Source organism: Roseomonas fluvialis (genome assembly GCF_022846615.1).
Classification (GTDB): Bacteria; Pseudomonadota; Alphaproteobacteria; order Acetobacterales; family Acetobacteraceae; genus Neoroseomonas; species Neoroseomonas fluvialis.
Genome location: NZ_AP025637.1, coordinates 942188 through 998551, shown reverse-complemented (window position 1 = coordinate 998551; position 56364 = coordinate 942188). Strand labels below are relative to the sequence as shown.

The window sequence follows — 56364 nt, the reverse complement described above, 5'->3', positions numbered from 1 at the left end:
ATCGATCGTCACGATCGCAGCGTGCACACGCCGGAGCGGGTCGAAGCGCGTGTTCGACACATCGGCCGCGCCGAGCCGCCAGGGGCGTGGCGGCAGGTCGTCGTGCGCGACGATGCGCGCCGCCATCTCGGCCTGCGCCGCGCGGGCCTGCGCGACGGTTCCAGGGTGCAGCCAGTGGGGCGGAAACTGCGGCGTCATGCGCCGCAGGGTGGCACGGATCAGAGGCCGCCGGTGTATCGCAGCCGCGCCAGCACCGCATGGGACGTGCCGCGCTGGCCGGTTTCCTCGTCGATGATGCGCGCGTACTGGTAGCCGACATCCAGGCTGAAGCCGGAGCCGAGTTCGCGCCCGATCGATCCCTCGAACCAGTCCTGTCCGGGCACGGGGTCGATGCTGCGCTTCTGGCGCAGCTGCTGCCACGCGAGCGTGCCGCGCCAGCGCCCGATGCGATGCTGCACGCCAAGCGTGGTGAAGGTCAGGCGTTCGCTGAGCGTCGTCTCCGCGGTGGCGGACACCTCCTCGCCCGTCTCAGGGTCGGCCGACAGCGTCTCGACCTCGACGCGCGGGCGTCCGCCGGCGTTGCGGAACTGGACGCCCTCGGCAAAGACCAGCGTGGACTGCGTGGCATTCCAGCGGTGCTCGTAGCGCAGCCCCGCAGCATAGCGCCATTCGCGCGCCGTCCCGTCCGACCCCGGCGCCTGCGAGATGACGGCCAGGTGGTAGGAGAAGCCCGGCAGGAACGGGATCTGGTCGCCATCCAGCGCCACGGCGAAGTTGTTGAAGGTGCCGTTGTTGCCCGGCCCGCCCTGCGCGACCGTATTGCGGTTGTAGCGCTCGTAGCGTTCCGAACAGCAGCGCCGTGGCGTGAGATACGTCCCGGTCAGGAAAGTGCGGTCGAGCGTGAAGATGGCCGCCGACACGTCGTGCGTTCCGAAGCGCGGATCATCGACGTAGGTCCAGGTGCCTGCCGCGCCAAGCGACTGGTCCACCAGGTAGACCTCGTGCGCGCGCACACTGGCGAGGATGCCGGGGAAGTCGTGGTAGCCGCGGCCGAACGGTGCGACCAGGATGCCGCCTTGCAGCGTCAGTGCCTGGTCCGGCTTCCACTGCGCATAGAGCTGTTCGATGAACAGCGCCTGGCGGCGGAAGCCGATGACGCCGTCATTGGGGAAGCCGCCGGTGGAATCACCCTCCCCGATCGGCTCGGTGGCGAGCACGCCCTGGATCGAGAAATTCTCGGTCAGCGACAGGCCCATCGCGACCTCGCCGAACAGGAAGACGCTGGTGCCGCGTTGCGCCGGATTGGTTGCGCGGGTGGTGCCGACGCCGATCATGCTCATGTCGATCTCGGCGTTGACCTGCGGGAAGCGGACCTCCTGCGCGGAAGCCGGCAGCGCCGCCGCGATGATCGCTGCGGCGACCAGCGCGCGACTCACGCCGCACCGCCGCGCATGGCGGGCACCAGCAGGCCCACATTATGGCGGAACATCGCCTCGTAATCCGGCGCCGGGCCGCTAGGGCCCGACAGTGCGTCGGCATAGAGCCGCCCGCCGACGGCCACACCCGCCTCGGCCGCGACACGGCGCAGCGTCGCGGGGTTGGCCATGTTCTCCATGAACACCGCGGTGATGCGCTGGTCGCGGATCTGGCGGATCAGCCGCGCCACCTCGGCGGCCGAGGGTTCGGATTCAGTCGAAACACCCTGCGGCGCGAGGAAGCGGATACCGTAGGCCGCGCCGAAATAGCCGAAGGCGTCGTGGCTGGTGACGACGACGCGGCGCGGCTCCGGCACCGCGGCCACCTGCGCGCGCACCCAGGCGTCGAGGGTCGCGAGACGCGCGGCGAAGGCCTCGGCATTGGCGCGGTACAGCGCCTCGCCGCCGGGATCGGCGGCGGCCAGCCCGCCCGCGATGTTGCGCACATAGATCTGCCCGAGGCGCAGGTCCTGCCAGGCATGCGGGTCGGGCACGGTGCGCGGGCCGACGCTGTGGCCCTGCCGCCGCTCGGCGCCGCCATGCGCATGGTTGTGCGCATGCGCGGCCATGCTGCGCGGGGTAATGCCGTCGGTGGTGGTCGCGACCTGGCCGCGGAAGCCGGCCGAGCGCACCAGCCGATCCATCCAGCCATCGAAGCCGAGGCCGTTGCGCACCACCACGCGGGCATCGCGCAGCGCCGCGACATCGGACGGGCGTGGCTGGAAGCCGTGCGAATCCACATCGGGCCCGGCGATGACGCGCAACGCGATGCGATCGCCGCCGATGCGCGCGGTCATGTCGCCGAGGAGGGAGAAGGACGCGACGACGGGCATCGGCGCGGCCTGGGCAAGGGCGCGGCCGGCCGGCAGCAGCGCCGGCAGGGCGAGGAGGGTGCGACGGTTCACGGCGATTACTCGTGGGATGTTATACCATAACGCTACGAAGACCGACCGCGGCTGGCAAGGCCTGGAGCCGCCGCCGCTTGCATTCGCGCGCGGAAACGTCCTTGGCGCGCGTTCCGGTCAGGCGGCCCAGGGCTGGTCCCGCACCAGGCCGGCACCGCGGGACGATGCCGGATTACGACGCACCCCGGCCGCCGCACCGCCTGTCCCGACCCATGCGTGGCGCCCGGCAAGGCGTCGGCAGACAGCGGCGCTCGCACGGCCCGCCCCTTGAGAAGGCAGGCGGGACGCCCCGACACCTACCGTGCGTTCGGCGTCGTGCGGCGCCGATCCGTGGAGACGCCGCGCGCCGGCAGACCGGTCAGGCCACGCCGCCGCCTTAGGATTCCGCCCGCCGGATCAGCGCCCGAACAGCCGCCGCAGCCAGGCGATGAATCCGCCGCCGGCGATGTCGCGCCGCTGATGCGTCGCGTGCGGGCGGCGCGAGGGCGGCGGCAGTGCGCTCGCCACCGTGTGCCGCCCGGCATCTTGCGCGGCCACCAGCCGGCGTTCCAGCGCGATGACCTGGCCGACCGCCTCGGGCGGCGACAGGCGGGCAAGCTCGGCGGCGGTGGCCTCCGCATCCTCCCAGGCCTCGGCGCGGCGCAGCGCATCGACCACCCGCACCGTCTGCTCGGCGTCGAGCGGCGGGCCGGACCGCCACAGCGCAACCGCCTCCTGCCGGAAGGATCGCGACAGGTCGGGCTTGCCGGTGTCGTCGGCCACCCAGGCGGCCTGCAGCGTCGCCTCGGCGGCAGCATGCAGCGCGCCAGTTTCCTCGAGAACATGCGCCCAGGCGAGGAAGCGGCGCGCCAGAGGCGGGTGCGTGGCATCGGCGATCAGCGCGCGGAAGGGGGCGGCGGAGACAGCGGCGGCAGCGGCCGGATGCGCCTTCGCGATCGACGGCGCGGCATAGCCGCAATGCGGGCATTGCTGCAGCCAGCGCGCCATGGTCGAGCGGACAGGTTCGCCCGGCCGCAGATCCAGGTCGGGCGCCTGTTCGGGCGGCGGCGGGCGGAACGGCGGCTGACGGCTCTCGCGACCGCACACGCCGCAGGCGACATGCCCGGCGGCGCCGGAACGCGACGATGTGGAGGGCGTCTCGGCCATGAAGCTGTCATCCTAGACCAGAAATCGCCGGGCCGGAATCGCGACGGCGGTGCAGCCCATTGCGTCGCCGGGCACGGTTGGGCACATGATCCCGCATGCCCCGCGGCGACCTTTTTCCCGATATCGCACCCTATGAGACCGGCCTGCTGCCGCTGTCGGGCGGGCATGTCATGTATTGGGAGCAGGTCGGCAATCCGCGCGGCCAGCCGGTGCTGTTCCTCCATGGCGGGCCGGGTGCCGGGGCCGGCGCGGTGCACCGTCGCTTCTTCGACCCCGGGCATTGGCGGGTTGTGATTTTCGATCAGCGCGGCGCAGGGCGGTCGCGCCCGCTCGGCGAATTGCGCGAGAATACCACGCCCCACCTGGTCGCGGACATCGAGACGCTGCGCCGCTTCCTCGGCATCGAGCGCTGGCTGCTGTTCGGCGGGTCCTGGGGGTCCACGCTCGCGCTGGCCTATGCGCAGGAGCATCCAGAACGCGTGACCGGCTGCGTGCTGCGCGGCGTGTTCCTGGGCCGCCAGGATGAGGTGGAGTGGTTCCTCACGGGCCTGCGGCGCGTGTTCCCCGATGCCTGGGCGGCCTTTGCCGAGCACCTGCCGCCCGATGAGCGGCACGACCTGCTGGGCGGCTACCTGAAGCGGCTGTGCCATCCCGACCCGGCCGTGCACCTGCCCGCCGCACGGGCCTGGAGCCAGTACGAGGGGTCGTGCTCGACCCTGCTGCCCTCGCCCGAGACCGTCGCGTCCTTCGCGCAGGACCGCACGGCGCTGGGCCTCGCGCGGATCGAGGCACACTACTTCGCCAACGACCTGTTCCTGCCCGAGGAAGGGCTGCTCGGGCGGATTGGCCGTCTGGCGGCCATTCCGGCGGAGATCGTGCAGGGCCGCTACGACATGGTCTGCCCGCCCGAGACGGCCTTCGAACTGGCCGCTGCCTGGCCCGGCGCGCGGTTGACGGTGGTGCCGGATGCCGGCCACTCCGCGCTGGAACCGGGCGTGCGCACGGCGCTGGTGGGCGCGGTGGAACGGTTCCGGCGCCGCTGAGCGCGTGGTATACCGGCCCCGGTGGGTCCCCGTAGCTCAGCAGGATAGAGCACAGGATTCCTAATCCTGGGGCCGTGAGTTCGAATCTCGCCGGGGACACCACCGTTCCGCCGGCCTGCAGCGAACATCGGCCCCGGACCACACCAAATTGGGGACACCGCGGGGCACCGGCGATGCCGCAGTCCCGTCCAGATGCACGACCTCCGCGTCAATCTCGGCCAGCATGATCGCCCGGCCGCCGGGCGCCGCACCGAATGTCGCGGGAATCGGCGTTCGACCGCTCCGACCCGCGCCACACCGTCGGCTTCAGAGCCCCTTCCGCTCGCCTGGGCTCGAGGCACCGCGTCGGCCTTCGACCGTCGCGAGGATCTGGACCCGATCCGACGGTTCCATCGCGTCGCGATCTGCTCCAGGCCACCCCGGCGACCGTTCAGATCCCGACCGGCGACCGCAGCGCGCTGCCATCGAAGAAGCGCCCCAGCGCGAAAGCCGCCGGGTCCACCACCGGCGGCGCATCCCCCGCCAGGTCCGCCGCCAGCCGCCCCGCGCCCAGCCCGATCCCAAAGCCGTGCCCGCTGAAGCCGGCCGCCACCACAAGGCCCGGCAGCGCAGCGACCTTCGAGATCACCGGCACCGCATCCGGCGTGGAATCGATCCACCCCGCCCAGAGTCGCGCCGCCTGGATGCCCGCCAGTTCGGGATAGGCCGAGACGATCGCATCGATCGCCGGCTGCACGATCGACGCCTTGGGCGTCGCCTCCAGCACGCGCATCCGCTCGAACACGGTTGGCTTGTCGAACGACCAGCGCCCGTGCAGCGCGTCAGGCCCTTCGAAGAACGATCGCCCGACGCGCAGCTCCACCATCTTCCAGTTCTTGCGCAGGCTGGGCAGGAACTGGCGTGCGTAGCGGATGCCCGCCGGCGTCAGCTCCAGCCGGCCGCGCGCCTTCGCCGCCACCAGGTATCCGCCATCGAGCAGCGGCGTCAGGATGAAGTCCGGCGTCGACAAAGGACCGGGGCTGATCTGCTTCGCCGGTGTCGTCGCGAAGATGGTCGAGTGCACCGAGGATTGCGGCATATCCAGCCCATGCCGGCGCAGGAACATCGACGCCCAGGCCCCCGCCGCCAGCACCACCGCCTGGGCGCCGATGCGCCCTCGCTCGGTGAACACGCCGCTGATCCGACCGCCGGTGGTATCCAGCCCGCGTACCGCCGTGTCCTGGTGCAGGGTCACGCCGCGCGTGCGCGCCGCCTTGGCCAGCGCCGGGGCAGCCATGGCGGGCTCTCCGCGCCCGTCGCGCGGGGAGACCACGCCACCGATCCAGTCCTGCACGTTGCCGGGCGTGCGCGCCTTCGCTTCGGCCGCATCGATCATGCGCGCGCCCACCTGGTAGGGCTGCGCCATGTCCAGCCAGGCCTGCCAGGTCGCGAGCTGCTGCGGGTCCTTGGTCACGTAGACCAGGCCGCTGCGGCGGAAGCCCATGTCGGCGCCGATCTCGCCGGGCAACGTGTCCCACAGATGCTGGCTGTGCAGCATGAGCGGGATCTCGCGCTCGTCGCGGTTGAGCGTACGGCACCAGCCCCAGTTGCGGCTGGACTGCTCGCCCGCGACGACGCCCTTTTCCAACAGCGCGACCGAATGCCCCGCCTTGGCCAGGTGCCAGGCGGCCGAGGCGCCGATGATGCCGGCGCCGATCACGACCACGTCCGCCGACTCGGGCAGCGTGGCATCGCTCTCGATGAGGTCGAGCCTGCGTGTCGCGACCATCAGGCGTCGAGCTCCCGATAGCCTTCGCCCCGTTCCGCGAAGGCGGCCCGAACTGCCGCGGCGTCGTCGGCTGCCGATGCGCGCAGCATGGCGACCAGGTGGATCTTCAGGCCGAAGCGCCAGCGGTACGTGAGGTCGCTCATGATTCGTGTCATCGCCGCGCCGGCGTCCGCTGTCCAGATCGCTTCACGCGCCCGACCGCTCGGGCCCGAAGCGACATCGCCGCGATGCGCGGCGGGCGACGCAGTGCCCCGGCCTGGTCCTGATTCGGCCGGTAGCGCGCCGGCCAATCGCTGTGCTGGATGGAACGCCGCACGGCTGGGCCGGCTTGCGCCACCATCGCGCAGCACAGCACACCGAGCCGTACCATCCTGTCGCGGCGCTGGCCGAGCTCGCGCAGATTGCGGAGTCCGGACGCGTGCTGATGCACGGCAGGCGCGGCCGGATCGGCTGCGTGTCCCTTCGTCACCCTGCTTCACATTGCCGTGATGATGTGGGATTGATCCGACAACGCTCTGAATTCCCGGCCAGCGCCCCGCGGATGTGTGCAAGCGCGTCAATCAGCGGTTCATCGCCAGGCATGCAATCTTGCCCCGACCAAGGTTTCCCGGGGGGACGATGCCGCCTGACGCCACCACCGAGACCGACGCCGTTTTCGAGGCGGCGGTGGCGTCGTTGCGCAGCTTCTGCCTGCCGCCGACGCCGCAGAACTACGCCATCTGGTTCGAGTTCCACGCCGGGCACAACGACAAGCTGCACCGCGCGCTGACCATCGCGATGAGCAATCGCCGCAGCATCGACAGTTTCATGATGGCCGAACTCCACGACCTGTTCTTCGCCGACAGCGTGGAACGCCGCGCCGCGCGCGAAGCGCAGACAACGCTGCGCGAGGCCGCCGGACGGATCCTCGCCGCCGGCGCCGATGCCGAGCGCTACGGCGAGACGCTGAGCGAGGCCGCCGTCACCATCGACACCGACACCCATGGCCTGGCCGACATGATCGCCCGCCTGGCGGAGGAAACCACGGCGCTCTCGGCCCGTTCGGCCGAACTGGGCCAGGCGCTGCGCCAGTCCGGCGACCGCATCGCGGATCTCGAGAAGAAGCTCGCCGCGGCGCATGACGCGGCGCTGACAGATGCGCTGACCACCTTGCCCAATCGCCGTGCCTTCGACGCCATGGTGCGCGAACAGGCGGGGCTCGCGATGAACACCGGGGAGACGCTGTCGCTGCTCATGCTCGACATCGACCATTTCAAGAAGGTCAATGATTCCTGGGGACACGCGGTGGGCGATGCGGTGCTGCGCCTGGTCGCCGCCACGCTCGACCAGCACCGCCCACAGACCGCGCGCGTGGCGCGCTATGGCGGGGAGGAATTCGCCATGCTGCTGCCTGCCACCTCGCTGCACGACGCCGCGGCGCATGCCGAACGCCTGCGCGGGGCGCTTGCGGCCCGGCGCATCAGCCTGCGCGCCAATGCCGAGACGATCGGCAGTGTCACCATCTCGGTCGGCGCGGCGCGCTACGAACCCGCCGAACCCATCGGCAGTTGGATCGAGCGCGCCGACGCCGCGCTGTACCGCGCCAAGCGCGAGGGGCGGAACCGCGTGGTGGTGGAACACCGCTCTTCCGCCGCCTGACCCGTCATAAGCTGATGCCGCGCGCCGCCAGCGCCTTCAGGAAGTTCGGCTCCGGATTGGGCAGCGGCGGCAGGTCCCAGGACCCGGTGCCGATCGGGCGGATGTCCCGGTCCACCGGCACTTCGACCAGGTAGGGGCGGTTCGCGCGGATCGCGGTCTGGATTGCGTCCTCCACCTCGCCGGCATGGGTCACGCGGTGGGAGGGTACGCCAAAGGACTTCGCCATCATCGCGAAGTCCGGGCTGTAGAGCTCCCCGGAGCGCTGGTTCTCGAAGGCGGTGGCGAGTTCGCGGCCGCCGAACATGCCGTGCTGGATGTCGCGGATCGAACAGAAGCCGTTGTTGTTCCACACCACCCAGACCACCGGGATGTCGTATTCGACGGCCGTGGCCAGCGCATGCGGCGTCATCAGGAATGACCCGTCGCCGACCACCGCGACGCAGGGCCGGTCGGGGGCGGCGAGCTTGGCGCCCAGGATGCCCGAGGTCGCAAAGCCCATCGCCGCGAAGCCCCAGGAATGGATCAGATGGCGCGGGCGCAGCGTGTCCATCAACTGGATGATCCAGTTGTGGTGCACGCCGACGTCGCTCGCGACGACCGCGTTCTCGGGGATGGCACGCGACAGCGCGCGCATCAGCCGTTCGGGGCGCAGCGGCATCTGGTCAGATTGCGCGAGGCCGTCCTGGTACTCGCGCCAGACGGCGCGTCCCTTCTCCAGCCGCGCCAGCCATGGCGCGATGGAACGCCCGGCATTCAGCCGCCCGCGCGCGGCCTCGATCAGGAATTCGAGACTGGCCTTCGCGTCTCCCAGGATGCCGTATTCGGCCGGGTAGTTGCGGCCGATCTCGGTGGGGTCGATGTCGATCTGGATCAGGCGCGAGGGCGGTATCGACAGCGTGTAGCCATCGAGCCAGGCGCTGGTCGCGCGATCATCGAAGGAGAAGCCGATCGCCAGAATGACATCGGCGTTGCGCGTTGCGTCATTTGCCGCGTAGGCGCCGTTGCGTCCCGTCGCGCCGAAGGCGAGCGCATGGCGATCGGGGATGGCGCCCTTACCGTTCGGGCTGGTCACCACCGGGATACCGGTCAGTTCCGCGAAGGCCAGCAGCGCGTCGCAGGCGTGGCCGATGATCACCCCCTGCCCCGCGATGATGACCGGCTGCTGCGCCGACCGCAGCACGTCGAGCGCGGCGGAGAGCTCCGCCGGATTGCCCGGCGCGCCGTTGATCATGCGGCTCGGCGCGTCGGAAGGCGTGTAGGCGGTCTCCTCCACGAACACGTTCAGCGGCACATCCAGGTTCACCGGACCCGGTCGCCCGGCGGTGAGCTGGTCCCAGGCCTGCGTGATCGCCAACGGCACCATGTCGGCGCGCGTGGGCTGGTAGGACCGCTTCACGTAGGGGCGGATGACGGAGGGGAAATCACCCTGGAAATGCCGCCCCGTCTCCTGGAACGGCCCGCGGTTGAACTGCTGCGTCGGCACATTGCCGGTGATGGCGAGGAAGGCGCTGCTGTCCATCATCGCGGCCGCCAGCGCGACCACCATGTTCGCCGAACCCGGCCCGCAGGAGGTGAAGGTCGCCACCGGTTCCCCACGCACCTTGTAGTAGGCATCCGCCATGTGGCCGGCGGTCTGCTCGTGATGCGTCGAGACGGTGCGGATGCGGTTCTGCGCCTTGAATGCCGCATCCATGAAGCCGGTGATGCCGTGCCCGCACAGCCCGAACAGATAGGGCACGTTGCGACGCGTGAGGTGGTCCACGATGATGTCGGCGCCGTTCATCAGCGCCGCCTTGCTGCTGCCGTCCATGGTCTGTGTTTCCTCGCGTTTCTTGGGGTTCAGGCGGCCGCCACGGACGGGCTGCCGAGCATGCGGGAGATGCGCGCGGCACTCGCCTTCACGCGCGGGATCAGTTCGGCGATGCGCGCCGGGTCCATGCGCGAGGCAGGGGCGGAGATCGCCACCGCCGCGGTCGGCCGGCCGGATCGGTCGGTGATCGGCGCGGCGATGCAGCGCAGGCCGTCCTCGATCTCCTCCTCGTCCAGCGCGTAGCCATCGAGGCGGATGCGGTGTAGGCGTTCGCGCAGCGCCTGCGGCGTGGTGATGGTGTTCGCCGTGAAGCGCACCAGGCCGTGGCGGGCGACGATGCCATCCACCTCGGCATCCGGCAGGTAGGCCATCAGCGCCTTGCCCAGCGCGCTGGCATGCGCCGGGCTGCGCTTGCCGACCGCGGAGTGCATCCGCACTGCATGGGTGCCGTCCACTATCTGCACGGTGACGACAACGCCCTCGTGCAGGATCCCGACATGCACGGTCTCGCCGGTCGATTCCGCCAGGTCCTGCAGGGGCGGCAGCGCCTGCCAGCGGAGCTGTTCGTTGCGCATCGCCGCCGCCCCCAGCGCCTGCAGCCTCAGCCCCAGAGCGTAGCGGCCCGTCGCTGCGTCCTTCGCCAGGTAGCCAAAGCCCTCGAGCGTGTGCAGCACGCGGAAGACCGTCGCCTTGTTCTGGTTCAAATGCGTGGCGAGGTCCGACAGCGTCCAGCTGTCGCGTTCGGCGAAGCAGTCCAGCACCTCAAGCCCGCGATGCAGCGAGGCGAGGAGGTAGGGGTCCTTCGCGCCACGCGGGGCGGGGACGGCATCGCTGGGGGGCATATCGCGGGTCTCCTGCACCAGGCGGTCGAACCGCCTGGCGAAACATGTTCGCCCGCTTTCTAGCCTTGACGCGCATTTCCGAAAAGCGTTTCGCTATGCGCAACACCAACGGCCGCGCGACGGCCGATACGGGAGGACCAGGAATGAAACGCCTTTTCGCCGCCGCCACAGCCTTGCTGCTGGCCTGCGCCGCCCTGCCCGCCCGCGCGCAGGACTTCCCGACGCGGCAGATCACCATGCTGGTGGTCTTCGCCCCCGGCGGCGCGACCGACGTGCTGGCGCGCATCGTGGCCGAGCACATGACCCGCACGCTCGGTCGCCCAGTGGTGGTGGAGAATGTCTCCGGCGCCGGCGGTACCATCGGCGGCGCGCGCGGCGCGCAGGCCGCGCCGGATGGCTACACGCTGACGGTGGGCAGCCTGGGCAGTCATTCGGCGGCGCCGTCGATCTATCGTTCCATCGCCTATGACCCGCGCGAGCTGCAGCCGATCGGGCTGATCGCCGGCACGCCACTGTTCTTCGTGGTGCGCAACGGGCACCCCGCGCGTACGCTGCAGGAGTTCATCGCGATGGCGCGCGCCAATCCCGGCGGCGTCACCAATGGCCACGCCGGGATCGGATCCACCAACCACCTGGCCTGCGCGTTGTTCCAGCACCTGGCGCGCGTGGAGCTGAACAACATTCCCTATCGCGGCGAAGGCCCCGCGCTGAACGACGTGGTGGCGCAGACGGTGGACAGTGCCTGCCTGCTGGCGCCAGCCGCCGTGCCGCAAATCCAGGCCGGCACCATGCGCGGCCTGCTGACCGGCGCGGCGACGCGCAATGCGAACGCGCCGGGCGTGCCCTCGGCGCCGGAGGCCGGTCTGCCGGACTACATCTTCCAGGGCTGGAACGCGGTGTTCGCGCCACGCGGCACACCCGCGCCGGTCGTCGCGCGCCTCGACCAGGCGCTGCGCGCGGCGGTGAACGACCCCGCCATCCGCCAGCGGATCGAGGGCCTTGGATCGATCCCGGCAGATACCGAAGCGCAGGGGCCGGAGGCGCTGTCGCGCCTGGTGCGGTCCGAGGTGGATCGCTGGGCGACGGTGGTGCGTGCCGCCGGCATCCAACCGCAGTAGCCGCGCGCGGAGTAGGCGCTGCGGCCGCACGCAACGCCAGGAGGCGTCAGACGGCGAGGTCGCTCGCCAAATGGAATAGGCAATCCCCGCGCTTCGTCCGCGCGGGGATCCGCTTGCACATGACGATGCCAGTGGCCTTGAAGGCGATCTCGACCGGCGGCAGCCACGGCGTCTCGGGGATGTGGATGCGCGCGGCAGGCGTGCCGGGGGTCACCATGTCGCCGAGTTCGACCAGCGGTTCAAACACGCCGTTCTCCGGCGCATAGACGTACATCTCGGGCCCGCGCACATCGAGGAAGCGCGTCGGCGCGGGCGGTTCAACGAAGTGTTCGCGGCCCAGGATGCCGAGATGCGCGAGCAGGTTCCGCAACCCGCGCTCCGCGATGGCGAGGCCCGAGGCATTCACCGCCCCCGCGCCGCCCAGTTCTGTGCCGAGCGAAATCCGCCCTCGCCGATCGGCGCCACTGCCCAGCGTCTGGTCCCCGCCCTGTCCCTGCGCGCCGCCCTGAATGTAGGTATAGGGCGCGCCAAATGCGCGCAGCGCGGCCAACTGCTTCTGGTACAGCGCGGGATCGGCCGACTGCTTCGCCAGCGCGGTCGGGATGTAGTTCAGCGACGACCCGCCCGAATGCAGGTCGATCACCAGATCGGCCAGCGGGATGAGTTCGCTGTCGATGTAGTGCGCGATCTGCCGCGTGACCGTGCCGTCCGGGTCGCCGGGGAAGATGCGGTTCATGTTGAGGTCATCGATCGGCGAGACGCGACGCCCCACCAGCGCGGCGGGGTAGTTCGCCATCGGCAGCATGATGACGCGCCCGCGGATGGCCGCAGGGTCCAGCCACTTGATGAGGTTGGTCAGCGCGACCTGGCCTTCGTATTCGTCGCCGTGGTTGCCGGAGCTGAACAGCGCGGTCGGACCCTCGCCGTTCTTCACCACCACGATCGGGATCGGCAGGAAGCCGTAGGCGCTGTCATGCGTCGAATGGAACAGGCGTATGAAGCCGGTCTGCTTGCCGTCCTTGCCGAAATCGACTTCGGGAGTCAGGCGCGACTTGCGGGTTTCGGGCATGGCAATCCTCAGGAGGCGATCAGGTGGCAGGCGACCTGGTGGCCCGGCGCCGGTTCGGTCAGCGGCGGCGCACGTTCGCGGCAGACGGGCATGACGTGCGGGCAGCGCGTGTGGAAGCGGCAGCCCGAGGGCGGGTTCAGCGCGGAGGGAATGTCGCCAGCAATCCGCTGGCGCTTGCCGCGCGAGCGCTGCGACGGGTGCTGCGCCGGGACCGCGGCGATCAGCGCTTGCGTGTAGGGATGCAGCGGCGCGGCGTAGATGCTTTTCTTGTCCGCGACCTCGACCACCTTGCCGAGATACATCACCGCCACGCGGTCGGAGATGTGGCGCACCACGGACAGGTCATGCGCGATGAACAGGTAGGTGAGGCCCATCTCGCGCTGCAGATCCTGCAGCAGGTTGACGATCTGCGCCTGCACCGAAACGTCGAGCGCGGAGACCGCCTCGTCGCACACGATCAGCCGCGGATGCAGCACCAGCGCACGCGCGATGCCGATGCGCTGGCGCTGGCCGCCGGAGAACTCATGCGGGAAGCGGTCGAGCGCGCGGGCCGGCAGGCCGACCTTCTCCAGCATCTGAGACACCTTGCGGCGCGTGTCCGCGCCCTGCTTGGCGCCGTGGATGATGAGGGGTTCGGCGATGATGTCCTCGACCGACATGCGCGGGTTCAGCGCGCCGTAAGGGTCCTGGAAGATGATCTGCATGGAGCGGCGATGCGCGCGCATCTCCATCCGCTTGAGCGCCGTGATGTCGATGCCGTCGAAGGTGATGCGCCCGGCGGTGGGTTCGATCAGGCGGATCAGCAGCCGGCCCAGCGTGGACTTGCCACAGCCGGATTCGCCGACCAGGCCGAGCGTCTCGCCGGCCTGTATGCCCAGCGCCACGTCATCCACCGCGCGCAGCAGCAGCGGCTTGCGAAGGCCGAAGAAGCCGCCGCCGCCAACCTCGAAGGCCTTGGACAGGCCGGTTGCCGTGACCAGGGGCGCGGTCATGCCGGCGCCAGCTCCTTCGCGCGGAAGCAGGCGGCGGTGTGGCCGGGCTCCAGCACTTCCAGCGGAGGCACCGCTGCGGCGCAGGCCGGTAGCGCATGCTGGCAGCGCGGGCCGAAGGCGCAGCCGGGCGGGCGCCGTGCGGGGTCGGGTAGCGTGCCGGGAATGGCGACCAGGCGCGCGCGGTCCTCGGTGAGCGAGGGCACGCATTCGAGCAGCCCACGCGTATACGGATGCAACGGACGGTCGAAGATGGTGGCGACCGGCGCTTCCTCGATGACACGGCCGGCGTACATGACCAGCACGCGGTCGGCGGTCTCAGCGATCACGCCCATGTTGTGGGTGATGATGATGACACCCATGCCGAATTCGTCGCGCAGGTCCATCAGCAGGTCGAGGATCTGCGCCTGGATGGTGACGTCCAGCGCCGTGGTGGGCTCGTCCGCGATCAGCAGCTTAGGATTGCAGGCGAGCGCCATGGCGATCATCACGCGCTGGCGCTGCCCGCCCGACATCTGGTGCGGGTAGTCGTCGAGCCGCCGCGCGGCGGAGGGAATGCCGACCTTGTCGAGCATGGTGATGGCGCGCTTCCGCAGGTCCGACTGCGACAGGCGTTCATGCGCGGCGATGGTCTCCATGATCTGGTCACCGATCGAGAAGACCGGGTTCAGCGAGGTCATCGGCTCCTGAAAGATCATCGAGATCCCCGGGCCGCGGATGCGCTGCATGTCGCGTTCGGACATGCGCGTGAGGGACTGGCCGTTGAAGGTGACTTCGCCCGCTGCGATGCGCGCCGGCGGGCGCGGCAGCAGGTCCATGATGGTCAGCGCCGTGACCGACTTGCCCGATCCGGATTCGCCGACGATGCCGAGGATCTCGCCTTCCTTCAGCGAGAAGGACACGTCCTCGACGGCGTTGATCTCGCCGCGGCCGGTCATGAAGGCGGTGGTGAGGCCGCGGACGTCGAGCAAAGTCACTGCTGGATCCTGAGCCGCGGGTCGAGCACGTCGCGCAGCCCATCGCCGAGCAGGTTCAGCCCCATCACGGTGATCATCAGCGCAACGCCGGGGATGGTGATGATCCAGGGTGCCTCGCGCATGAAGTCGCGGCCCTCGGCCATGATGTTGCCCCAGGTGGGCGTGGGCGGCACCGCGCCAACGCCGAGGAAGGAGAGCGTGGCCTCCGACAGCACCGCATAGGCGAACAGGAAGGACAGCTGCACGATCATCGGCGCCATGGCGTTGGGCAGGATGTGGTGGCGCAGGATGCGCCAATGCCCCGCGCCGGCGGCGACGGCGGCCTGCACATATTCCATCTCCCGCAGCACGATGACGGAGGAGCGCACGATGCGCGCGGTGCGCGGGATGTACACGATCGACAGCGCCAGGATGACGTTCAGCGTGGACGGCCCCAGCACCGACGTCACAGCGATGGCGAGCAGGATGGCGGGGAAGGCCATCAGCGCGTCATTTACCCGCATCAGCGCGTTGTCGAGCCGCTTGAAGTAACCAGCCGCCGCGCCGATCAGCGTCCCGAACACCGCGTTCAGCGCCACGACGGAGGCGCCGATGATCATCGACAGCTGCGCCCCCCAGACCACGCGCGACCACAACGACCGCCCGAAATTGTCGGTACCGAACAACCAGTTGCTATCGGGCGGCAGGAATTTGTTGCGCATCGACAGGCGCTGCGGATCGACCGCCGTGATCCAGGGCGCGGCCGCGGCGATCACGGCGATGATGCCGAACAGCACAAGCCCCGTGACGAACAGCCTGTGATGAAACAGCCGCCGCAGCGTGGCGCGCGCGGGGTGTTCGCGGGTTTCGGCGATGCCTTCCGCGTCACTCATGGCGCACCCGCGGGTCGAGCACGGCGTAGAGCGTATCCACCGTGATGTTCACCAGCACCAGGAAGGTGGTCACCAGCAGCAGCCCGCCCTGCACCATCGGATAGTCGCGGTTCAGCACTGCCTGGGTCAGCAGCTGGCCCATGCCGGGGATGGAGAACAGCGCCTCGGTCACCACCGCGCCCGAAAGCAGCAGCGAGACGATGATGCCGACCACCGTCACGATCGGGATCAGCGCATTGGCCAGGGCGTGCTTCAGGATGACGCGCCGCTGCGGCAGGCCCTTCGCCTTGGCGGTACGGATATAGTCCTGGCGCAGCACCTCCAGCATGGACGACCGCGTGATCCGTGCCAGCAGTCCCGCCTGCAGCAGCGCCAGCGAGAAAGCCGGCATGGTCATGCTGCGCAGCCAGCCGATTGGGCTCTCACTGAACGGCACGTAGCCGCCCGAGGGCAGCCAGCCCAGGTGCACCGCAAACAGGATGATCATCAGCAGGCCGAGGAAGAAGTTCGGCACGCTGATCCCGATCATGGCGAACATCATTGCCGCCTGGTCGATCCAGGTGTTCTGCTTCAACGCCGCGATGATGCCGCTGGCGATGCCGATGATCAGCGTGAAGACCAGCGCGTACAAGGACAGCGCAATGGTCACCGGCAGCCGTTCCATCGTGGCGGCAAACACGCCTTTGCCCAGCAGCAGCGACCGACCGAGATCGCCGCGCGCCAGCCCCTCGTAGTAGTGGACCAACTGCATCCACAGCGGCTCATCCAGGCCGAGGTCCCGGCGCAATTGTTCGATCTGCGCCGGCGTGGCCGCGATGCCCGCGATGGCGGCCGCCGGGTCGCCCGGGATCAGCCGCATCAGCCCGAAGGAGATCAGGCTGACAATCAGCAGGACCGGCAGCGCCGAGAACAGCCGCCGGACAAGAACGCCGAACACGCTACCGCGTGATCCAGACGTTGGAGAAACGCGGGATGCGGAACGGCACGTAGCCCTGCACGTTCGACCGCACCGCCTGCACCTTGGTCAGTGATCCGAAGGGATAGGCATAGGCACGTTCCAGCACCAGGCGCTGCATGTCGGCGAAGGCCTGCTGGCGCGCCGCCGGATCCCGCTCATTGTTCATGCGGTTCCAGGCGGCGAGCACATCCGGGTCGTCCTTGTCGTCGCGCGGGCGGTAATTCGCGCCCGGCGCCACCAGGAACTGCATCGTCGCCAGCGCGCCTAGCGCCGGCTGCGTGCCCCAGCCCGAATGGAAGAAGTGCCATTCGTCGCTGTTCACCCGCTGCGACATCTGCACCGAGGTCGGCCAGTCCACCACGCGCAGGTTCGCGTTGATGCCGACCGCGCGCATCTGCTGCTGCATGACCAGCGCCGCGTTGTACATCGGCGGATAGTCACGGTTGGTCAGGATGATGATGGGCTCGTTGCGATAGCCGGATTCACGCAGCAGCGTGCGGGCGCGCGCCGGGTCGTTGATGTTGTAGGTCTCGCGCCCGGCATCGGTGAACGAAGGCTGGTTCGGATACTGGAAGCCGACATTCAGGCGGTAGTTGCCGTCGGTCGCGGCATCCATGATGTCTTCCATGCCGAGCGCGGCCTGCACCGCACGCCGGAAGGCCAGGTTCGCGGTCGGCCCATGCGCGGTGTTCGGCAGCGCGATCTGGATCCACCAGTTCTGCAGCGGCAGGATGGTGATAGCGCTGTTGCGACGCAGCGTGTCGAGCGAACGCGTGGGAACGTCCTCCACCGCCTGCAGCGCGCCGGTCTCAAGCCCCGCCACGCGGGCGGAAGCTTCCGTCACGATGCGGAAGGTCACGGTGTCCACGCAGGCCACGCGATAGCCGCCGAAGCCGGTGCGTTGCTCGAACGCCGTGTTCGGGCTGTAGGCGTCGAAGCGGCCCAGCCGCGCATGGCTGCCGGGGACGAATTCCAGAAGCCGGAAGGGGCCGGTGCCGACCGGGCGCAACTGCTGCCGGTCGTCATTCTCGTGCTCGGACGGGATCACCACAATCGGCACGGAGAAGGAGGACAGCGCCTCGATGAAGGTCGGCTGCACCTGCTTCATGCGGATGACGAAGGTGCGCGGGTCGGGCGTGTCCCAGCCCGCCACGTTGTCGAGCGTGCTGCGCTGCAGCCCGATGCGATTGTAGCGGTTGAACGACGCCGCGACATCGGCCGAGGTCATCGGCTTGCCGTTGTGGAAGGTAACGCCCTGCCGCAGGCGGAATGTGTAGGTCAGGCCGTCCGGCGCTTCCTCCATGCTCTCCGCGAGTTCGAGAATGGGGCGGTTGTTCTCGTCCCGCGTCATCAGCGATTCGTACATGTTCATCGCGATGTTGCGGGTCGAGATGGTGCTGGACGTCATCTGGTCCAGCGAATTCACGTTGGCTTCCTGCCCGAAGACGATATCTCCGCCGCGCGACGGGCAGGTGAAGGGCGCGGCCACGGCCGGCAGCGCGAAAGTCGCGGCGAAGGTGGACGCTAGCAGCAGGCGCTTCATGGGCAGGGTCTCCCGATCAGGCGTGGCGTCAGTCCAGGGGCAAGCGTCGCGCGCAGGCCGCGGCGCGTCAACACGCCTTCACGGCGCAGCGAAGCGACGCAGCACGTTCTCCATGATGCGACTGACCGGCCCCTGGAACGCGCCGTCCTGCCAGAGGCTGCCGCACCAGGTGATCGATCCCGTCGCAAAGACGCTGCCGCCGCCCGGCGTGTCGAACATCACGATCTCGGCGCGCTTGAGCGCGGCGGCCGGTTCGCCGGTCACGGTGTTGACGTGGGAGAGCAGTTCCTCGGGCACCGTCACGAAGGAGGCTGGCGGATCCTCCGACCGTGCCAGGATGGCGGTGCCCTCCGGCGTCCCAAGCGCTGCGTCGGCACGATCGAGTTCGAACCCGGCCGCGCCTCCGCCGGACAGGCCGTAGCCGCCGAAGGTCTCGCCCTCCACGCCCTCGAACACCCAGGCGTGCCTTGGGTCGCGCGCGGCGGGCAGCAGCCGGTAGTGGGTGCCTTCGAAAAGCCCCTGGCCGGAGAAGCCGACGCCGGCCAGCATCTGCGGCGGACGGCGGTTGCGCCGCCACAGCCCGCCATGCGCGCCATCCGTCTGGTGCCAGTATTCGCCTGGTTCCGCGGCCCAGGCGCGGATGCCGCCCTCGGCTCGGCGCAGTTCCAGCATCCCCGGCAGCGTCTGCGTCACCGCAATCCGCCAGTAGAAGCCATTGCCACCGAGGTACATGAGCCGTCCGCGCCCGCGCGTGTAAGCCTGCAGCGCATCGAGCGTCTGCAGCGTGTGATACTCCGGATGGGACCCGGTCATCACCACGCGATACGGCGCGAGCAGCGCGGCGCCTTCCTCGTGCAGGTCCTCGTCGGTGATCACGTCGAAGGCGATGCGCTTGGCCTCGAGCCAGGCGAGCAGGTGCGTATCCGCCGGATAATGCCGCAGTCCCGACCCGCGCGCGTCGTTGAAGGTCAGGTAGCCGGGCCGCATGGTCAGGATCGGTCGCAACCGCGAGGAAAAGGCGATGCCGCTCCGGTCCGGGTGCCGGTTGTAGGTGGACCGTCCGTAGACCGGGTAATCGTCCGCATTGTGCGGATAGGCTCCCCACTCCGTGACGCGCGCGCGATACGCCTCATCCGCATTGCCGCGCGCGTGATTGGCGTAGGCCTGGTACGTGAAGGTGGATGCCAGGAACGCGACCGGCGCCGTCGTTGTCCCGCGCGGCGGCAGCACATAGAGCGGCAGCCAATCCTCGCCACCCGCGCAGGCGAGGTGCAGCGCATAGGCGCCGCTGCGCAGATCGGCCGGTACGCCGAAGGTGAAGCTCGTGCGCCAGCCGCAATCGGCCAGGTCGTCGGCGTTGAACTGGATGGCGCCGTAATCCTCGGGGGCGTGGCGCCAGCACATCTCGCGCCCCGACCAGCGCGCGCCGACCATCGCACGTGTCGGCACGTTCACCAGGTGGCCGTCGCAGCCCTGCGGCCCGATGTCGAGGATGCGCTGCGTCGGGATGTCGCGGGCGAAGTCCCATCCGGCGACCAGCGTCGGGTCGCGCGCATCAAGCGGCAGGTCTGGCTGCGGCCAGGCCTCATGGAAGGCGGCGTGCAGCGACGGTGCTTCGATCTTGCCGGTGAAGTGCGCGCCGGCCGGTGTCGCGCCATCGGCGGCGATCGTGACGCGCCCCCCGCCCGTGGGCAGGCGAAGCCCGGCGACGATGCCCGCGGCCTTGGTCGCCGCGCCGCCCTCGAACGGTTGCATCCCGACGACGACGCGGCCGCTGGCGGGATCGGCGCTCAGCCACAGCCGATGCCATCGGCGCGGCGCGGGTGCGCCCCCGGTCGCCAGCCGCACGGCGCCCCCGGCCCCGGTGACGGTCGCGACCACGCCGTCGGCATCGAGGGCGAGGCTGATGGCTGCGCCGGCCTCGTGCTCGGCCATGATTGTCGCTGCGCCCGGCGAGGCCGCAAACCAGATCAGCGCCGACCAGCTGCAAGGTCCCTCGGCGCGGTGCGGCGCACGCGGCACCACGGCATGCGACCCGGCATGGATCGCCTGGCGTTCGCCGTCGAATGTGATGTCGAAGCGGTGCGAGAGATCCTCAAAGCGCAGCCCCGGGCCGTCGGGATTCGGGTCGCCGCTGATCACGCGTAGCAGGCGCGCGCGCACCGGGCCGCCATCGCGCGCGCTGACCATGGCGCGGAAGCGTTCCCCGGGACGGCGCGACAAGCGGTCGAGGTAGCCGGTGACCGGCAGTTCGGCGATCGGGGACGTCATGCGGCACCTCCGTCGCCCAGCGTCAGCCCGACGGCAGTGCCCGTCAATCGCATGGCATTGGCGGACCGTGCGGCTTCGTGGCAGCGTGGCGTCGAAGCGACAGGGGGCCCCGATGGCGACGATCGTGCACAGCCTGACCGACAGCAAGGCCGAGGAGCGCGAATGGGCGCTGCGCTGCGACATGGCGGCGGTGTTCCGCATCGGCGCGCGGCTCGGCTGGAACGAGCATATCGGCAACCACAATTCGCTGATGCTGCCGGACAGCGCGGAGCCGCTGTTCCTGATCAATCCGCGCGGCTACCTGTTCCAGGAACTGCGCGCGAGCGACCTCATCGTCTGCGACCTGGAAGGCCGCGTCGTGCGCGGAAAGGGCGAATTGCGCAAGGTCGCCTTCCACATCCACTGCCGCATCCACCTTGCGAATCCCGCCGCGGCCTGTGTCGTGCACGTTCATCCGCGCTGGCTGACCGCGCTGTCGATGCTGGAGGACGTGGAGTTCCCGCTGTCGCATCACAACTCGCTGCTGCTGAACGACCGCACGGTCTATGACGCTTCGGGCGACGCCCCGGTGCATTCCAACGACGAGGGCGACCGCATCGCCCGGCTGATGGGCGACAAGACCATCATGGTGATGCGCGGCCACGGCGTGACGGTGGTCGGCCCCACCGTGCACGACGCCTTCGACGAAACCTACATGGCCGAGCGCACGACCATGTACCAGATGACCGCCATGCAGACCGGGCGGAAGCTGCACGCCCTGCCGGACTCCGCGCGCCGCAACCACACCGGTGCCTGGGGCGAGAAGCTGGATGCGCGCCTGCACCTCGATGCGTGGCGCCGCGTGCTGGATCGCGAGGAAGCCGACTACGCGACCTAACGCCTAGAGCCCGAACAGCATGCGGCCGGGGATCGCGTCGATCAGGCTGCGCGTATAGGGGCTTTGAGGGTTGGCGAAGACGGCGCCGATCGGGCCGGCTTCCTCGACGATGCCATTGCGCATCACCGCCACCTCGTCACAGAGCTGCGCGGCCACGCGCAGATCATGCGTGATGAACAGGATCGACAGGCCGAGCCGCGCCTGGAGGTCGCGCAGCAATTGCAGCACCTGCGCCTGCACGCTGACGTCCAGCGCGCTGACGGGTTCGTCCGCCACCAGCACCTGCGGTTTCATCGCCAGCGCGCGCGCGATGCCGATACGCTGGCGCTGGCCGCCGGAGAATTCATGCGGGTAGCGATCCACAGATTCGGGATCGAGGCCGACCAGCGCGAACAGGTCGCGCGCGTCCCGCTGGGCCGTGGCAGCCGGCGTTCCCGCCGCGATCGGACCCTGCGCCACCTGCGCGCCGGCCCGCCGACGCGGGTTGAGCGACGCATAGGGGTCCTGGAACACCATCTGCACCATGCTGGCCGCATCGCGCCGGCGGTTGGGCAACGGCGCGCCGCCGATCACCACCTGCCCGCCATCGGCCCCCAGCAGCCCGACCACGCAACGCGCCAGCGTGGACTTGCCCGACCCGCTCTCGCCCACCACCGCGAGCGTGCTGCCGCGCTTCAGCGTGACCGTGACATCATCCAGCGCGCGCACCGGCTTGCGACGTCGGAACAGCCCGCGGGAGACATAGGTCTTGGTCAGGCCGCGCACCTGCAGCACCTCGTCTGCCGACAGCGCGCGCGGCTGCGGCGCATGGAGCCCCGGCACGGCGGCCAGGAGCGCCTTGGTGTAGTCGTGCTGCGGGTTGGTCAGCACCTCGCGCGCCGTGCCTTCCTCGACCACGCGGCCGAGGCGCATGACCGCCACACGATCGGCGATCTCGGCCACCACACCGAAGTCGTGGGTGATGAACATGACCGCCGTGCCGTGGCGCTTCTGCAGGTCCTTGATGAGCGCCAACACCTGCGCCTGGGTGGTGACGTCCAAGGCGGTGGTGGGTTCGTCGCAGACCAGCACCTCGGGTTCCAGCGCCAGCGCCATGGCGATCATCACGCGCTGTCGCTGGCCGCCGGAGAGTTCATGCGGGAAGACGCGCAGCGCGCCTTCGGGGTCGGGCAGGTTCACCTCGCGCAGCGCGGCCAGGGCGCGGCGTTCGGCCTCGCGCGCATCCAGGTGCATGTGGACGCGCCACATCTCGCTGATCTGCGCGCCCACGCTCATCAGAGGGTTCAGCGCGGTCATGGGTTCCTGGAAGACCATGGCGATGCGCCGGCCGCGGATGGCGCGCCAGGCCTCGGGCGACTGCGCGCGCAAATCCTCGCCGGACAGCGCCATGCGTCCGGCGGCTATGGACAGCCCCGGCGCCAGCAGCCCCATCACCGCCGACGCGGTGACCGACTTTCCCGACCCGCTCTCGCCCACCACGCACAGGATCTCCCCTGCCGCGACGGTCAGCGACACATCCTCGATGGCGTTCTCACGGTCCGCTCCGCGCGGCAGGCGGATGGTCAGGTTCTCGACGACCAGGCGGCTCATCGGCCGCTCGCCAGGCGCGGGTTCAGCGCGTCATTCAGCCCCTGCCCCACCAGCGACACACCGAGGATGGTCAGCAGGATCGCGACACCGGGTATGGCCGAGACATACCACTCCGTTCGCAGCACGCTGCGTCCCAACCCGATCAGGTTTCCCCAGGACGGTACGTTCGGGTCGGACAATTGCAGGAAGGCCAGCGCGGATTCCAGCAGGATCGCCACCGCCATCACCACGGATGCATAGACGATCACCGGCGGCAGCGCATTGGGCAGCACCTCCCGCAGGATCAGGTGCGCATCGCCCAGGCCCTGCACGCGGCAGGCCTGCACGAAGTCCCGCGTCCGCAGCGTGAGGAACTCGGCCCGCGTCAGCCGCGCGACCGGCGGCCAGGACACCAGGCCGATCGCGACCGTCACGGTGCCCATGGTGCTGCCGAATACCGCCACCAGAACCAGCAGCAGCAGAAAATTGGGGAGGGTCTGGAACGCCTCGGTCACGCGCATCAGCAGCGTGTCGGTGATGCCGCCGTAGAAGCCGGCCACCGCGCCAATGGCGATGCCGATGACCACCGCGATCGACGTCGCCACCACGCCGATCAGCAGGGATATCCGCGCGCCATGGAACAGCTGTGCGGCGATGTCGCGACCGGAGGGGTCGGTGCCCAACGGGAAGCGCGGATTAGCCCCGGGCCACTGCAGCGGCCGGCCCGCGAGCCCCAGCGGATCCCCTGGATAGAACCAGGTCGCGCCCACCCCCATGACCAGCACTGCCAGCAGGATCGCCGTGCCGATCAGCGCCGCCGGGCTGCGCAGATACGCGGCCAGGGCGCGCATCAGGACTCCGCAGCGATGCGCGGGTCGAGCCGCGCATAGAGGATGTCGACGATGAAGTTGATGCTGATCACCAGCAGCGCCGAGACGAAGACGATGCCGAGCAGCGTATTGAGATCCCGCTGGACCACGCTCTCATAGGCAAGGCGCCCCAGGCCCGGCAGCGAGAAGACGCTCTCCACCACCACCGATCCGCCCAGCATTGTGCCGGCCTGCAGCCCGATCAGCGTGACCATCGGCAGCATGGCGTTGCGCAGCACATGCCGCGCCACGACGCGCGTCTCGGACAATCCCTTGGCCCGCGCCGTGCGCACGAAATCGAGCGACAGCACCTCGAGCATCGACGCCCGCATGATGCGCAGGTAGATCGCGAGGAAGATCAGCCCCAGCGTCAGCGTCGGCAGCACCAGGTGCCGTGCCGTGTCCAGCACCGCCGCGATGCCGGTGTAGGATTGCGTGATGTCGCCGAACCCGCCGGCCGGCAGCCACTGCAGGTACACGCTGAACACGACGATCGCCATCAGCCCGAACCAGAAGGACGGCATCGCGTAGAAGATCAGGCCCAGCGTCGAGATCAGCGTATCCGGCCAGCGATTCACCCGCCGCGCCGCGACCACCCCCAGCACCAGCCCGAAGAAGAAGGCGAAGGACAGCGCCGAGATCATCAGCAGGATGGTGGGCGGCAGGCGCTCCAGGATCACCGTCGCAACCGGCTTGCCGTAGATGGCCGAGAAGCCAAGGTCGAGCGTCAGCAGCCGCAGCATGTAGCGCCCGAGCTGTGCGGCGATGCCCACGTCCAGCCCGTAGAAGCGGCGCAGCTCCTCAGCCAGCGCCGCATCGCCACCACCCATCTGCGCCATCAGCGCATCGACGGTGTCCCCTGGCGCGAGTTGCAGCAGCAGGAACATCCCCGCCAGGATCAGCAGCAGTGTCGGCAGCGATGCCGCCAGACGCCGCAGCGCGAGGCCGAGAACCCTCAAGACGCCAGCCAGGTGTCGTGCCAGGAGGACGACGCCCAGCGCGGATTGTTCCCCGCATTGCGGATGCGCCGGTTGAAGACAGAGACGAAGATCTGCTCGATCGGCATCCACAGAGGGAGTTCGGTCTGCACGGATCGCACGAAGTCCGCGTACAATGCCTTGCGCTTCACCGGATCGACCTCGGTGGCCGCATTGTCGATGATCCCGTCGATGTTCGCGTCGGTCCAGCCCCACTGGTTGGTCCAGGGTGCGCCGCGCGGGCTGCCCGAACGATACCAGACGGTCGTACTGACCGCCGGGTCGGAGCGGTACTGATGCCAGCCCGATGCCAGGTCGAAGTTCCAATCGTTATACACCGTCCGCAGGAAGCCCGCGGCGTCGAGCCGCACGACCTCGACGCGAATTCCCACCTGGCTCAGCGACTGCTGGATGAAGGTGGCCCACAGCGCGATGTCCTCGCCCCACGGCGCGGGGTTCAGCCGCAGGCTGAAGCGCACGCCGCCGGCACCGCGGCGATGCCCAGCCTCGTCCAGCAGACGGTTCGCCGCAGCGACGTCGAAGCCGTATTGCGGCATGGGCGTGGTCGGATAGTAGTCGGTCGAGACAGACGGGATCGGCCCGGTCCCCGGCTTCGCGAAGGGGCCGAGGAAATTCTCGATGAAGAACGGCACGTTCAGCGAATGGGCGATCGCCTTCCGCACGCGGATATCGGCCAGGATCGGGTTGCGGAAGTTGAATTCCAGCGTGTTGGTGCGGACATTGCCCTCGTTGCCGCGCGTGGTGGATTCGAAGCGCGGGTCGCGCCCGAGCCGCTGCATGTCGGCGATCGACAGCGCCGAATACGGGCTGAACAGCAGTTGCCCGGATTCCATCTGCGCTGCCGCCGCCGCACGGTCCCCCACCACGCGCCATACCACGCGATCAAGGTAGGGCATGTTGTTGCGCCAGTAGTTGGGATTGCGCTCGGCGATGATGTGCTGGCCGCGTTCGTACTGCACGAACTTGAACGGCCCGGTGCCGATCGGCGCGGTGTTCGCCGGGTTCTGGCGGATGTCGCCGGTCTCGAAGATATGCTTCGGCGAAACGTAGCCGAGGTCCGGCATCGCGCGCAGGAGCAGCCCCTGCGGCATCGGGCGGGAATAGCGGAACACCGCGGTATGCGCGTCGGGCGTTTCCACCGCTTCCAGGAACTGCTGCAGCGTGGTCCCGTAGTTCAGGATCTTCTTCCACATCTCCATTGCCGTGAACTGCACGTCGGCGGAGGTGAAGGGCTTACCGTCATGCCAGGTCACGCCGCGGCGCAGGCGGAAAGTGTGCGTCAACCCATCCGGCGCGCTCTCCCAGCTCTCGGCCAGCACGCCGACCGGATTGCCTTGCGCGTCGAGATCCAGCAGCGCCTCCTGGATCTTGCCACCCACGATGTACACGCCGGTCGAGGCCTGCAGCGACGGGTTGAGGATGCGCTGCTCGGTCGCGAAATGCACCGTCAGCACGCCGCCGCGGCGCGGCGTCTCCTGCGCCATGGCGCTGGCCGGGATCATCGCGGCGGCGCCGAGCAGGAAGGTCTCGCGGCGGGTCGGTCCGGTCATGCGTGCGTTCTCCTGTCGCGGGATCAGGCTGGTTCGAAGATCACGGCGACGCCGGTGGCGAAGCCGGGCGGGCGTGGCGTGGCGGTGCCGAGCACCATCGCGGCGCCGCCCTCGCGCGGCAGCGCGGCGGCGTCGCACTGCGCGCGGCGCGCGATCACCTCGCGCGGGGCGAAGGCCACCGCGCCGCGGCTCGGCGCCGTCGCCACCACACGGAAGTCGCCATCCTGCACGGCGACCGCGTCGATCGCCGCGGCCAGGGCAGCCGCGCTGCCGGCAGGATCATCGCTCGCAACCAGCACGCGCAGGATGCGCGTCGCGCCATTCGCATGTGTCTGCAGCGACGGCACCCACACCGCATCGCGCGTGTGATGCTGGCAGGCGAAGATGCCGAGGCCACCGACACGCGCCGTGACGGGCCAGCGGAACACGCTGAACCGCGCCTCGGTCTCGCGACCATCGGGCAGCGGTACGGGGCGGCTGAAATGCACCGGCCCCACCGCATCGACGCCGCGCGCGCGCAACGCCTCCGCGCCGGCGCCCGCATCCGTGGTCGTGAAGGCCGCGCGATCCAGCCCTTCGCGCGCATCAACGAAATCGCGCAGCGCCTGGTTGTGCGGCGTGGGCGTCACCACACCGAGCAGCTCAAGGTAATCCTCCCCGAACATCATCGTATAGTTGGCGCTGCCGATATGCGCGCTGTGCAGCCCGCGCGGCGAGAGCGTGAAGCCCAGCGCCGCCCATTCCGCCGCCGCGGCATCAAGGTCGCGGACGGCAACGACGAGGTGATCGAGCCCGGTCAGGGTCGGCAGCATGCTCGTCTCCCAGTGCTGCCGGGATACTAGGCACTCCCCGTGATGCACCGCAACACGGCGGGGTTCAGTGCAGCTTGACGCGCGGCTCGGTCCGCCGCGTCAGGCTGCGCGCCAGGCTCGACAGCGCGGTCTTGACGGTGCCGTGCAACGCACGCTCGTGCATCTTGTAGAGCGAACGGTACATCAGCCGGGCGAACAGCCCTTCCACCCACATGCTCTTGCCCGCGAGGAAGCCCATCAGGCTGCCTACAGTAGAATACTCGCCGAGCGAGACCAGCGATCCGAAATCGCGATAGACGAAGGGCTTCAGCGGCTCGCCGGCCAGGCGTCGGCGAATCTGCGCCAGCATATGCGACGCCTGCTGGTGCGCCGCCTGCGCGCGCGGCGGCACCGGACGTTCCTGACCGGGCATCACGCACCACGCGCAGTCGCCGATCGCGAAGACGTCGGGGTCGCGCGTGGTCTGCAGCGTCGGCAGCACCACAAGCTGGTTGCTGCGACTGGTCTCGAGCCCCGCAAGGTCGCGCAGCACCTCCGGTCCCTTCACCCCCGCCGCCCAGACGACCAGCTGGCTCTCGATGACGCGTCCGTCCTTGAGCTCGACGCCATCGGCGGTGACGCGCGTGACCGCGACGCCCGTGCTGACCGCGACGCCCAGGCCCTCGAGCAGCCCCTTCGCCGCCTCCGAGATGCGCTCCGGCAGGCCCGGCAGGATGCGCGGCGCGGCCTCCACCAGGGTGATGCGGATGTCCTTCTCCGCGTCGATGCGGTCGAGCCCATAGGCGACCACCGCGCGTGCCGAGTGGTGCAGTTCGGCCGCCAGCTCCGTGCCCGTCGCGCCGGCGCCGATGATCACCACATGCAATTGCCCCGGCTGGACCGGCTCCTCCTGAGCATGGGCGCGGATGCAGGCATTCACCAGGCGGCGGTTGAAGCGCACGGCCTGTTGCGGCGTCTCGAGCGCGATCGCGTGTTCGCGCACGCCGGGCGTGCCGAAGTCGTTCGTCGTGCTGCCGATCGCCACCACGAGCGTGTCATAGGGCACCGCGCTGCCCTGGGTGATGGCGCGGCCCTCGTCGTCCTGGGTCGGGCCGAGCATCACGGTCTTCGCCGCGCGGTCGAGGCCGACCATCTCCCCGTAGCGATAGCGGAAGTTGTGCCAATGCGCCTGGGCGAGGTAGTCGAGCTCGTGCTCGTCCACATCCATGCTGCCGGCCGCGACCTCGTGCAGCAGGGGCTTCCACAGATGGCCGCGGCTGCGGTCCACCAGCGTGACGCTCGCCTCGCCGCGCTTGCCGAAGCGGTCACCAAGCCGGGTCGCGAGTTCGAGCCCCGCCGCGCCGCCGCCCACGACGACGATCCGGTGGGGCGCTGTACCGCGGGCAGCATCGGGCATGGCGGGGAGACTCCTGACGCGCCGAGCATGGCGGCGCGCCGGCCCGGTCACAAGCATGCCCTGCAGGAGCTATGCCAGGAAGGCGCCGCCATTCACATGGAGGGTCTGGCCGGTCACGTAGCCGCCCTCCGGCCCGGCCAGAAGGCGCACGACGGATGCGATTTCGTCGATGGTCGCCTTGCGGCGCATCGGGATTCCGGCCTCGCGCCCCAGGCCTTGCGGCATGGCGCCGGCGCTGGCACCGCGGGCCGTGTCCACGGCGCCAGGGGCGACGCAATTGGCCCGGATGCCCTGCGGCGCGAACTCCACCGCGATGGCGCGCATCAGCCCCTCCAGCCCCGCCTTTGAGGCCGAGACATGGGCGCGGTTCGGCGTACCCACATGCGTCGAGATGCCCGACAGCGCCACAATCGACCCTCCGCCGCGTGCGACCATGCCGGGCAGCACCGCGCGGGTCAGGATGAAGGCGCCGTCGAGCGCGACTGACAGGATCTCGCGCCATTCCTCGAGCGACATCTCGAGATACGGCGTCTGCCGGCGCAGCCCGGCGTTGCACACCAGGATGTCGACCGGCCCGGCCTGGCCGACCATGCGCGCCACCGCCTCGGGATCCGCCACGTCGGCGAGCATCGCCTCGGCGCTGCCGCCAGCCGCGCGGATCTCGGCCGCCACCGCTTCGATTGCGGCGGAATCCGACCGGCCATTCACCAGCACCCGGGCGCCGTCGCGTGCCAGGCCCAGTGCGATCGCGCGACCGATGTTCTTCCCCGCGCCGGTCACCAGCGCAACCTTGCCTGCGAGCGTCCCGCCCATGCGCGATCCCCCATCCGATGGAAGGCGCGGCGATAGCACGCGCGGCAGCGCGCCCCAAAGGGGGGGGCGTCAGTGGAAGTAGCGCCCGGCGTCGATCACCACGGTCTGGCCGGTCATGGTCTCGGTGCGGCACATGGTCACCACCATCTCGGCGCAATCATCCTTGTCGGCCGCCTTCTTCAGCAGCGATGTCGCGGCCGACCGCTCGACCTGCTCGGGGCGCAGGTTGGCGGTGGCGCGCGTGCCCTCCAGCAGGCCGGGGGCCACGCAGTTCACCAGCGTCTCGGGCGCCAGCGCCACCGCCATGCATTTCGTCAAGTGGATCAGCCCCGCCTTCGACACGGCATAAGCGATGGATGACCCGGTCGGACCCAACCCGGCGACGGAGGCGATGTTCACGATCCGCCCGCGCCCCTGCGCCTTCATCACCGGCGCCACCGCCTTGGTCAGCCGCATCGGGCCGGTGAGGTTCACCGCCATGATCTTCTCCCACACCTCCTCGGTCAGGCTGTCGAGGTCCGGGAAAGGGATCGCCTTGTTGTAGGCGGCATCGTTCACCAGGATATCCAGCCGCCCGAAGCGCGCCGTGACATCCGCCACCAGCTTCGTCACCGCCGCGCCATCGGTGATGTCGCAGCCGAAGGCCGCGGCCTGCACCTGGTGGCGCGCGGCGATCTCACGCGCGACGCCCTCGGCCTGGTCGCGGCTCTGCGCGTACATCACCGCCAGGTGCACGCCCTCGCGCGCCAGCACGTGGCAGATGCGCTGGCCAAGCCCGCCATTGCCCCCGGTTACGAGCGCGACCGCTCCCCTCAGTTCCATGCCCCTGCCTCCCTGTGCCGGCGCCACAGTGGCGCGCGCGGTGCGGCGAGGGCAAGCCAGGCCCCTCGACCGCGCGCGCGGCACGGGCTAAGCGCCGGGCCATGATCCGTCTTGATTCCATCAGCAAGCAGAACGGCCGCCAGCTGCTGTTCATCGAGGCCTCGGCCGCCCTGCAGAAGGGCGAGAAGACCGGCCTGGTCGGCCCGAACGGCGCGGGCAAGACCACGCTGTTCCGCATGATCACCGGCCAGGAACCCCCGGACGAGGGCCTGGTCATCATGGAACGCGGCGTCACCATCGGCTTCTTCAGCCAGGATGTCGGCGAGATGGCCGGCCGGTCGGCGGTGGCCGAGGTGATGGACGGCGCCGGCGATGTCAGCACCGTCGCGGCCGAACTCCGCGACCTCGAGGCCGCGATGGCCGACCCCGCCCGCGCCGACGACCTCGACAGCCTGATCGAGCGCTTCGGCGAAGTGCAGGCCCGCTTCGACGAGCTCGGCGGCTATGCGCTGGAGGGCCGCGCGCGGGAGGTGCTGGACGGCCTCGGCTTCAGCCAGGAGATGATGGACGGCGATGTCGGAAAGCTCTCCGGCGGGTGGAAGATGCGCGTGGCGCTCGCCCGCATCCTGCTCATGCGTCCGGACGTCATGCTGCTGGACGAACCGAGCAACCACCTGGATCTCGAAAGCCTGATCTGGCTCGAGCAGTTCCTCGCGGGCTACGAGGGCGCGCTGCTGATGACCTCGCACGACCGCGAGTTCATGAACCGCGTGGTCAACCGCATCATCGAGATCGATGGCGGCAGCCTGACCACCTATGCCGGCGACTACGCCTTCTACGAACAGCAGCGCGCGATGATGGAGAAGCAGCAGCAGGCGCAGTTCGAACGCCAGCAGGCGATGCTCGCCAAGGAGATCAAGTTCATCGAGCGCTTCAAGGCGCGCGCCTCGCACGCCGCGCAGGTGCAGTCGCGCGTCAAGAAGCTCGAGAAGATCGACCGCGTGGAACCGCCGCGCCGCCGCCAGTCCGTCGCCTTCGACTTCCTGCCGGCGCCGCGGTCTGGCGACGACGTGGTCAATCTGCGCCGCGTCCACAAGCGCTACGGCAGCCGCGTGATCTACGACGGCTTCGACCTGCTGGTGCGCCGGCGCGAACGCTGCTGCGTGCTCGGCACCAACGGCGCGGGAAAGTCCACGCTGCTGAAGCTGGTGGCGGGTGCGACCGAACCCGATGACGGCAGCGTGTCGATCGGCGCCAGCGTGAAGATGGGCTATTTCGCGCAGCACGCGATGGAGCTGATCGATGGCGACCACACCGTGTTCGAAGCGCTGGAACACGCCTTCCCGCGCGCCGGCCAGGGGTCGCTGCGCGCGCTCGCCGGCTGCTTCGGCTTCCCTGGCGACGATGTGGAAAAGCGCTGCCGCGTGCTTTCGGGCGGGGAGAAGGCGCGCCTGGTCATGGCGCAGATGCTCTATGATCCGCCGAACTTCCTGGTGCTGGACGAACCGACCAATCACCTGGACATGGCGACCAAGGAAATGCTGATCGACGCGCTACGCGACTACGAGGGCACCATGCTGTTCGTCTCGCACGACCGGCACTTCCTGGCCGCGTTGTCGAACCGCGTGATCGAACTGACGCCCGAGGGCGTGCATCACTACGATGGCGGCTACGGCGAATATGTCGCGCGTACGGGGCACGAGGCGCCGGGCCTGCGTAGCTGACCCTCGCGGGTCGGGCACCCGGCGCGTCCGAGGTACGCGGACCGTCGGTGCACCGATCGCGCGCAACTCAGATCGCGAATGATCCGACCGCGGGCGCTGTGTCGCCGCGGCCGCCGTCGCGGGCCAGGACCAGCGTGTCCCGGCCCGCGAACCGCCGCTACGGCATCGCGACGTCGATGCCCTGGTAGAAGTAGTTCTGCGCGCGGATCTGGTCGTCCGTCAGCCGCTGCCCGGCGGGAATGACCAGCTGCCCGTCCTGGCGCGTGATCGGCCCTTCGAAGGGCTGCAGCGTGCCGGCGGCGAGCGCGTCGCGGATGCGCGTGGCCTCCGAAACTTCCTCCGGCGACATGTTGGTGAACGGCGCCAGGCGGAACATGCCCGACCCCAGCCCGCCCCAGGTATCGGCCGGGCGCCATGTGCCGTCGATCACCGCGCGCGCGCGATCGACATAATAGTCGCCCCAGTTGTTCACGCTGCTGGTCAGGTGCGCGCGCGGCGCGAAGCGCGTCATGTCAGAGGCCTGGCCGAAGCCGAAGACGCCGCGCTCATTGGCAAGTTGCAGCGGTGCGGGGCTGTCGGTGTGCTGGCAGATCACGTCGCAGCCCTGGTCGACCAGCGCGCGGGCGGCATCGGCCTCGCGGCCCGGGTTGAACCAGGCACCGGCCCAGATCACGCGCACGCGCATCGCCGGATCGACGCTCCAGGCGCCCCGCATCACGGTGTTGATGGCGTGGATCACCTCCGGCACCGGGAAGGACGCGATGTAGCCGATGGTCTTGCTGCGCGACTTGCGCGCGGCGATCACGCCCTGGACGTAGCGGCCTTCGTAGAAGCGCGCGTTGTAGATCGCGACATTGGGGGTGGTGCTGGTGCCAGTCGCGCTCTCGAACATCACGTTGGGCAGCTGCTGCGCCACGCGCAGCGTCGGCTGGAAGTACGAAAAGCTGGTGGTGAAGATCAGCCGCGACCCGGTGCGCGCCAGCTGCGTCGCGACACGGTCGAAGTCGGGGGGGGCCACGCTTTCCACCTGTGTGGCGGTCACGCGGTTGCCCAGCACCTCAAGCATCCGCCGGCGCCCCTGGTCATGCATGGTCGACCAGCCGAAATCGCCCACCGGGCCGATCAGGATGAAGCCGACATTGAGCGGCGCCTGCGCCTGGGCGGCGCCGGGCAGCGCGGCGCTGCCGGCAAGCGCACCGGCGCCGGCGATCAGGGTGCGGCGGGACAGCGTCATGGAACGGGGCCTCCTTGGCGGGTCTGGGCGTGGTCGCGGCGGCGTGATAGCGCAACATGGACAAAAAGCCATGTCGTGATTCGCCGCCCAGCAAGCGCCGTACCGGGTCAGCAAACACCATACCGCGCCCGCCTCAGCGGTCCGCCACGAAGGGGACGCCGAGCGATTGCGGCCCCGCCGCCCCCCCGCCCGCGCCGGCGCGGCGGATGCGCATGATCAGCACCAGCACCACGATGGTGATCAGGTAGGGCAGCGCCGCCAGCAGCTGCGGCGCCACCGGCACGCCGGCCGATTGCGCGTGCAGCTGCAGGATGGTCACACCGCCGAACAAATAGGCACCCACCGCCGCCCGCCACGGCAGCCAGGACGCGAAGACCACGATCGCCAGCGCGATCCAGCCGCGCCCCGCCGTCATGCCCGAGGTCCAGAACGGCGTGTAGACCAGCGACAGATAGGCCCCCGCGAGCCCCGCACAGGCGCCGCCGAACAGCACCGCCAGAAGCCGGATGCGCAGCACCGGATAGCCCAGCGCATGGGCCGAGGCGTGGTTCTCCCCGCAGGCGCGCAGCACCAGCCCGGCACGGCTGCGCGCCAGGAACCACGCCACCCCCGCCACCAGCGCGAAGGATGCGTAGACGAAGGGGTCCTGGCGAAACAGGATCGGCCCCAGGAACGGGATCTCGGACAGGAACGGCAGCTCGACCTTGCCGATACCCGGTCGCTGCACGCCCACGAAGGGCGCGCCGATCACCCCCGACAGGCCGAGCCCGAAGATCGCCAGCGCGAGGCCCGCCGCCACCTGGTTGGCGGCAAGCCCGAGCGTCAGCGCCGCGAACACCAGCGCCATCGCCATCCCGGCCCCGATCGCCGCCAACACGCCAAGCCCGCTCGACCCCGTGACCACCGCGGCCGCGATGCCCGCCGCAGCACCCATGATCATCATGCCCTCGACGCCGAGGTTCAGCACCCCGGCGCGTTCGACCACCAGTTCGCCCACCGCAGCGATCAGCAGCGGCGTGGAGGCGGTGATGACGGTCAGGATGATGGCTTCGAACAGCGTCATGCCAGCAGGCTCCGCACCAGTCGCACGCGGTAGAGCAGCAGCGCGTCGCAGGCCAGCACGTAGAACAGCAGCAGTCCCTGAAGCACGCGCGTCACATCGAGCGGCAGGCGCAGCATGATCTGCGCGTTCTCGCCGCCGATGAACGTCACCGCCAGGAACACGCCCGCCACCAGGCACCCCACCGGGTTCAGCCGGCCGAGGAAGGCGACGATGATGGCGGTGAAGCCATAGCCTGGGGAGATATTGGGCTGCAGTTGCCGCACCGTGCCCGAGGCCTCCAGCACGCCGGCAAGCCCCGCCAACGCGCCCGATATGGCAAACACCGTCCAGGTCAGTCGTGCCGCGCTGAAGCCGGCGAAGCGCGCGGCGCGGGGCGCCTGGCCCACCAGCGTGATCTCGAAGCCCTTGAGCGTCCGCCCGAGCAGGATCGCTGCCAGCGCCACCACCAGCAACATGATCGGCGTGCCGATGTTCAGCCGCCCCTCGCCGAACAGCAGGGGCGCCGTCGCCTCCCGCGCGAAGACGACGGTCTGCGGCATGTTGAAGCCGGCGGGGTCGCGCCACGGCCCGCGCACCAGCCAATCCAGCAGCAGTTCCGCGACATAGACCAGCATGAGGCTGGTCAGGATCTCGTTGGCGCCGAAGCGGGTCTTGAGCAGCGCCGGCACCAGCGCGAACAGCGCACCACCGGCCGCACCCGCCATCAGCATGGATGGCATCAGCCAGGCGCCCGTGGGCGCGCCATGCGTCGCCACCGCCAGCCAGCTCCCGGCCATGGCGCCCATCAGGAACTGCCCCTCGGCGCCGATGTTCCAGTTGCCGGAGCGGTAGCACAGCGCGAGGCCCACCGAGATCAGCACCAGCGGCGTCGCCTTCACCGCGACTTCCTGCAGGCCCCAGGCATCCGACAGCGGCATCACGAAATACACGTGCAGCGCGTGCAGCGGGTCGTGGCCGAGCGCCGCGAAGACCACCACCGCCGAGACCATCATCAGCGCCACCGCGAGCAGCGGGGAAGCGACCTGCAACGCAACCGGCGTGCTCTCGCGCCGTTCCAGGACCAGCCTCATGCAGCGGCCTCGGCGAGGGCGCCGGCGCCGCCCATCAGCAGGCCGATCGCCTCGCGCGTCAGCCCCGCCACCGGCGGCGCGGCGGACAGGCGGCCCTGGAAGATCACCGCGATGCGGTCCGCGATCTCGATCAGCTCATCGAGATCCTGGCTGATCACCAGCACCGCCGCACCGCCGCGCGCCTGGTCGACCAGCGCCTGGCGGATCAGCGCCGCCGCGCCCGCATCCACACCCCAGGTCGGCTGTGCCACCACGAGCAGGGAGGGCCGGCGCAGGATTTCGCGCCCGACCACGAATTTCTGCAGGTTGCCGCCCGATAGGGCGCGCGCCTGCGGGTCCCGCGTGCCCTTGCGGACATCGAAGGCAGAGGTCACCGCATCGACCCAGCCGAGCATCCGGACACGGTCCAGGATCCCGCCGCGCACGAAGCCGTTCGTCGCATGGCCGGCGACCAGCGCATTGTCGGACAGGCGCAGCTGCGGCGCCGTCGCATGGCCGAGCCGTTCCTCCGGCACGAAGGCGGCGCCACGGCGGCGGCGGTCGTTGATGCCCTCGCGCCCGACCGCAACGCCATCAATCGCGACGATGTCGGCGCGCGCCGCCGGCACCTCGCCCGACAGCGCGGCGAACAATTCATCCTGCCCATTGCCGGCCACCCCGGCGATGCCGAGGATCTCGCCCTGCGCCACCTCGAACGAGACGCCACGCAGCCGCGTCCCGTGCGGGTCGGGCGGCGCGAGGTCGAGGTTGCGCACAGCCAAGCGCACCGGCCCCGCCTGGCCGGTCCCGCCGGCGCGCAGCGTTGCCACGTCGGCGCCCACCATCATCCGCGCCAGGCTGGCCGCGGTCTCGGCACGCGGGTCGCAGCGCGCGACAACCTTTCCGTGGCGCAGGATCGTGGCCGCCTCGCACAGGCGCCGCACTTCCTCGAGCTTGTGCGAGATGTACAGCACGGCGCGCCCCTCCGACCGGATGCGCGCCAGCGTGGCGAAGAGCCCCTCGGCCTCCTGCGGCGTCAGCACCGAGGTGGGCTCGTCGAGAATGAGCAACTTCGGGTCCTGCATGAGGCAGCGCACGATCTCGATGCGCTGGCGCTCGCCGACCGACAGGCGCCAGACCTCGCGGTCGGGCTCGAGCGGCAGGCCGTAGGCGCGCGAGACCTCGGCCAGCCGTGCGGCCACGCGCGACACTGGCTCGGCGCGGTCGAGCGCGACGGCGACGTTCTCGGCCACCGTCATGTTGTCGAACAGCGAGAAGTGCTGAAACACCATGCCGATGCCGAGCGCGCGCGCGGCGCGCGGGCTGGGCAGCACCACCGGCCTGCCCTGCCAGAGCACCCGCCCCTCGTTGGGCTGCAGCAGGCCGTACAGGATCTTCACGAGGGTCGACTTGCCCGCGCCGTTCTCGCCGAGCAGCGCATGCGCCTCGCCAGGCAGGACGGTCAGGTCGACATGGTCGTTCGCCCGCAGCGCGCCGAAGCGCCTGACGATCTGCTCGGCCTGCATGAGGGGCGGGCTGTCGGGCATGGGCGGGTTTGCCGGGGAAGGACGCGGCGGGTCCTAACGGAAATGTCATGTGGTGGGAAGTGGTGTTTGCGGGCGCCGTGGCCGGGCCGATCCGCCGCCAGGTCGCCCCGGGTGCAGGCCGGATGTCTGGCAGGCGCTTTACCCGGCAGGGCTCGACCCTACATCCGATCTGGTGGGTGTTCGCGCCCGCTCCGCTGCGGCATCCGGGCACCGCAGGGGTTCGACAGGAGAGACCACGATGACCGAAGGGCAGACCGCGCGCCGCACCCTCCTCACGGCGGCGGCCATGACGATCGCCGGCGGCGTTGCGGCGCCGCTGCGGGCCCAGGGCCTCGCGCCGACGCCGACGATGCGCGGCGGCGCCAACAACTATCTGGCCGGCGCCCCGATCGTGCAGCGCATCGGCGGTGGCGGCTTCTGGATGACCGGTACGGTCCGGCGCGCCGGCGACGGCGCACCGCTGCCGCGCATCCGGATCCAGGTCTGGGCGCATACGACCGAAGGGCACGAGCGCGACCCGCATAGCCACGGCGCGACACTTACCGACGCGAACGGCGTGTTTCGGATCGAGATGCCGCAGATCGTGCCGGCCTTCGGCCAGGCGCACGGGCATCTCGCCTATGACCCGGCGCATGACCCGAACGGCTTCGAGACCGTGTTCCTCCGGCCGGTGATGCGCAGCGCCCGCGACACGAGCCTGAACGTCGATTTCGTCCTGCGGCGGGCGTGACCGGCACGACGCCTTGCGCGCGGTCCTGATCTGGCTGGCGGTGGCGGCGGCGCTCGGCGTGCCGGTCGTCGCCGCGGCCTCGAGCCCGCTGCTCGCCTGGCGTGATGCCGTCTATGTCGCCGCCGGGCTCGCTGGGGTGGTGGCCTTCGGGCTTTTGCTGCTGCAGCCCCTGCTCGCCGGCGGATACCTGCCCGGCGTGCGGATGCGGATCGGACGGCGGGTGCATGCGTGGGTGGGCGCGGGCATCGTGTTGGCGGTGGTGGTCCATGTCGCGGCCCTGTGGCTGACCAGCCCGCCGGACGTGATTGATGCCCTGCTGCTGCGATCACCGACGCCGTTCTCGGCCTGGGGCGTTGTCGCGATGTGGGCGGTCTTCGCGACGGGCCTGCTCGCGGTGCTGCGCGGGCGGCTGCGGCTAAGGCTGATCGTCTGGCGCCTGTGCCACATGGCGCTTGCGCTGGTCATCGTGGTCGGGACCGTGGTGCACGCGCTGCTGATCGATGGGACGATGGAGATCGTGTCGAAGCTCGCGCTGTCCACACTGGTGGTGGCCGCCGGCGTGAAGGTCGTGCTCGATCTGCGGCTGCTGGCGGGGCTTCATCGCCTGGCGCGCCGGGACGGCCGCGCTGGTGGATCACGATCGGATGAACTCGTCTGATCGAGCGAAGGCGGTCGAACACGCGAGGCCCTGGAGGCAGTGCGCCGCGGCTCAGCCGGTCTTCAGGCAGGGGCGTGGGCGAATGGGGCGCCGTTCGTTCGCCGCTTGCATCACGGCCTCGCGGACGCCTCGGGTTTCCACACGGGCATGTCTCAGTCGCGCGGCGTCTGCCGATCATGCCGCGATGCTTCGAGCAGGCGCAGCGCCTTCCGCGAGACCTTGCCGGAGGTGGTTTCAGGCAGTTCCTGCAGCAATTCGATGATGCGCGGCACCTTGTATCCGCCGAGGCGCTGTCGGACATGCGCCTGCAAGGCCTCGATGAGCGCGTCCGTACCGGCCTCGCCGGGACGCAGCCGGATGAAGGCCTTCACGATCTGCCCGCGCGCCGGATCAGGCAGGCCGATGACGCCGCAATCCGCGACGGCCGGGTGACTGGCCAGGCAATCCTCGATTTCGGCAGGGCCGATGCGGAAACCGGCGCTCTTGATCAGGTCGTCCGTGCGGCCCCGATAGAAGAAGTAGCCCTCCGCGTCCCGCATCGCGAGGTCGCCGGTGCGCACCCAGGGGCCGAGCCGCATGGCCTGCGTCAGCGCGGGCTGCCCCCAATAGCCGAGGAAGAGTGTCGCGCAGGCCTCGGACGTGACGATCTCCCCGACCTCGCCATCCGGCACCGGCGCGCCGGCCTCGTCCACCAGCAGCGCACGATGCCCGGGCAGTTCGAACCCCATGGAGCCGGGCCGGGGCGCGCGCAGCCGTGTGCAATTGCCGATCATGTGGTTCACCTCGGTCAGCCCGTAGCCCTCGTTGCAGGCGACGCCGAGTTCCTCGGTCAGCCACCGAAGCGTGGCCCCCGGCAGCGGTTCGCCACCGGTCCAGACGGTGCGCAGCCGGAGGCCCGGCCAATGGCGCCGGGGCTGTTCGACCTGCGCCAGGCGCTTGAGGGCCGTCGGTGTCATGAAGCTGTGGGTGACGCCGTGGCGCCGCATGAACTCATAGGCCCATTCGGCACTGAAGCGATGCTGGCTGGCCACGATGGTGTGGCCATGGAACCAGGCCGGCAGCACCGTGTCGTTCCAGCCACCGACCCAGGCCCAGTCGGCCGGCGTCCAGAACACCAGACCGGGTTCGTCCATCTCCAGATTGTAGAAAAGCGAGGTGGACACGTTGTAGGCCCACAACACCCGATGCGCGTGCAGCACCCCTTTCGGCAGTCCGGTCGAGCCGGAACTGTAGATCAGCAGCGCAGGATCTTCCGCCCGCGTAGCAACGGGGACGAAGCCCCCGGTGGACCCAAGCCCGGCCCAAGGCAATTCGCCGGCCTCCGGATCGCCCGTCACCACGACATGGCGCAGGGCCGGGCAGGTCCCGATCTGCGGCTTCAGCGGCGCCCAGACGCGCTGCTCCGTCAGCAGGATGCCCGCCCCGGAATCGCGAAGGATGTGGCCGACCGTCTCGGGACCATACAGCTGGGAGACCGTGACCACGATGCCGCCCAGATAGTAGATGGCGAGATGGCCGATCGCGGCTTCGATGGATTGTCCCAGATGCAGGGCGATGCGGTCGCCGGGCCGCGCGCCCAACGCAGCCAGACCGGCCGCGAAGGCGCGTGCCTGGCTGTCCAGCTCAGCATACGACAGGGTGGTGACGCTGCCATCTTCGGCCTCGCAGACCAGCGCCGTCCGGCGCGCGGCAGCGCCGTTGGCGTGGCGGCCGACGGTATCCGCGGCGATGTTGGCCAGGGGCGGGATGACGATGCGCATTGCGCCGGTCGCCGGATCGGGTGCCAGGTTCAGCGTCGCCAGCAGCGCGGCAGGGTCTGGAGTTTCACCACTCACGTACGCACATCCCCGCCAGCGCATGGAAATGTCTTCATCCGGAAACCCTATCGGGCATGAGCGGTAAGATTGAAACGGCCTTCGCGCCACCGATCGGCACGGTCGGCGGAGCAGCGATGTTCGACCACGGCGCCTGGGATGCGTTGCTGGCCACGCATGTGTCGATCCCTGCCATCGGACCGACCCGGGTCGCCTATGGCGCCTTTCCCGCGGCCGATCGCGGCGTACTTGCCGACTACCTGGCACGCCTGCAACGGCAGGGTATCGCGGGGCTTGGCTGGGCCGAGCAGTTCGCCTTCTGGATCAACCTGTACAACGCGCAGACCGTGGCCGTTGTTCTCGATCACTACCCGGTGGCCTCCATTCGCGACATTGCGCTGGGCGGGAGCCTGCGTGCCGTGGTTTCGGGCGGCCCCTGGCAGGCGAAGCTGATGACGGTCACCGGCGTACGGCTGTCACTCGACGACATCGAGCACGCGATCCTGCGCCGGATGTACCGCGACCCGCGGCTGCACTACGCGATCAACTGTGCCTCGCTCGGCTGCCCGAGCCTGCGTCGATCGGCCTTCACGGGTGCCAATCTCGAAGCGCAGCTCCAGGCCTCGGCGCGGGAGTTCATCAATAGCCCGCACGGCGTGCGGTTCGACGCCGACCGGCTCGTCCTCTCCGGCATCTTCGACTGGTACCGCAAGGATTTCGGCGGCACCGATCGAGCGGTGATCGAGCATTTGGCGAGCCATGCCGAAGCACCGCTTCGCGAACGGCTCCTCGGCGCGGACTGCGCGGCCGGCCACCAGTACGACTGGGCGCTGAACGACGTCCTGTGATGTTCCCGCGTAACCTCGTCCCCCTCCGCAGCGAAGGGCCCGAGACCTTCAAGGAGCGACCATGCGCCGCCGCCCCCTGCTCGCGACCCTTGCTGCCGCGCTGGCGCACCCCACGCTCGCGCAGCCGGCGGCGGCGCGCACGCTGCGCTTCATCCCGATCGCCGACCTGGGGCCGATCGACCCGATCGTCACCACCACCTACATCACGCGCAACCATGCCTATCTCGTGTGGGACACGCTCTACGGGCTGGATGCTCGGTACCGGCCGCAGCCGCAGATGGCCGCCGGCCATACCGTGGAACAGGACGGCCGGCTGGTGCGCATCACCTTGCGTCCGGACCTGGTCTTCCACGACGGCACGCAGGTGCGCGCACGCGACGCCGTGGCCAGCATCCGCCGCTGGAGCACGCGCGACGGACTCGGCCAGACCCTCTTGGCCGAGACGGACGCGCTCTCCGCACCCGACGACGCGACCATCCAGTTCCGGCTGAAGCGACCTTTCCCGCTGTTGTTCGATGCGCTGGCCAAGACGTCGCCGCCGGTCTGCTTCATCATGCCCGAGCGCCTGGCGCAGACGGATCCTGCGGTCCCGGTTCGCGAGGCGATCGGCAGCGGCCCCTACCGTTTCCTGGCCGACGAACGAGTCTCCGGCGCGCGCGTCGCCTATGCCCGGTTCGATGGCTACCGCCCGCGCGAGGATGGCACGCCGAGCGGCACGGCCGGCCCCAAGCGCGCCTGGTTCGATCGGGTGGAATGGAGCGTCATTCCCGATGCCTCGACAGCTGCGGCCGCGTTGCAGAACAACGAGGCGGATTGGTGGGAATTCCCCACGCCGGATCTTCTGCCGCTGCTGCGCCGCCGGCCCGAGCTCGCGATTGAGAACCCGGATCCCGCGGGCTTTCTGGGCGTCCTGCGGTTCAACCAGCTGCACGCGCCGTTCAATGACCCGGCGATGCGTCGCGCGCTGCTGCCGGCGGTGGGCCAGCCCGACTTCATGCAGGCCGTGGCGGGAACGGCGCCGGGGGCATGGACTGAGGGCGTGGGCTTCTTCCCGCCCGGTTCGCCGTCGGCGAGCGATGCCGGCATGGCGGCGTTGTTGGGGCCCCGCGATCCGCGCGCCGCGCGTGCGGCTTTGGCCGGGGTGCCGGTGACGGTCATCGGCCCGACCGATTATCCGAATGTGCAGGCGCTGACCGAGGTCGGCGCCGATCTGCTGCGGCGGGCTGGCGCGCGGGTGGACTACGCGCCCTCCGACTGGGCGACGGTGGTGCAGCGCCGTGCGAATCGCGGCGCACCCGCGCAGGGCGGCTGGAACATGCTGTTCACCTTCTTCTCGGGCGTCGATTTCCTGAACCCCGCCGTGCATCTGATGCTGCGCGGGAATGGCGCAGCCGCTTGGCCCGGCTGGCCGACGGCGCCGCGCGTGGAAGCACTGCGTGCCGCGTGGATGCAGGCCGAGACGGCAGCTCAGCCGCAGCTTGCCCGCGAGGCCCAGGAGGCCGCCTTCGAGGAGCTTCCCTATATCCCGCTCGGGCAGTTCTTCCAGCCGACGGCATTTCGGCGCGAGTTGAGCGGCATGCTGCAGGGGCCAACGGTGTTCTGGAACATCCAGCGTCGCGGCGGGTGATGGGCGGGGGCTGCGGTTTCGGTGCGGGTCGCGTTAGCAGTGCGATCGAGAGCGTCGCCGGCAACAGACGACGTTAGAGGCGCGATGCTCCGTCGTCTCTGCTCCGGGCCGGTCAAAAGGATTGCCCCGGACAGCACACGGAAACCGACGCTCAGCAGGGCGTTCGGTCAGGCGGAGAGCACGGCTCGTATGGGAACTGGCGGACAGGGAGGGATTCGAACCCTCGATACGCTTTTGACGTATACGCACTTTCCAGGCGCGCGCCTTCGACCGCTCGGCCACCTGTCCGGAGGGCGCGGAACATAGTCAGGGCCCGGCCGCCGCGCAACCCGCGGCCAGGCCCCAGCACTCATCAATCCGCGAACTGACCAGCCGCCTGGATCAGCGGCCGCCACTTCGCGATGTCCGCCTGCCAGAATTCGCGATGCGCCTGCGGGGTCGCGCGCGCCACCGGCACCGGCGCGGTGCCCAGGTCGGCGAAGCGACGCGCGATTCCCTCATCCTGCAGCGCCTTCACAAGCGCCTGGTTCAGCCGTGCGACGATCGGCGCCGGCGTGGCGCGTGGCGCGTACAGCCCGTGCCACACGCTCACCTCGAAGCCCGGCAGGCCCGCCTGCGCGGCGGTCGGCAGGTCCGGCAGCGCGCCGATCCGCTCAGGTGTCGTCACCGCGAAGGCACGCACCGTGCCGGCGCGGATCTGCTCGGTCGTGTTCGTGGTCTGGTCGCACATCAGGTCGACCGTGCCGGCCACGATGTCGTTCATCGCCGGGCCCGTGCCGCGGTAGGGCACGGTGGTCATGCGCGTATCCACGGCCTTCATCAGAAGCAGCCCGCACAGGTGGCTGGCGGCGCCGATCCCGGCATTGGCGTAGTTCAGCGCCTCGCCCCGCTGGCGGATCAGCGCCACAAGCTCGGCCAAGTTGGTCGCCTCGATGTTGCGGCGCGCGATCAGCGTCATCGGCACCTCAGTCACGAGGCCGATCGTCTCGAAGCCGTTGATGGCGTCATAGGCAAGGCGGCGATACAGCGTCGGGATGGTCGCCATGCCGATGTGGTGCAGCAGCACGGTGTGCCCGTCCGGGCGCGCATTCGCCACGCGCTGCGCGCCCAACGTGCCGCCGGCGCCGCCGACGTTCTCGACCACCACGGGCTGGCCCAGGTCGGTGCTCATCGCCTGCGCGATCAGGCGTCCCACGGTATCCGTCGGCCCCCCGGCGGCGAAGGGAATGACCATGCTCACCGGCCGCGACGGGAAATTCGCCTGGGCCAGGGCGGGTGCCGCGAGCGTCGCGGTCGAGGCCGCGCTCGCGGCCATGAAGATACGGCGGGTGATGAGCGACATTGACGTTCCTCCGAGGCGGCCGCGAAACCGTGGGCCGGCGCAGCGCGCACATCAGGGTCGAACCACCGAAAGTCAATCCCCCGGCGGCGTGCGCCTCGACTGCGCCCGCCAGCCGGTTGTCCTGTCACGCCGTCATGCACGCGAAGTCGCGGCGGGTTCAGGCATCCATCTTCAGCGCCGCAATGAAGGCGCTCTGCGGAATTTCGACCTTGCCGAACTGCCGCATGCGCTTCTTGCCTTCCTTCTGCTTCTCCAGAAGCTTGCGCTTGCGCGAGATGTCGCCGCCATAGCACTTGGCGGTCACATCCTTCGACAGGGCGGAAATGGTCTCGCGCGCAATCACCCGCCCGCCGATCGCCGCCTGGATCGGGATCTTGAACAGCTGGCGCGGGATCAGGTCCTTCAGCTTCTCGCAGATCTGCCGCCCGCGGCGTTCGGCCTGCGCGCGATGCGCCATGAAGGACAGCGCATCCACCGGCTCGGCATTCACCAGGATCGAGATGCGGACCAGGTCGCCTTCCTCGTACCCATCCATCTGGTAGTCGAAACTGGCATAGCCGCGCGACACCGACTTCAGCCGATCGTAGAAGTCGAACACCACCTCGTTCAACGGCAGCCGGTACACCAGCATCGCGCGCGCGCCGACATAGGTCAGCTCCACCTGTTGCCCGCGACGGTCGTTACACAGCGTCAGCACCGGGCCGAGGTAGTCGTCCGGCAGCATGATGGTCGCCTTGATCCACGGTTCCTCGATGTGGTCGATCACGGAGCCATCGGGGAAGTCGGCCGGGTTGTGCAGTTCGAAGCTCTCGCCATTCGTCTTGTGGATCTTGTAGACAACCGACGGCGCCGTCGCGATCAGGTCGAGGTCGAATTCCCGCGATAGCCGCTCCTGGATGATCTCCAGGTGCAGCAGCCCCAGGAACCCGCAGCGGAAGCCGAAACCCAGCGCGGCCGAGGTCTCGGTCTCGAAGTGGAAGGACGCATCGTTCAGCCGCAGCTTGCCGAGCGATTCGCGCAGCTTCTCGAAGTCGTCGGCATCGACCGGGAACAGCCCGCACCACACCACGGGAATCGACGGCTTGAAGCCGGGCAGCGCCTCGGTCGCCGGGTTGCGGTCGTCGGTGATCGTGTCACCCACATTGGTATCCGCCACAGTCTTGATGGCGGCGGTCAGGTAGCCCATCTCGCCGGGCCCGAGGCTGTCGGTCGGCGTGAGCTTCGGCGCGAACACGCCGACCTGTTCGATGGTGTGCACCGACCCCGACGACATCATGCGGATGCGCTGGCCCTTGCGCAGGTGACCGTCCTTCACCCGCACCAGGATGATCACACCCAGGTAAGCGTCGTACCAGCTATCCACCAGCAGCGCCGTGGTCGTGGCATTCGCATCGCCGGTCGGCGGCGGCAGGCGCGTGACGATCGCCTCCAGCACGCCCTCGATGTTGAGGCCCGTCTTGGCGCTGATCTCGACCGCGTCGGAGGTGTCGAGCCCGATCACATCCTCGATCTGCTGCTTCACCCGCGCGGGCTCGGCCGCCGGCAGGTCGATCTTGTTCAGCACGGGCACGATCTCATGCCCCGCATCGATCGCCTGGTACACATTCGCCAGTGTCTGCGCCTCGACCCCCTGGGAGGCATCGACCACCAGCAGCGACCCCTCGCAGGCCGCGAGCGAGCGGCTCACCTCATACGCGAAGTCCACGTGCCCCGGCGTGTCCATCAGGTTCAGGATATAGACCTTGCCGTCCTTCGCCGGGTAGGTGAGGCGCACGGTCTGCGCCTTGATGGTGATGCCGCGCTCGCGCTCGATCTCCATGTTGTCGAGCACCTGTTCCTTCATCTCGCGGGCGGTCAACGCCCCGGTCTGCTGGATCAGGCGGTCGGCGAGCGTCGATTTCCCATGGTCGATATGGGCGATGATCGAGAAATTGCGGATGCGGTCGAGCGGGGTGTCGGTCATGGGAATCCGGAGACGGGACGATGGCAGGGGCAGGCCCCGTGGTCTGCCCCGGGACATAGGGCAGACCGGGCGCATGTCAAAGCATCTTGGCGCCCTGGCGCTGGTCCTGGCGCTGCTGGGCTGCACCGACATGGAGCGCGCCATCAACCCCCCGCTGGCCGCGGGCGCCCGCAACGCCGGCTATGGGCTGGAGGACGTCAATGCCGCCGGCGGCCGGTCCGACCTGCTGATCTTCGTCGCCTTCTCGGGCGGCGGGAAACGCTCGGCCGCCTTCGGGCACGGCGCGTTGCGCGGCATGCGGGGCGTGCCGATCACCCGGGGCGGCGTCTCCTCGACCCTGCTGGAGGAGGTCGACCAGGTCGCCGGCGTCTCCGGCGGCAGTTTCACCGCGACGCATTACGCCCTGTACGGCGCCCGATCCTTCGACACCTTCCCGAACGAATTCCTGTATCGCGACATCGCCGCCTATGTCTGGGGGACCTACCTGCTGCCCTGGCAATGGGGTTGGCTGGTGGACCCGGCGGTCGGCACCAATGACCGCATGGCGGAGGTCTATGACGCCCTGATGTTCCGCGGCGCCACCTTCCGCGACCTGCAGGCGCGCAGCCGCCCGCGCCTGTCGATCAACGCCACCGACCTCGCGACCGGATCGCCATTCCCCTTCCTGCCGCATGCCTTCGACGTGATCTGTTCGGACCTGTCGCGGTTCTCGCTGGCGCGGGCGGTGGCGGCCTCGAACGGGTTTCCGCTGCTGTTCACGCCGATCACGCTCGCCAACCATCGCGGGCCGGATTGCGCGGCGCCGCTTCCGGGCAACCTCGCGACCATGCCGATGCTGGCCGAATACAATCGCCGCCGGGTGATCGAGGTGGTCGCCCGCATGGCCGACCGCGAACGCACGCCCTGGCTGCACCTGCTGGATGGCGGCATCTCGGACAACCTGGCACTGCGCGTGACAGTGAACTTCGCGTTGCTGGGCGGCGTCGATGAACCGCGCTTCGCCGCCGCCATGCTGCCGGTGCGCCGGATGCTCATGATAAGCGTGGACGGCCAATCCGCCACCGACCCCGCGCTGTCCCGCCAGCGCATGGCCAACGGCGTGGTGCAGATCCTTGATGCCGTCTCGGGCGGGCAGATCGACAACTACAACCTCGAGACCCTGGCGGTCACGGCGGTCGAGGTCGAGCGCATGGTGGAGCGCCAGCGCGCCAATCGCTGCGCCCATGCGCCGGTCATCGACGGCCACCGCTGCGACGATGTCGCCGGGCGCCTGGTGCATGTCTCGCTGGCCGATGTGCGGGACCCGGCGCTGCGCGACCGCCTGCGCCGCGTGCCCACCGGCCTGACCCTGCCGCGCGAGGATGTCGACGCGCTGGTCGCCGCCGGCGAGGGCGTGATCCGCGAGAGCCGGCCGCTGGCGGATTTCCTGGCCGAACCGCCGCCGGGGCGCGTGGTGGCGCGCCCTATTCGATCCGCGCCCCGCTAACCTCGACCATCTCGCGCCAGCGGGGCCGTTCGGCGGCGATGCGCGCCCGCACGGCGGCCGGCTCCTCAGGCACCAGCGGCAGCAGCCCGTTGCTGCGCAGCCGGTCCTCGAGGCCCGGATAGGTATTGGCCCTTCGGATCGTCTCGACGGTGCGAAGCGCCAGGTCGGGCGGCAGGCCCGGCGGGCCGGACAGCACGTTCCAGGATTGCAGGTCCAGGTCGGCGATGCCGAGGTCCGGGAAATCCCCCATGCCCGGCACATCCGGCAGGAAGGGCACGCGGTCGCGCGACCCGACCGCGAAGGCGCGCAGCCGCCCGGCCTGCACATGCGGCATCAGTGCCGGCATGAAGTCGAAGCACATGTCGATACTGCCGCCGAGCAGGTCGTTCAGCGCCGGCGCGCCACCGCGGTAGGGCACCACGGTGATGTCCGCTCCGCTACGCCGCGCGATCGTCGCGACCAGCAGGTGCGAGGCACCGCCGCTGCTCGCCGCGCCGTTCGTCAGGCCGTTCCCCGGCCGCTTCGCCCAGGTGATCATGGACCGGAAATCCGCCCAGCCGCGTTCGCGCGCGCGCTGGTCGGTCACCGCGCACATCACCGTGCTGGTGACCACGGAGGTGATCGGCGTGATGTCGCGATCCACGTCCAGCGGCATGCGCGCCATCATCGCCGGCAGCGAGGTGAACAGTGCGATGCTGAACAGCCCCGTCGTCAGCCCGTCGGGCGCGGCCTTGGCCACCACGTCCATGGCAATGAGGCCATTGGCGCCGCTGCGGTTCTCGATCACCACCGCCTGGCCGGAGGTGGCCTGGATCGCCTCGCCATACAGGCGCGCGATGGTGTCGGACTGGCCACCCGGCGGGTTCGGCACGATCAGGCGCATGGGACGCGCGGATTGCGCGCGCGACAGGCGTGGTGCGACCAGCAGGGGCAGGGCGGCGAGGCTGCGGCGGAGGATCATGAATCAGGTTCCCGAGAGACCGCTTGGGAGCAAGCAAGACATGCACCAGCCGGGCTGTCCATCGAGGCCCGTCGGCCTAGGATGCCATCCATCGCTCCAGCCAAGGTCCAGCCATGCCGAAACGCGCCGTCTCCTCCCCCCGCGTCTTCAAGACCACCCGCCCCTTCGCCCAGGCGACGATCGCTGGCGGTTTCATGTTCGTCTGCTTCACCGGCCGCGACCCGGAGGGGAAGTTCGCCGTCGGCGACGTGCGCCAGCAGACCCAGCAGGCGATCGACAACATCCGCATGCTGATCGAGGAAGCCGGCGGCACGCTGGACGACGTGGTGAAGTGCACCGTCTACGTGACGGACCGCGCCAATTGGGAGCCGATGAACGAGGTCTACTTCGCCAACTTCAAGGACAACCCGCCGCACCGCGTTTCCTGCATCGTGAGCGGGCTCGGTTCCCCCGAATGCCTGGTCGAGATCGACGCTACCGCCTACCTGGGTCCCGACGCCTGATCCAGCATCGGCGCCAGCCGCCACATGGCGATGGCGCCGAGCAACGGCCCGATGCCGAGCAGCGCAAACGCCGCGCCGATGCCCAGCGACCCCATCATCCAAGGCAGCACGGCGATCATCACCGCGGTCAGCAGGAAGCCCATCGAGGTCTGCACCGTCAGCATCGTGCCGACATAGTCCGGCGGCGAAAGGCTCACCACGCAGGCCGAGAACTGCGCGGAATCCGCCACCACTGAGAAGCCCCAGACGAAGGCGATGCCCAGCGCCAGCGCCGGCCAGGCTGACGCCGGCCCGATCAGCAGCGCGCAGCCGCCCGACACCACCATGCAGACAGCGGCGACCCGCGCGCGGTTCCACCGATCCGCCCAAAGCCCCGCCAATACGCAGCCCGCCGCTCCCGCCGCCACCACGCCGAACACCCATGCGCCCACATCCGGGCTGCCGAGAACGCTGGCCAGGAACACCCCTATCCAGGCCCACATGGCATAGAGTTCCCACATGTGGCCGACGTAGCCGATATTCGCGAGCCGCAGCCCGCGGTTGCGGAACGCCTCCAGCATCTGCGCCGGGCGAAACGGCGGCCGGGCGCCCAGCAGCGGCCCGGCCCGGAAGGGCAGCACCAGCAACCCACCGAGCAGCGCCAGCACCCCCGCCCCCGCATAGGCCACGCGCCAATTGACCGACCCGGTCAGCCCCGGCAACAGGTGCGGCAGCGCCGACCCCAGCGTGACCGCGCCCACCACGATGCCGATCAACAGCCCAAGATCGCCCTTCGCCCAGGACGCCGCCAGCTTCATCCCCACCGGATAGACGCCGGCCATCGCGGCCCCCGCCACGAAGCGCAACGCCAGAGCCGCCCCGCCCGCCGGTGCCACCAGCACCTGCGCCAGCGTGGCGCCGGCCGCCAGCACGGCGCAGCCCAGGAACAGCCTTCGGGCATCCAGCCGGTCCGCCAGCGACAGCGCCGCGCTGACCAGCGTGCCCGCCACGAAGCCCAACTGCACGCAGGCCGTCAGCAAGGCCGCGCGCCCGGGTGTGGCCAGCCCCTGCGCGATCAGCGATGGCACGGCCACCGTGCCGGCAAACCACACTGACAGCACCAGCACGATCGCCGCGGCCAGCAGCGCCATGTTGCGGCGCTTGCTGCCCGCGGCGGGGATCATGCCCGCAGCGTCGCGCCCGTCGCCTTCGCCACCGCGGCGACGATGCGGTCGGCCACCGCCTCGATCTGCACGTCGGTCAGCGTCGCCTCGCGCGGCTGGATCGTCACCTGGATGGCGAGCGACTTCGACCCCTCGGGCACGCCCTTGCCGCGATAGACGTCGAACAGCGCGACATCGGCGATGAGCGCCTTGTCGGCCCCGCGCGCGGCCCGCAGCAGCGCATCGGCGGCCACCGCATCCGGCACGATGAAGGCGAAGTCGCGCCGCAGCGGCTGGAAGGAGGGCAGGTCGGGCGCGCCCTTCTTGCGGCGCTTGGGTTCCGGCACGGCATCCAGGAAGACCTCGAACGCCACCGCCGGGCCGGGCAGGTCGAGTGCGGCCAGCACGCTCGGATGCACTTCCCCGAAGGTCGCCAGCACGATCTTCGGCCCCTGCCGCACAACGCCCGACCGGCCCGGGTGGTAGAAGCCCGGCGCGTCGGTTGTGACCTGCAAGGCCGCCATGGGCACACCCAGCGCGCCCAGCACTGCGAGTGCATCGCCCTTGGCGTCCATGGCGTCCAAGCCGCGCGAGGCTTCGGCCCAGTGCCGCGCCGTCGCGCCATGGCGCACACCGGCGGCAACCGCGGCCTGCCCGTCCGGCGTCACGTTGCGATACGCCGCGCCGAGCTCGTGCAGCGCCACGTCGCCAAACCCGCGCGCCGCGTTGCGCTGCGCCGCCAGCAGCAGCGAGGCGACCGGCGTCGGCCGCATCTGGTCGAGATCGGCGGCAATCGGGTTCACCAGCCGCAACGCGTCCGGGGTGGCGCCGAACAGCGCGGCGGTCTTCGCTTCCATGAAGGCGAAGGTCACGCTCTCCTGCATGCCACGCGCCGCCAGCACACGCCGCGCCAAGGCCGCCCGCGCCTGCCTGGCCGTGAAGGCCGGCGGTGGGATGACAGCCAGCGCCGGCAGCGACACCGCCGGCACGGCATCGAGGCCACCGAGGCGCAGCACTTCCTCGATCAAGTCGCATTCCGGTTCAATCGCAGCCTGGCCGTCGGCTGCCTTGGCGGCGCGCGCCGGGTCCAGCCCCTCGAACTGCGTCAGCACGCCGCCACCGGCGCGATAGGCCGACAGGTCGCCCGCCACGTCGTTGCGCCAGGACGGCACAGCAACCGTCACCGACGCCGTATCGCGCGCCTGCACGCTGAAGCCGAGGCGTTCCAGCCGCGCCACCGACTCATCCGCCGGCAGGTCCAGCCCGCCATAGTCGCGCACGCGGTCGAAGCGCAGCGTGGCATCGCGCTTCCACGCCGGTTCGGCGCCGGCCATCGACACCTCGCTCGCCTCGCCGCCGCACAACTCGATGATCATGCGCGTGGCCGCTTCCAGCGCATCGGGCAGCAGGGCGGGATCGAGGCCGCGCTCGAAGCGCGCCCGCGCATCGGTCCGCACGTCATGCCGGCGGCCGGACAGCGCGATGCGCACCGGGTCGAACAGTGCGCATTCGATGAAGCACTCGGTGGTGGTCTCGTCGCAGCCGGAGGGCTCGCCGCCGATCACGCCGCCCAGCGCCTCGGGACCGCCTTCGTCGGCGATCACGCCGTCCTCCGGCGTCAGCGCATAGGTCTTGCCGTTCAGCGCGGCCAGTTCCTCGCCGTCGCGCGCCATGCGCATGACCAGGTCGCTGCCCTTCACCTTCGCCACGTCGAAGACATGCAGCGGGCGGCCGACGTCAAAGGTGAAGTAGTTGGTGATGTCCACCAGCGTGCTGATCGGGCGCAGCCCGATCGCCACCAGCCGGTCCTGCAGCCACTTCGGCGACGGGCCGTTCTTCACGCCGCGCACGGCGCGGCCGAGCACGAACAGGCAGGCGCGCGGGTCCTCGATCTTCCAGTTCAGCGGCGACTTGTACGCCGCGGCCACGGCGGGCGCCGACCAAGGCTTCAGCGTGCCCAGCCCCGCCGCCGCCAAATCCCGCGCCACGCCGCGCACCGACAGCGCATCGCCGCGATTGGGCGTCACGCTGATCTCGATGACCGGATCATCCATGCCGGCCCAGCGCACGTAGGATTCACCGACTGGCGCATCCGCCGGCAAGTCCACGATGCCGGAGTGGTCGTCGCCCAGACCCATCTCGCGCATCGAGAGCATCATCGCTTCCGATTTCACGCCGCGGATCTCGCCGACCTTCAGCGTGATGCCGGTGCCCGGGACGAATTCGCCCGGCAGCGCGGCCACGCCGACCAGCCCGGTGCGCGCATTGGGCGCGCCGCAGACGACGGAATATTCCCGCCCATCGCCGATATCGACGCGCAGCGCGCGCAGGCGGTCGGCATTGGGGTGCTGCACCGCCTCGATGACGCGCGCGATGCGGAAAGATGCCAGCGCTGCGCCGCGATCCTCGATGCCTTCGACCTCAAGCCCGATGGCGTTCAGCGTGCGGGCGATCTCATCGGCGCCGGCTTCGGTGTCGAGGTGGTCCTTCAACCAGGACAGCGTGAACTTCATCGCCTCACACCCCCTCGTGCAGGGTCGCGGGCGCCAGCGGATCGGCGGCATAGTGCCGCAGCCAGCGGATATCGGCCTCGTAGAAGGGCCGCAGGTCGGGGATGCCGTGCTTGAGCATGGTGATGCGCTCAATCCCCATCCCGAAGGCGAAGCCCTGCCACTCGCGCGGGTCGATGCCGCAATTGGCCAAAACCTTCGGATGGACCATGCCGCTGCCCAGGATTTCCAGCCAGTCGCCGCCCTTGCCGAGCTCGCCGGTCTTGCGCGACCAGCCGATGTCGACCTCCATCGAGGGCTCGGTGAACGGGAAATACGACGACCGGAACCGCACCGGCAGGTCGGCGATGCCGAAGAAGGCGCGCAGGAAGTCGATCAGGCAGCCCTTGAGGTGACCCAGCGTGATGCCGCGGTCGATCACCAGCCCCTCGACCTGATGGAACATCGGCGAATGCGTCGCGTCGTGGTCGGCGCGATAGGTGCGGCCAGGCACGATGACGCGGATCGGCGGTTCCTGCGCGATCATGGTGCGGATCTGCACCGGCGAGGTGTGGGTCCGCAGTACGGGCCGGCGGCCATCGACTTCCGGCAGGTAGAAGGTGTCGTGATCCTGCCGCGCCGGATGGTGGTCGGGGATGTTCAGTGCGCCGAAGTTGAACCAGTCGCCCTCGATATCCGGGCCTTCCGCGACCTTGAAGCCCATGGCGCCAAACAGGGCGGTCAGTTCCTCCATGGTCCGCGCGATCGGGTGGATGCCGCCCTCGGCCGCGGTGCCGGCGGCGAAGGGGCGCGGCGGCAGGGTCACGTCCATCCGTTCGGCCGCCAGGCGGGCGTCGAGCGCCGCGGCATCGAGCACCACGCGGCGGGCGTCCAGCGCGGCCTCGATCGCGCCCTTCAGCCGGTTCAGCGCGGCGCCGCGCTCCTTGCGCTGTTCGGCGGGCACGGCGCCCAGGCCCTTGAGCAGCGCGCTCAGGCTGCCGGACTTGCCCAGCACGCCCACGCGCACGGCATCCAGCGCGCGCAGGTCGTTGGCGGCGGCAAGGGCGGCCTCGGTCTCGGCCTGCAGGGAAGCGAGGTCGTCGGTCATTGGCACCATGTCCGGAACACGCGAAGGGCCGCGCCCCGTCGCCGGGAAGCGGCCCTCTGCTAAACGCTGTGGCGACGAAGGGGAAGAGAGCCGTTCGCCGGGCTATCCGACCCTACGGCGCGCCGTTTGGCGTGCCGAGGCCGCGAATGCGGCCCGCGGCGCGTGCCGCGAAGCCAAGGCGGCCGGATGGCCGCCGCCCGGCGTCTGAGGGGCGCGCCCAACGGGCGCGCGCACCATCAAGCCAGCTTGGCCTTCGCCTGCTCGACCAGCGCCGCGAAGGCCGCCGGTTCGTCGAAGGCGAGTGCGGCCATCACCTTGCGGTCCATCTCGATCCCGGCCGCCTTGATGCCCGCCATGAAGCGGGAATAGGTCAGGCCGTGCTCGCGCACCGCCGCGTTGATGCGCTGGATCCACAGGCCGCGGAATTCGCGCTTCTTGTTGCGACGGTCGCGATAGGCGTACTGCAGCGCCTTCTCGACGCGCTCGAGCGCGGGGCGATAGGCGGTGGAAGACCGGCCGACATAGCCCTCGGCGAGCTTCAGGACCTTCTTGTGACGGGCGTGCTTGGTAACGCCGCGCTTGACACGAGCCATGGTGCGTCGCCCCCCTTACCGGTCCAGCCCATAGGGCAGCCACTGCTTCACGGTATCGCCGTCCTGCTTGTCCAGGACGTACATGCCGCGGTTCTGGCGCTTCATCTTGGTGGTCTTGGCGGTCAGCATGTGGCGCTTGTTGCCAGCGCCCGCCTTGACCTTGCCGGTCGCGGTCAGTCGGAAGCGCTTCTTCACGCTCGACTTCGTCTTCATCTTGGACATTTGGCCCTCCTGTGGGGTCGGGGCGTCCCGGGCTATCGCACCATGCGACGGGGACGCGGTCTCCCGGCCGGGCATGTCCATGGGGCCACGACGCGGGAGGCGGGCGTATAGCGGCGCCCCGCCACCACCGCAATAGCCCGGCGCATCGCAACGGAGCCTTCACCCTGTTCGGTGTTTCCTGCCCGCATCGCCGCCCGGACAGAAGGCCGCCCGCCCTTGCAGACCCTCACCGACCGGCCCGACCAGGCCCTCGACCAGGCCCTTGCCCCCCATTTCGCGTCGCTGCGGGCCTTCATGGACCGCCGTATCGCGGAACTGAGCGCCGAGGTCGCTGCCTCCGTCCAGCTCATGGGCATGAGCGAGGACGCCATCACCGCCCGCATCACCGAGGTGCATGCCCAGATCGCCCGCCTCATCGCCATCCCGGTCTCCGGCGCCCGCAATTCCGGCCTGGAACTGGAAGCCGTGGTCCAGGCCACCGAGGCCGCCGCCGACACCATCATGGAAGCCGCCGAGGCGATCCAGACCTGGCTCGACGGTGGCGGGCGAGACGCAGAGTCCATCGCCGCGCTGAACGACCGCGTCGCCACCATCTTCCAGGCCTGCTCCTTCCAGGACCTGACCGGCCAGCGCATCCGCCGCGCCATCAAGCAGCTCCAGCAGGTCGAGACCATGCTGGAAGGCCTGATGCCCGGCGGCACGCCGACCGACACGCCGAAGCTCGAAGTGGTCGGCCACACGCCCACTGTCGCGGAACCGGCGCTGGCCGGCCCCGACCTCGCCCAGGCCGAGATCGACCGGCTGCTGAACGGCTGAGGAGCGGCGCCCGCGGCCGCTCAGTTGAGCCGCCGCGCGCCCGACGCCGTAAAGCCCGTGCCCCCGGCGGCGCTGGGCGTGAAGCGCATCGGCACCGCCACCAGTGCGCCACAGGCCTCGAAGACCCAGGTCTCGGCCCAGGGCCGGGTCCGCCGCGTCGCGGTCGGCTCGCTGTCCGTGCCCTCGAAATCCGCGGAGCCGGGCCGGACCTGCTGGCAATTCGGCGCCGCGACACGCGCGGCCGCCACGGCGGCCTGCATGGCATCGCGCTGCAGGACGGGGTCGGTCACGGTGGTGCCGGCCAGCGTCTCGACCAGCCGCCCGCTCCCGTCCGGCAGCACCAACGCCAGGTAGTTCCGCTGGGACCGCCGGCCGCAGCCTTCGATCAGGATGCGATGATAGGTCGCCTCGCGCACCGTCGCGTCGGTGAAAACCGCGGGCGGTGCCGCCGGGCGTGCGGTCGCGGCCGGGCAATTGCCCTGCGCGATGAAGGCGCGGGCGCGCTGGAGCACCGCCGCCTCCGCGGGCGTCGGCGGTTGGGCGAAGGCCGGACTGGCGGCGACCAGCAGGACAAGCACGCGGCAGGCGATGGCGTTCATCAGGCATATTCCGGGGAGGCGACACCGCCTCGATCCATCCATCATGCCAAACCGGAGCGCCCGGCGCAGCCACGTCCTGCCGTGCCGGGCAGCCCCGCGCGCGCCGCGGGTTCCTGCGGCGCCCCGCGCGTTCTATATGCGCTGCCAGAATGCTCCCGTTCCGCAAGATGCACGGCCTGGGCAACGACTTCGTCGTGCTGGATGCGCGCGCGCACCCGCTGCCCATCACGCCCGCCCGCGCCGCCGCCATCGCCGACCGCCACTTTGGCATCGGCTGCGACCAGTTCATCGTGCTGGAACCGCCGCCGGCCGGCGCCGACGTGTTCATGCGCATCCGCAACCCGGATGGGTCCGAGGCCGGCGCCTGCGGCAATGCCACGCGCTGCATTGCGTCCCTGGTGGCGGACGAACGCGGCGCCGACCGCGTGGTGGTGCGCACCATCGCCGGCGACCTGCCGGTGGAACGCCTGCCGGGCGGGTTGTGGCGCGCCGACATGGGGCCGGCCCGGCTACGCTGGGATGACGTGCCGCTGGCGCACAAGGCCGACACGCTGCACGTGCCCCTTGCCCTTGGCCCGGTGAGCGATCCCGCGGCCTGCTCCATGGGCAATCCACACGCGACGTTTTTCGTGCCGGACCTGGACGCGATCGACGTCGCGACGCTCGGCCCCGCGCTGGAACACGACCCCATCTTCCCCGACCGGGCGAATATCGGC

General features: G+C 69.9%; 50 protein-coding genes and 2 tRNA genes (2 of these 52 only partly in view). 14 read left to right on the top strand and 38 right to left on the bottom strand.

The genetic code is table 11. The features are described 5' to 3' along the window. The 4 genes from MWM08_RS04875 to MWM08_RS04860 all read right to left on the bottom strand — a co-directional run. Positions 1-198, bottom strand: partial view of an endonuclease V gene (locus MWM08_RS04875; protein WP_244458349.1) — the 5' end (the start) only. The gene continues 504 nt to the left of window position 1, outside the view; only the first 198 of its 702 coding nucleotides appear in the window; it begins with the start codon at positions 196-198; its stop codon lies beyond the left edge, outside the window. Between the two features lie 20 nt (positions 199-218). After that, complete coding sequence (locus MWM08_RS04870) at positions 219-1436, bottom strand: hypothetical protein (protein WP_244458348.1); 1218 nt, start codon at positions 1434-1436, stop codon at positions 219-221. Continuing rightward, the gene (locus tag MWM08_RS04865; protein WP_244458347.1) at positions 1433-2380 is read right to left on the bottom strand and encodes a metal ABC transporter solute-binding protein, Zn/Mn family; all 948 of its coding nucleotides are present in this window, start codon (positions 2378-2380) and stop codon (positions 1433-1435) included. The genes MWM08_RS04870 and MWM08_RS04865 overlap by 4 nt, the downstream gene beginning before the upstream one ends. Positions 2381-2776: 396 nt before the next feature. Then, the gene (locus MWM08_RS04860) at positions 2777-3526 is read right to left on the bottom strand and encodes a hypothetical protein (protein ID WP_244458346.1); all 750 of its coding nucleotides are present in this window, start codon (positions 3524-3526) and stop codon (positions 2777-2779) included. 95 nt (positions 3527-3621) lie between these two features. Between MWM08_RS04860 and pip the strand changes: the two genes are divergently transcribed. Beyond that, the gene (pip, locus tag MWM08_RS04855; RefSeq protein WP_244458345.1) at positions 3622-4569 is read left to right on the top strand and encodes a prolyl aminopeptidase; all 948 of its coding nucleotides are present in this window, start codon (positions 3622-3624) and stop codon (positions 4567-4569) included. 25 nt (positions 4570-4594) lie between these two features. Next, positions 4595-4671, top strand: a tRNA-Arg gene (locus MWM08_RS04850). A 328-nt stretch (positions 4672-4999) separates the two neighbouring features. Here MWM08_RS04850 and MWM08_RS04845 read toward each other — a convergent pair. Together MWM08_RS04845 and MWM08_RS04840 are read right to left on the bottom strand one after the other, a co-directional pair. Then, entirely contained in the window at positions 5000-6337 is a 1338-nt protein-coding gene (locus MWM08_RS04845; protein ID WP_244458344.1) for an NAD(P)/FAD-dependent oxidoreductase, read from the bottom strand. After that, complete coding sequence (locus MWM08_RS04840) at positions 6337-6480, bottom strand: hypothetical protein (protein ID WP_244458343.1); 144 nt, start codon at positions 6478-6480, stop codon at positions 6337-6339. Before MWM08_RS04840 ends, MWM08_RS04845 begins: the two co-directional genes overlap by 1 nt. 475 nt (positions 6481-6955) lie before the next feature. Between MWM08_RS04840 and MWM08_RS04835 the strand changes: the two genes are divergently transcribed. After that, a complete protein-coding gene (locus MWM08_RS04835; protein ID WP_244458342.1) occupies positions 6956-7975 on the top strand; it encodes a GGDEF domain-containing protein in 1020 nt (339 codons plus the stop codon). A gap of 4 nt (positions 7976-7979) precedes the next feature. On the opposite strand, the gene MWM08_RS04830 is transcribed toward MWM08_RS04835, so the two are convergent. Both MWM08_RS04830 and MWM08_RS04825 read right to left on the bottom strand, forming a co-directional pair. After that, positions 7980-9785: a thiamine pyrophosphate-binding protein gene (locus MWM08_RS04830; RefSeq protein ID WP_244458341.1), complete on the bottom strand. Its 1806-nt coding sequence runs from the start codon at positions 9783-9785 to the stop codon at positions 7980-7982. Between the two features lie 29 nt (positions 9786-9814). Next, a complete protein-coding gene (locus tag MWM08_RS04825) occupies positions 9815-10627 on the bottom strand; it encodes an IclR family transcriptional regulator (protein ID WP_244458340.1) in 813 nt (270 codons plus the stop codon). Positions 10628-10770: 143 nt separating this feature from the next. Here MWM08_RS04825 and MWM08_RS04820 point away from each other — a divergent pair, with 143 nt between their 5' ends. Continuing rightward, positions 10771-11745 carry a Bug family tripartite tricarboxylate transporter substrate binding protein gene (locus tag MWM08_RS04820; protein WP_244458339.1) on the top strand — a complete coding sequence of 325 codons (975 nt, stop codon included), beginning with the start codon at positions 10771-10773 and terminating at the stop codon, positions 11743-11745. Between the two features lie 46 nt (positions 11746-11791). On the opposite strand, the gene MWM08_RS04815 is transcribed toward MWM08_RS04820, so the two are convergent. The 7 genes from MWM08_RS04815 to MWM08_RS04785 all read right to left on the bottom strand — a co-directional run bounded on the left by MWM08_RS04815 (position 11792) and on the right by MWM08_RS04785 (position 20424). Then, a complete protein-coding gene (locus MWM08_RS04815) occupies positions 11792-12814 on the bottom strand; it encodes a succinylglutamate desuccinylase/aspartoacylase family protein (RefSeq protein ID WP_244458338.1) in 1023 nt (340 codons plus the stop codon). A gap of 8 nt (positions 12815-12822) precedes the next feature. After that, a complete protein-coding gene (locus MWM08_RS04810) occupies positions 12823-13806 on the bottom strand; it encodes an ABC transporter ATP-binding protein (protein WP_244458337.1) in 984 nt (327 codons plus the stop codon). Then, positions 13803-14780, bottom strand: coding sequence for an ABC transporter ATP-binding protein (locus tag MWM08_RS04805; protein ID WP_279323234.1), 978 nt, complete (start codon positions 14778-14780; stop codon positions 13803-13805). The genes MWM08_RS04810 and MWM08_RS04805 overlap by 4 nt, the downstream gene beginning before the upstream one ends. Beyond that, positions 14777-15652 (bottom strand): ABC transporter permease, encoded by an 876-nt coding sequence (locus tag MWM08_RS04800; protein ID WP_244458336.1) that lies wholly within the window; start codon positions 15650-15652, stop codon positions 14777-14779. The genes MWM08_RS04805 and MWM08_RS04800 overlap by 4 nt, the downstream gene beginning before the upstream one ends. Beyond that, positions 15645-16589 (bottom strand): ABC transporter permease, encoded by a 945-nt coding sequence (locus tag MWM08_RS04795; protein ID WP_244458335.1) that lies wholly within the window; start codon positions 16587-16589, stop codon positions 15645-15647. The genes MWM08_RS04800 and MWM08_RS04795 overlap by 8 nt, the downstream gene beginning before the upstream one ends. Position 16590: 1 nt before the next feature. After that, positions 16591-18153, bottom strand: coding sequence for an ABC transporter substrate-binding protein (locus MWM08_RS04790; RefSeq protein WP_244458334.1), 1563 nt, complete (start codon positions 18151-18153; stop codon positions 16591-16593). Between the two features lie 78 nt (positions 18154-18231). Then, positions 18232-20424, bottom strand: coding sequence for a N,N-dimethylformamidase beta subunit family domain-containing protein (locus MWM08_RS04785; RefSeq protein WP_244458333.1), 2193 nt, complete (start codon positions 20422-20424; stop codon positions 18232-18234). A 112-nt stretch (positions 20425-20536) separates the two neighbouring features. Here MWM08_RS04785 and MWM08_RS04780 point away from each other — a divergent pair, with 112 nt between their 5' ends. Further along, positions 20537-21301, top strand: coding sequence for a class II aldolase/adducin family protein (locus MWM08_RS04780; RefSeq protein WP_244458332.1), 765 nt, complete (start codon positions 20537-20539; stop codon positions 21299-21301). A gap of 3 nt (positions 21302-21304) precedes the next feature. On the opposite strand, the gene MWM08_RS04775 is transcribed toward MWM08_RS04780, so the two are convergent. From MWM08_RS04775 to MWM08_RS04740, 8 genes are all read right to left on the bottom strand, one after another. After that, positions 21305-22891: an ABC transporter ATP-binding protein gene (locus tag MWM08_RS04775; protein WP_244458331.1), complete on the bottom strand. Its 1587-nt coding sequence runs from the start codon at positions 22889-22891 to the stop codon at positions 21305-21307. Beyond that, on the bottom strand, positions 22888-23721 hold the full coding sequence (locus tag MWM08_RS04770) for an ABC transporter permease (protein ID WP_244458330.1): 834 nt from the start codon (positions 23719-23721) through the stop codon (positions 22888-22890). The genes MWM08_RS04775 and MWM08_RS04770 overlap by 4 nt, the downstream gene beginning before the upstream one ends. After that, positions 23721-24698, bottom strand: coding sequence for an ABC transporter permease (locus MWM08_RS04765; RefSeq protein ID WP_244458329.1), 978 nt, complete (start codon positions 24696-24698; stop codon positions 23721-23723). The genes MWM08_RS04770 and MWM08_RS04765 overlap by 1 nt, the downstream gene beginning before the upstream one ends. Next, positions 24695-26287, bottom strand: coding sequence for an ABC transporter substrate-binding protein (locus tag MWM08_RS04760; RefSeq protein ID WP_244458328.1), 1593 nt, complete (start codon positions 26285-26287; stop codon positions 24695-24697). Before MWM08_RS04760 ends, MWM08_RS04765 begins: the two co-directional genes overlap by 4 nt. A 23-nt stretch (positions 26288-26310) precedes the next feature. Further along, entirely contained in the window at positions 26311-27099 is a 789-nt protein-coding gene (locus MWM08_RS04755; RefSeq protein ID WP_244458327.1) for a VOC family protein, read from the bottom strand. Positions 27100-27163: 64 nt separating this feature from the next. Then, positions 27164-28495, bottom strand: a complete 1332-nt coding sequence (locus MWM08_RS04750) for an NAD(P)/FAD-dependent oxidoreductase (RefSeq protein ID WP_244458326.1) — start codon at positions 28493-28495, stop codon at positions 27164-27166. Between the two features lie 69 nt (positions 28496-28564). Further along, positions 28565-29308: an SDR family NAD(P)-dependent oxidoreductase gene (locus MWM08_RS04745; RefSeq protein ID WP_244458325.1), complete on the bottom strand. Its 744-nt coding sequence runs from the start codon at positions 29306-29308 to the stop codon at positions 28565-28567. Positions 29309-29377: 69 nt separating this feature from the next. After that, positions 29378-30130, bottom strand: a complete 753-nt coding sequence (locus MWM08_RS04740; protein WP_244458324.1) for an SDR family NAD(P)-dependent oxidoreductase — start codon at positions 30128-30130, stop codon at positions 29378-29380. A gap of 101 nt (positions 30131-30231) precedes the next feature. Between MWM08_RS04740 and MWM08_RS04735 the strand changes: the two genes are divergently transcribed. Then, on the top strand, positions 30232-31854 hold the full coding sequence (locus tag MWM08_RS04735; RefSeq protein ID WP_244458323.1) for an ABC-F family ATP-binding cassette domain-containing protein: 1623 nt from the start codon (positions 30232-30234) through the stop codon (positions 31852-31854). 157 nt (positions 31855-32011) lie between these two features. On the opposite strand, the gene MWM08_RS04730 is transcribed toward MWM08_RS04735, so the two are convergent. From MWM08_RS04730 to MWM08_RS04715, 4 genes are all read right to left on the bottom strand, one after another. After that, the gene (locus tag MWM08_RS04730) at positions 32012-33088 is read right to left on the bottom strand and encodes a BMP family ABC transporter substrate-binding protein (RefSeq protein ID WP_244458322.1); all 1077 of its coding nucleotides are present in this window, start codon (positions 33086-33088) and stop codon (positions 32012-32014) included. A 133-nt stretch (positions 33089-33221) separates the two neighbouring features. Then, on the bottom strand, positions 33222-34151 hold the full coding sequence (locus tag MWM08_RS04725; protein ID WP_244458321.1) for an ABC transporter permease: 930 nt from the start codon (positions 34149-34151) through the stop codon (positions 33222-33224). Then, positions 34148-35221: an ABC transporter permease gene (locus tag MWM08_RS04720; protein WP_244458320.1), complete on the bottom strand. Its 1074-nt coding sequence runs from the start codon at positions 35219-35221 to the stop codon at positions 34148-34150. The genes MWM08_RS04725 and MWM08_RS04720 overlap by 4 nt, the downstream gene beginning before the upstream one ends. Then, entirely contained in the window at positions 35218-36747 is a 1530-nt protein-coding gene (locus MWM08_RS04715) for an ABC transporter ATP-binding protein (RefSeq protein ID WP_244458319.1), read from the bottom strand. The genes MWM08_RS04720 and MWM08_RS04715 overlap by 4 nt, the downstream gene beginning before the upstream one ends. A gap of 238 nt (positions 36748-36985) precedes the next feature. Here MWM08_RS04715 and MWM08_RS04710 point away from each other — a divergent pair, with 238 nt between their 5' ends. Both MWM08_RS04710 and MWM08_RS04705 read left to right on the top strand, forming a co-directional pair. Further along, positions 36986-37477: a peptidase associated/transthyretin-like domain-containing protein gene (locus MWM08_RS04710; protein ID WP_244458318.1), complete on the top strand. Its 492-nt coding sequence runs from the start codon at positions 36986-36988 to the stop codon at positions 37475-37477. A gap of 13 nt (positions 37478-37490) precedes the next feature. Further along, complete coding sequence (locus MWM08_RS04705) at positions 37491-38135, top strand: ferric reductase-like transmembrane domain-containing protein (RefSeq protein ID WP_244458317.1); 645 nt, start codon at positions 37491-37493, stop codon at positions 38133-38135. A 152-nt stretch (positions 38136-38287) separates the two neighbouring features. On the opposite strand, the gene MWM08_RS04700 is transcribed toward MWM08_RS04705, so the two are convergent. Beyond that, on the bottom strand, positions 38288-39970 hold the full coding sequence (locus MWM08_RS04700) for an acetate--CoA ligase (RefSeq protein ID WP_244458316.1): 1683 nt from the start codon (positions 39968-39970) through the stop codon (positions 38288-38290). Between the two features lie 116 nt (positions 39971-40086). On the opposite strand from MWM08_RS04700, the gene MWM08_RS04695 reads away from it, so the two are divergent. Both MWM08_RS04695 and MWM08_RS04690 read left to right on the top strand, forming a co-directional pair. Next, the gene (locus MWM08_RS04695) at positions 40087-40797 is read left to right on the top strand and encodes a DUF547 domain-containing protein (RefSeq protein ID WP_244458315.1); all 711 of its coding nucleotides are present in this window, start codon (positions 40087-40089) and stop codon (positions 40795-40797) included. Between the two features lie 61 nt (positions 40798-40858). Then, positions 40859-42424 carry an ABC transporter substrate-binding protein gene (locus tag MWM08_RS04690; protein ID WP_244458314.1) on the top strand — a complete coding sequence of 522 codons (1566 nt, stop codon included), beginning with the start codon at positions 40859-40861 and terminating at the stop codon, positions 42422-42424. A 197-nt stretch (positions 42425-42621) separates the two neighbouring features. On the opposite strand, the gene MWM08_RS04685 is transcribed toward MWM08_RS04690, so the two are convergent. From MWM08_RS04685 to lepA, 3 genes are all read right to left on the bottom strand, one after another. Further along, positions 42622-42712 (bottom strand) — tRNA-Ser (locus MWM08_RS04685). A 64-nt stretch (positions 42713-42776) separates the two neighbouring features. After that, positions 42777-43766 (bottom strand): tripartite tricarboxylate transporter substrate-binding protein, encoded by a 990-nt coding sequence (locus tag MWM08_RS04680; RefSeq protein ID WP_244458313.1) that lies wholly within the window; start codon positions 43764-43766, stop codon positions 42777-42779. Positions 43767-43923: 157 nt separating this feature from the next. Next, positions 43924-45729, bottom strand: coding sequence for a translation elongation factor 4 (gene lepA / locus MWM08_RS04675; protein ID WP_244458312.1), 1806 nt, complete (start codon positions 45727-45729; stop codon positions 43924-43926). A 73-nt stretch (positions 45730-45802) separates the two neighbouring features. Between lepA and MWM08_RS04670 the strand changes: the two genes are divergently transcribed. After that, positions 45803-47215 (top strand): patatin-like phospholipase family protein, encoded by a 1413-nt coding sequence (locus MWM08_RS04670; protein ID WP_244458311.1) that lies wholly within the window; start codon positions 45803-45805, stop codon positions 47213-47215. On the opposite strand, the gene MWM08_RS04665 is transcribed toward MWM08_RS04670, so the two are convergent. Next, the gene (locus MWM08_RS04665; RefSeq protein WP_244458310.1) at positions 47193-48176 is read right to left on the bottom strand and encodes a Bug family tripartite tricarboxylate transporter substrate binding protein; all 984 of its coding nucleotides are present in this window, start codon (positions 48174-48176) and stop codon (positions 47193-47195) included. The two genes, MWM08_RS04670 and MWM08_RS04665, sit on opposite strands and share 23 nt — an antisense overlap. Positions 48177-48289: 113 nt before the next feature. Between MWM08_RS04665 and MWM08_RS04660 the strand changes: the two genes are divergently transcribed. Beyond that, the gene (locus MWM08_RS04660; protein WP_244458309.1) at positions 48290-48679 is read left to right on the top strand and encodes a RidA family protein; all 390 of its coding nucleotides are present in this window, start codon (positions 48290-48292) and stop codon (positions 48677-48679) included. On the opposite strand, the gene MWM08_RS04655 is transcribed toward MWM08_RS04660, so the two are convergent. The 5 genes from MWM08_RS04655 to rpmI all read right to left on the bottom strand — a co-directional run bounded on the left by MWM08_RS04655 (position 48658) and on the right by rpmI (position 54233). Next, positions 48658-49842 (bottom strand): MFS transporter, encoded by a 1185-nt coding sequence (locus tag MWM08_RS04655; RefSeq protein WP_244458308.1) that lies wholly within the window; start codon positions 49840-49842, stop codon positions 48658-48660. The two genes, MWM08_RS04660 and MWM08_RS04655, sit on opposite strands and share 22 nt — an antisense overlap. Next, the gene (gene pheT / locus MWM08_RS04650; RefSeq protein ID WP_244458307.1) at positions 49839-52334 is read right to left on the bottom strand and encodes a phenylalanine--tRNA ligase subunit beta; all 2496 of its coding nucleotides are present in this window, start codon (positions 52332-52334) and stop codon (positions 49839-49841) included. Before pheT ends, MWM08_RS04655 begins: the two co-directional genes overlap by 4 nt. Positions 52335-52338: 4 nt before the next feature. Next, complete coding sequence (pheS, locus tag MWM08_RS04645; protein WP_244458306.1) at positions 52339-53418, bottom strand: phenylalanine--tRNA ligase subunit alpha; 1080 nt, start codon at positions 53416-53418, stop codon at positions 52339-52341. Between the two features lie 236 nt (positions 53419-53654). Beyond that, entirely contained in the window at positions 53655-54011 is a 357-nt protein-coding gene (gene rplT / locus MWM08_RS04640) for a 50S ribosomal protein L20 (RefSeq protein ID WP_244458305.1), read from the bottom strand. A gap of 15 nt (positions 54012-54026) precedes the next feature. Continuing rightward, positions 54027-54233, bottom strand: a complete 207-nt coding sequence (gene rpmI, locus MWM08_RS04635) for a 50S ribosomal protein L35 (RefSeq protein WP_198370989.1) — start codon at positions 54231-54233, stop codon at positions 54027-54029. Between the two features lie 216 nt (positions 54234-54449). Here rpmI and MWM08_RS04630 point away from each other — a divergent pair, with 216 nt between their 5' ends. Next, positions 54450-55049, top strand: coding sequence for a protein phosphatase CheZ (locus tag MWM08_RS04630; protein WP_244458304.1), 600 nt, complete (start codon positions 54450-54452; stop codon positions 55047-55049). A 20-nt stretch (positions 55050-55069) separates the two neighbouring features. Here MWM08_RS04630 and MWM08_RS04625 read toward each other — a convergent pair whose 3' ends face one another. After that, a complete protein-coding gene (locus MWM08_RS04625; RefSeq protein WP_244458303.1) occupies positions 55070-55648 on the bottom strand; it encodes a hypothetical protein in 579 nt (192 codons plus the stop codon). Positions 55649-55797: 149 nt separating this feature from the next. Between MWM08_RS04625 and dapF the strand changes: the two genes are divergently transcribed. Beyond that, positions 55798-56364: the 5' portion of a diaminopimelate epimerase gene (gene dapF, locus MWM08_RS04620; protein ID WP_244458302.1), read on the top strand. Its footprint extends 264 nt past the window's final position; only the first 567 of its 831 coding nucleotides appear in the window; its start codon is at positions 55798-55800; its stop codon lies beyond the right edge, outside the window.

What these genes read in the sequence shown, in the direction of transcription:
- MWM08_RS04800 (WP_244458336.1), bottom strand. Translation starts at nt 15,652, where the DNA reads ATGAGTGACGCGGAAGGCATCGCCGAAACCCGCGAACACCCCGCGCGC.
- MWM08_RS04725 (WP_244458321.1), bottom strand. Translation starts at nt 34,151, where the DNA reads ATGACGCTGTTCGAAGCCATCATCCTGACCGTCATCACCGCCTCCACG.
- MWM08_RS04775 (WP_244458331.1), bottom strand. Translation starts at nt 22,891, where the DNA reads ATGAGCCGCCTGGTCGTCGAGAACCTGACCATCCGCCTGCCGCGCGGA.
- pheS (WP_244458306.1), bottom strand. Translation starts at nt 53,418, where the DNA reads ATGACCGACGACCTCGCTTCCCTGCAGGCCGAGACCGAGGCCGCCCTT.
- MWM08_RS04770 (WP_244458330.1), bottom strand. Translation starts at nt 23,721, where the DNA reads ATGCGCGCCCTGGCCGCGTATCTGCGCAGCCCGGCGGCGCTGATCGGC.
- MWM08_RS04690 (WP_244458314.1), top strand. Translation starts at nt 40,859, where the DNA reads ATGCGCCGCCGCCCCCTGCTCGCGACCCTTGCTGCCGCGCTGGCGCAC.
- MWM08_RS04790 (WP_244458334.1), bottom strand. Translation starts at nt 18,153, where the DNA reads ATGAAGCGCCTGCTGCTAGCGTCCACCTTCGCCGCGACTTTCGCGCTG.
- MWM08_RS04835 (WP_244458342.1), top strand. Translation starts at nt 6,956, where the DNA reads ATGCCGCCTGACGCCACCACCGAGACCGACGCCGTTTTCGAGGCGGCG.
- MWM08_RS04840 (WP_244458343.1), bottom strand. Translation starts at nt 6,480, where the DNA reads ATGAGCGACCTCACGTACCGCTGGCGCTTCGGCCTGAAGATCCACCTG.
- MWM08_RS04760 (WP_244458328.1), bottom strand. Translation starts at nt 26,287, where the DNA reads ATGACCGGACCGACCCGCCGCGAGACCTTCCTGCTCGGCGCCGCCGCG.
- MWM08_RS04735 (WP_244458323.1), top strand. Translation starts at nt 30,232, where the DNA reads ATGATCCGTCTTGATTCCATCAGCAAGCAGAACGGCCGCCAGCTGCTG.
- MWM08_RS04830 (WP_244458341.1), bottom strand. Translation starts at nt 9,785, where the DNA reads ATGGACGGCAGCAGCAAGGCGGCGCTGATGAACGGCGCCGACATCATC.
- MWM08_RS04860 (WP_244458346.1), bottom strand. Translation starts at nt 3,526, where the DNA reads ATGGCCGAGACGCCCTCCACATCGTCGCGTTCCGGCGCCGCCGGGCAT.
- MWM08_RS04810 (WP_244458337.1), bottom strand. Translation starts at nt 13,806, where the DNA reads ATGACCGCGCCCCTGGTCACGGCAACCGGCCTGTCCAAGGCCTTCGAG.
- MWM08_RS04740 (WP_244458324.1), bottom strand. Translation starts at nt 30,130, where the DNA reads ATGGAACTGAGGGGAGCGGTCGCGCTCGTAACCGGGGGCAATGGCGGG.
- rplT (WP_244458305.1), bottom strand. Translation starts at nt 54,011, where the DNA reads ATGGCTCGTGTCAAGCGCGGCGTTACCAAGCACGCCCGTCACAAGAAG.
- MWM08_RS04815 (WP_244458338.1), bottom strand. Translation starts at nt 12,814, where the DNA reads ATGCCCGAAACCCGCAAGTCGCGCCTGACTCCCGAAGTCGATTTCGGC.
- MWM08_RS04785 (WP_244458333.1), bottom strand. Translation starts at nt 20,424, where the DNA reads ATGACGTCCCCGATCGCCGAACTGCCGGTCACCGGCTACCTCGACCGC.
- MWM08_RS04660 (WP_244458309.1), top strand. Translation starts at nt 48,290, where the DNA reads ATGCCGAAACGCGCCGTCTCCTCCCCCCGCGTCTTCAAGACCACCCGC.
- MWM08_RS04680 (WP_244458313.1), bottom strand. Translation starts at nt 43,766, where the DNA reads ATGTCGCTCATCACCCGCCGTATCTTCATGGCCGCGAGCGCGGCCTCG.
- rpmI (WP_198370989.1), bottom strand. Translation starts at nt 54,233, where the DNA reads ATGTCCAAGATGAAGACGAAGTCGAGCGTGAAGAAGCGCTTCCGACTG.
- pheT (WP_244458307.1), bottom strand. Translation starts at nt 52,334, where the DNA reads ATGAAGTTCACGCTGTCCTGGTTGAAGGACCACCTCGACACCGAAGCC.
- MWM08_RS04780 (WP_244458332.1), top strand. Translation starts at nt 20,537, where the DNA reads ATGGCGACGATCGTGCACAGCCTGACCGACAGCAAGGCCGAGGAGCGC.
- MWM08_RS04720 (WP_244458320.1), bottom strand. Translation starts at nt 35,221, where the DNA reads ATGAGGCTGGTCCTGGAACGGCGCGAGAGCACGCCGGTTGCGTTGCAG.
- MWM08_RS04845 (WP_244458344.1), bottom strand. Translation starts at nt 6,337, where the DNA reads ATGGTCGCGACACGCAGGCTCGACCTCATCGAGAGCGATGCCACGCTG.
- MWM08_RS04825 (WP_244458340.1), bottom strand. Translation starts at nt 10,627, where the DNA reads ATGCCCCCCAGCGATGCCGTCCCCGCCCCGCGTGGCGCGAAGGACCCC.
- MWM08_RS04710 (WP_244458318.1), top strand. Translation starts at nt 36,986, where the DNA reads ATGACCGAAGGGCAGACCGCGCGCCGCACCCTCCTCACGGCGGCGGCC.
- MWM08_RS04750 (WP_244458326.1), bottom strand. Translation starts at nt 28,495, where the DNA reads ATGCCCGATGCTGCCCGCGGTACAGCGCCCCACCGGATCGTCGTCGTG.
- MWM08_RS04755 (WP_244458327.1), bottom strand. Translation starts at nt 27,099, where the DNA reads ATGCTGCCGACCCTGACCGGGCTCGATCACCTCGTCGTTGCCGTCCGC.
- MWM08_RS04715 (WP_244458319.1), bottom strand. Translation starts at nt 36,747, where the DNA reads ATGCCCGACAGCCCGCCCCTCATGCAGGCCGAGCAGATCGTCAGGCGC.
- lepA (WP_244458312.1), bottom strand. Translation starts at nt 45,729, where the DNA reads ATGACCGACACCCCGCTCGACCGCATCCGCAATTTCTCGATCATCGCC.
- pip (WP_244458345.1), top strand. Translation starts at nt 3,622, where the DNA reads ATGCCCCGCGGCGACCTTTTTCCCGATATCGCACCCTATGAGACCGGC.
- MWM08_RS04625 (WP_244458303.1), bottom strand. Translation starts at nt 55,648, where the DNA reads ATGAACGCCATCGCCTGCCGCGTGCTTGTCCTGCTGGTCGCCGCCAGT.
- MWM08_RS04820 (WP_244458339.1), top strand. Translation starts at nt 10,771, where the DNA reads ATGAAACGCCTTTTCGCCGCCGCCACAGCCTTGCTGCTGGCCTGCGCC.
- MWM08_RS04745 (WP_244458325.1), bottom strand. Translation starts at nt 29,308, where the DNA reads ATGGGCGGGACGCTCGCAGGCAAGGTTGCGCTGGTGACCGGCGCGGGG.
- MWM08_RS04655 (WP_244458308.1), bottom strand. Translation starts at nt 49,842, where the DNA reads ATGATCCCCGCCGCGGGCAGCAAGCGCCGCAACATGGCGCTGCTGGCC.
- MWM08_RS04730 (WP_244458322.1), bottom strand. Translation starts at nt 33,088, where the DNA reads ATGACGCTGTCCCGCCGCACCCTGATCGCCGGCGCCGGTGCGCTTGCC.
- MWM08_RS04670 (WP_244458311.1), top strand. Translation starts at nt 45,803, where the DNA reads ATGTCAAAGCATCTTGGCGCCCTGGCGCTGGTCCTGGCGCTGCTGGGC.
- MWM08_RS04665 (WP_244458310.1), bottom strand. Translation starts at nt 48,176, where the DNA reads ATGATCCTCCGCCGCAGCCTCGCCGCCCTGCCCCTGCTGGTCGCACCA.
- MWM08_RS04695 (WP_244458315.1), top strand. Translation starts at nt 40,087, where the DNA reads ATGTTCGACCACGGCGCCTGGGATGCGTTGCTGGCCACGCATGTGTCG.